This window comes from Nocardioides salsibiostraticola (genome assembly GCF_054783655.1).
Genome location: NZ_BAAGQD010000027.1, coordinates 228,930 through 286,600, shown reverse-complemented (window position 1 = coordinate 286,600; position 57,671 = coordinate 228,930). Strand labels below are relative to the sequence as shown.

At 69.1% G+C, this 57,671-nt stretch carries 44 protein-coding genes and 1 tRNA gene (2 of these 45 cut by a window edge); 18 read left to right on the top strand and 27 right to left on the bottom strand.

Features of this window, described 5'->3' with window-relative positions; all coding sequences use genetic code 11:
* From ACYVLV_RS19105 to ACYVLV_RS19055, 11 genes are all read right to left on the bottom strand, one after another.
* Nucleotides 1–3,386 carry the 5' portion of a PA14 domain-containing protein gene (locus tag ACYVLV_RS19105; RefSeq protein WP_460812892.1) on the bottom strand. Its footprint begins 580 nt before the window's first position, so the window shows 3,386 of its 3,966 coding nt (coding positions 1–3,386); the start codon lies at nt 3,384–3,386; the stop codon falls past the left edge of the window.
* A complete protein-coding gene (locus ACYVLV_RS19100) occupies nt 3,383–4,621 on the bottom strand; it encodes a glycosyltransferase family 4 protein (RefSeq protein WP_460812888.1) in 1,239 nt (412 codons plus the stop codon). Before ACYVLV_RS19100 ends, ACYVLV_RS19105 begins: the two co-directional genes overlap by 4 nt.
* 151 nt (nt 4,622–4,772) lie before the next feature.
* Nucleotides 4,773–6,032: a glycosyltransferase gene (locus ACYVLV_RS19095; RefSeq protein ID WP_460812885.1), complete on the bottom strand. Its 1,260-nt coding sequence runs from the start codon at nt 6,030–6,032 to the stop codon at nt 4,773–4,775.
* Nucleotides 6,029–7,135, bottom strand: coding sequence for a hypothetical protein (locus ACYVLV_RS19090; protein ID WP_460812883.1), 1,107 nt, complete (start codon nt 7,133–7,135; stop codon nt 6,029–6,031). The genes ACYVLV_RS19095 and ACYVLV_RS19090 overlap by 4 nt, the downstream gene beginning before the upstream one ends.
* Nucleotides 7,136–7,212: 77 nt before the next feature.
* Complete coding sequence (locus tag ACYVLV_RS19085) at nt 7,213–7,872, bottom strand: sugar transferase (protein ID WP_460812881.1); 660 nt, start codon at nt 7,870–7,872, stop codon at nt 7,213–7,215.
* Between the two features lie 215 nt (nt 7,873–8,087).
* Nucleotides 8,088–8,678 (bottom strand): aminoacyl-tRNA hydrolase, encoded by a 591-nt coding sequence (pth, locus tag ACYVLV_RS19080; protein ID WP_460812879.1) that lies wholly within the window; start codon nt 8,676–8,678, stop codon nt 8,088–8,090.
* 112 nt (nt 8,679–8,790) lie between these two features.
* The gene (locus ACYVLV_RS19075) at nt 8,791–9,459 is read right to left on the bottom strand and encodes a 50S ribosomal protein L25/general stress protein Ctc (protein WP_460812877.1); all 669 of its coding nucleotides are present in this window, start codon (nt 9,457–9,459) and stop codon (nt 8,791–8,793) included.
* A gap of 403 nt (nt 9,460–9,862) precedes the next feature.
* Nucleotides 9,863–10,843, bottom strand: coding sequence for a ribose-phosphate diphosphokinase (locus tag ACYVLV_RS19070; protein WP_460812874.1), 981 nt, complete (start codon nt 10,841–10,843; stop codon nt 9,863–9,865).
* Nucleotides 10,844–10,898: 55 nt separating this feature from the next.
* Entirely contained in the window at nt 10,899–12,368 is a 1,470-nt protein-coding gene (glmU, locus tag ACYVLV_RS19065) for a bifunctional UDP-N-acetylglucosamine diphosphorylase/glucosamine-1-phosphate N-acetyltransferase GlmU (protein WP_460812872.1), read from the bottom strand.
* 246 nt (nt 12,369–12,614) lie between these two features.
* Nucleotides 12,615–13,367: an SDR family NAD(P)-dependent oxidoreductase gene (locus ACYVLV_RS19060; RefSeq protein WP_460812869.1), complete on the bottom strand. Its 753-nt coding sequence runs from the start codon at nt 13,365–13,367 to the stop codon at nt 12,615–12,617.
* A 44-nt stretch (nt 13,368–13,411) separates the two neighbouring features.
* The gene (locus ACYVLV_RS19055) at nt 13,412–15,229 is read right to left on the bottom strand and encodes a cytochrome P450 (RefSeq protein ID WP_460812867.1); all 1,818 of its coding nucleotides are present in this window, start codon (nt 15,227–15,229) and stop codon (nt 13,412–13,414) included.
* A 90-nt stretch (nt 15,230–15,319) separates the two neighbouring features.
* Here ACYVLV_RS19055 and ACYVLV_RS19050 point away from each other — a divergent pair, with 90 nt between their 5' ends.
* Nucleotides 15,320–15,709 carry a PaaI family thioesterase gene (locus tag ACYVLV_RS19050; protein ID WP_460812865.1) on the top strand — a complete coding sequence of 130 codons (390 nt, stop codon included), beginning with the start codon at nt 15,320–15,322 and terminating at the stop codon, nt 15,707–15,709.
* A gap of 115 nt (nt 15,710–15,824) precedes the next feature.
* Complete coding sequence (locus tag ACYVLV_RS19045; protein WP_460812862.1) at nt 15,825–17,153, top strand: hypothetical protein; 1,329 nt, start codon at nt 15,825–15,827, stop codon at nt 17,151–17,153.
* A gap of 10 nt (nt 17,154–17,163) precedes the next feature.
* On the opposite strand, the gene ACYVLV_RS19040 is transcribed toward ACYVLV_RS19045, so the two are convergent.
* Together ACYVLV_RS19040 and ACYVLV_RS19035 are read right to left on the bottom strand one after the other, a co-directional pair.
* Nucleotides 17,164–17,242: transfer RNA gene (locus tag ACYVLV_RS19040), tRNA-Gln, on the bottom strand.
* Between the two features lie 37 nt (nt 17,243–17,279).
* Nucleotides 17,280–18,395 carry an oxygenase MpaB family protein gene (locus ACYVLV_RS19035; RefSeq protein WP_460812859.1) on the bottom strand — a complete coding sequence of 372 codons (1,116 nt, stop codon included), beginning with the start codon at nt 18,393–18,395 and terminating at the stop codon, nt 17,280–17,282.
* Nucleotides 18,396–18,501: 106 nt separating this feature from the next.
* Between ACYVLV_RS19035 and ACYVLV_RS19030 the strand changes: the two genes are divergently transcribed.
* The 5 genes from ACYVLV_RS19030 to ACYVLV_RS19010 are packed head-to-tail and all read left to right on the top strand — an operon-like array spanning nt 18,502 to nt 24,519.
* The gene (locus ACYVLV_RS19030) at nt 18,502–19,158 is read left to right on the top strand and encodes a TetR/AcrR family transcriptional regulator (protein WP_460812856.1); all 657 of its coding nucleotides are present in this window, start codon (nt 18,502–18,504) and stop codon (nt 19,156–19,158) included.
* 56 nt (nt 19,159–19,214) lie between these two features.
* Entirely contained in the window at nt 19,215–20,306 is a 1,092-nt protein-coding gene (locus ACYVLV_RS19025; RefSeq protein WP_460812854.1) for an ATP-dependent DNA ligase, read from the top strand.
* Nucleotides 20,307–20,327: 21 nt separating this feature from the next.
* The gene (locus tag ACYVLV_RS19020) at nt 20,328–20,867 is read left to right on the top strand and encodes a hypothetical protein (protein WP_460812852.1); all 540 of its coding nucleotides are present in this window, start codon (nt 20,328–20,330) and stop codon (nt 20,865–20,867) included.
* Nucleotides 20,864–21,805 (top strand): hypothetical protein, encoded by a 942-nt coding sequence (locus ACYVLV_RS19015; protein ID WP_460812849.1) that lies wholly within the window; start codon nt 20,864–20,866, stop codon nt 21,803–21,805. Before ACYVLV_RS19020 ends, ACYVLV_RS19015 begins: the two co-directional genes overlap by 4 nt.
* On the top strand, nt 21,802–24,519 hold the full coding sequence (locus ACYVLV_RS19010; RefSeq protein ID WP_460812846.1) for a stealth conserved region 3 domain-containing protein: 2,718 nt from the start codon (nt 21,802–21,804) through the stop codon (nt 24,517–24,519). Before ACYVLV_RS19015 ends, ACYVLV_RS19010 begins: the two co-directional genes overlap by 4 nt.
* Here ACYVLV_RS19010 and ACYVLV_RS19005 read toward each other — a convergent pair.
* Nucleotides 24,516–25,514: a sulfotransferase family protein gene (locus ACYVLV_RS19005; RefSeq protein ID WP_460812843.1), complete on the bottom strand. Its 999-nt coding sequence runs from the start codon at nt 25,512–25,514 to the stop codon at nt 24,516–24,518. The genes ACYVLV_RS19010 and ACYVLV_RS19005 overlap by 4 nt on opposite strands.
* 375 nt (nt 25,515–25,889) lie before the next feature.
* Here ACYVLV_RS19005 and ACYVLV_RS19000 point away from each other — a divergent pair, with 375 nt between their 5' ends.
* Nucleotides 25,890–26,759, top strand: a complete 870-nt coding sequence (locus tag ACYVLV_RS19000) for an oxygenase MpaB family protein (RefSeq protein WP_460812841.1) — start codon at nt 25,890–25,892, stop codon at nt 26,757–26,759.
* A gap of 42 nt (nt 26,760–26,801) precedes the next feature.
* A complete protein-coding gene (locus tag ACYVLV_RS18995) occupies nt 26,802–27,518 on the top strand; it encodes an HD domain-containing protein (RefSeq protein WP_460812838.1) in 717 nt (238 codons plus the stop codon).
* Here ACYVLV_RS18995 and ACYVLV_RS18990 read toward each other — a convergent pair.
* A complete protein-coding gene (locus ACYVLV_RS18990) occupies nt 27,463–27,732 on the bottom strand; it encodes a DUF4031 domain-containing protein (protein WP_460812835.1) in 270 nt (89 codons plus the stop codon). The genes ACYVLV_RS18995 and ACYVLV_RS18990 overlap by 56 nt on opposite strands.
* 56 nt (nt 27,733–27,788) lie before the next feature.
* Here ACYVLV_RS18990 and ACYVLV_RS18985 point away from each other — a divergent pair, with 56 nt between their 5' ends.
* Nucleotides 27,789–28,139 (top strand): hypothetical protein, encoded by a 351-nt coding sequence (locus ACYVLV_RS18985; RefSeq protein WP_460812832.1) that lies wholly within the window; start codon nt 27,789–27,791, stop codon nt 28,137–28,139.
* 59 nt (nt 28,140–28,198) lie between these two features.
* On the opposite strand, the gene ACYVLV_RS18980 is transcribed toward ACYVLV_RS18985, so the two are convergent.
* Nucleotides 28,199–28,927, bottom strand: a complete 729-nt coding sequence (locus ACYVLV_RS18980) for a GntR family transcriptional regulator (protein WP_460812830.1) — start codon at nt 28,925–28,927, stop codon at nt 28,199–28,201.
* Between the two features lie 109 nt (nt 28,928–29,036).
* Between ACYVLV_RS18980 and ACYVLV_RS18975 the strand changes: the two genes are divergently transcribed.
* The 3 genes from ACYVLV_RS18975 (at nt 29,037) to ACYVLV_RS18965 (ending at nt 31,863) form a co-directional block, all read left to right on the top strand.
* A complete protein-coding gene (locus tag ACYVLV_RS18975) occupies nt 29,037–29,465 on the top strand; it encodes an SRPBCC family protein (protein WP_460812827.1) in 429 nt (142 codons plus the stop codon).
* A gap of 58 nt (nt 29,466–29,523) precedes the next feature.
* Nucleotides 29,524–30,144: an alpha-ketoglutarate-dependent dioxygenase AlkB gene (locus ACYVLV_RS18970; protein WP_460812824.1), complete on the top strand. Its 621-nt coding sequence runs from the start codon at nt 29,524–29,526 to the stop codon at nt 30,142–30,144.
* Between the two features lie 63 nt (nt 30,145–30,207).
* A complete protein-coding gene (locus tag ACYVLV_RS18965) occupies nt 30,208–31,863 on the top strand; it encodes an AMP-binding protein (protein ID WP_460812822.1) in 1,656 nt (551 codons plus the stop codon).
* A 68-nt stretch (nt 31,864–31,931) separates the two neighbouring features.
* Here the strand turns inward: ACYVLV_RS18965 and ACYVLV_RS18960 are convergent, their stop codons facing one another.
* From ACYVLV_RS18960 to ACYVLV_RS18945, 4 genes are read right to left on the bottom strand one after another with little or no spacing between them, the layout of a single operon-like run.
* Entirely contained in the window at nt 31,932–32,648 is a 717-nt protein-coding gene (locus ACYVLV_RS18960) for an SRPBCC family protein (protein ID WP_460812819.1), read from the bottom strand.
* A 7-nt stretch (nt 32,649–32,655) separates the two neighbouring features.
* Complete coding sequence (locus tag ACYVLV_RS18955; protein ID WP_460812816.1) at nt 32,656–33,510, bottom strand: FAD binding domain-containing protein; 855 nt, start codon at nt 33,508–33,510, stop codon at nt 32,656–32,658.
* A complete protein-coding gene (locus ACYVLV_RS18950; protein WP_460812814.1) occupies nt 33,507–35,987 on the bottom strand; it encodes a xanthine dehydrogenase family protein molybdopterin-binding subunit in 2,481 nt (826 codons plus the stop codon). Before ACYVLV_RS18950 ends, ACYVLV_RS18955 begins: the two co-directional genes overlap by 4 nt.
* On the bottom strand, nt 35,984–36,466 hold the full coding sequence (locus ACYVLV_RS18945; protein WP_460812811.1) for a (2Fe-2S)-binding protein: 483 nt from the start codon (nt 36,464–36,466) through the stop codon (nt 35,984–35,986). The genes ACYVLV_RS18950 and ACYVLV_RS18945 overlap by 4 nt, the downstream gene beginning before the upstream one ends.
* 119 nt (nt 36,467–36,585) lie before the next feature.
* Here ACYVLV_RS18945 and ACYVLV_RS18940 point away from each other — a divergent pair, with 119 nt between their 5' ends.
* Nucleotides 36,586–37,788, top strand: coding sequence for a benzoate/H(+) symporter BenE family transporter (locus tag ACYVLV_RS18940; RefSeq protein ID WP_460813091.1), 1,203 nt, complete (start codon nt 36,586–36,588; stop codon nt 37,786–37,788).
* Here the strand turns inward: ACYVLV_RS18940 and ACYVLV_RS18935 are convergent.
* The 4 genes from ACYVLV_RS18935 to ACYVLV_RS18920 form a co-directional block, all read right to left on the bottom strand.
* Complete coding sequence (locus ACYVLV_RS18935; RefSeq protein ID WP_460812809.1) at nt 37,757–38,995, bottom strand: winged helix-turn-helix domain-containing protein; 1,239 nt, start codon at nt 38,993–38,995, stop codon at nt 37,757–37,759. The two genes, ACYVLV_RS18940 and ACYVLV_RS18935, sit on opposite strands and share 32 nt — an antisense overlap.
* A gap of 75 nt (nt 38,996–39,070) precedes the next feature.
* Nucleotides 39,071–40,255 (bottom strand): XdhC family protein, encoded by a 1,185-nt coding sequence (locus tag ACYVLV_RS18930; protein ID WP_460812806.1) that lies wholly within the window; start codon nt 40,253–40,255, stop codon nt 39,071–39,073.
* Nucleotides 40,248–41,369 carry a vWA domain-containing protein gene (locus ACYVLV_RS18925; RefSeq protein WP_460812804.1) on the bottom strand — a complete coding sequence of 374 codons (1,122 nt, stop codon included), beginning with the start codon at nt 41,367–41,369 and terminating at the stop codon, nt 40,248–40,250. Before ACYVLV_RS18925 ends, ACYVLV_RS18930 begins: the two co-directional genes overlap by 8 nt.
* The gene (locus ACYVLV_RS18920) at nt 41,366–42,271 is read right to left on the bottom strand and encodes an AAA family ATPase (RefSeq protein WP_460812801.1); all 906 of its coding nucleotides are present in this window, start codon (nt 42,269–42,271) and stop codon (nt 41,366–41,368) included. Before ACYVLV_RS18920 ends, ACYVLV_RS18925 begins: the two co-directional genes overlap by 4 nt.
* An 84-nt stretch (nt 42,272–42,355) precedes the next feature.
* Between ACYVLV_RS18920 and ACYVLV_RS18915 the strand changes: the two genes are divergently transcribed.
* Entirely contained in the window at nt 42,356–42,736 is a 381-nt protein-coding gene (locus ACYVLV_RS18915; RefSeq protein WP_460812798.1) for a DUF3253 domain-containing protein, read from the top strand.
* Nucleotides 42,737–42,820: 84 nt separating this feature from the next.
* On the opposite strand, the gene ACYVLV_RS18910 is transcribed toward ACYVLV_RS18915, so the two are convergent.
* Genes ACYVLV_RS18910 through ACYVLV_RS18900 form a run of 3 tightly spaced genes read right to left on the bottom strand, consistent with a single transcriptional unit; the run spans nt 42,821 to nt 44,604 of the window.
* Nucleotides 42,821–43,396, bottom strand: coding sequence for a nucleotidyltransferase family protein (locus ACYVLV_RS18910; protein ID WP_460812794.1), 576 nt, complete (start codon nt 43,394–43,396; stop codon nt 42,821–42,823).
* Nucleotides 43,397–43,399: 3 nt separating this feature from the next.
* Nucleotides 43,400–44,050, bottom strand: coding sequence for a hypothetical protein (locus tag ACYVLV_RS18905; protein WP_460812792.1), 651 nt, complete (start codon nt 44,048–44,050; stop codon nt 43,400–43,402).
* On the bottom strand, nt 44,047–44,604 hold the full coding sequence (locus tag ACYVLV_RS18900) for an RNA polymerase sigma factor (protein ID WP_460812790.1): 558 nt from the start codon (nt 44,602–44,604) through the stop codon (nt 44,047–44,049). Before ACYVLV_RS18900 ends, ACYVLV_RS18905 begins: the two co-directional genes overlap by 4 nt.
* 111 nt (nt 44,605–44,715) lie before the next feature.
* Between ACYVLV_RS18900 and ACYVLV_RS18895 the strand changes: the two genes are divergently transcribed.
* The 3 genes from ACYVLV_RS18895 to ACYVLV_RS18885 all read left to right on the top strand — a co-directional run.
* Nucleotides 44,716–46,038: a DUF2786 domain-containing protein gene (locus ACYVLV_RS18895; RefSeq protein WP_460812787.1), complete on the top strand. Its 1,323-nt coding sequence runs from the start codon at nt 44,716–44,718 to the stop codon at nt 46,036–46,038.
* Nucleotides 46,039–46,236: 198 nt separating this feature from the next.
* On the top strand, nt 46,237–56,481 hold the full coding sequence (locus ACYVLV_RS18890) for a hypothetical protein (RefSeq protein ID WP_460812785.1): 10,245 nt from the start codon (nt 46,237–46,239) through the stop codon (nt 56,479–56,481).
* A 71-nt stretch (nt 56,482–56,552) separates the two neighbouring features.
* Nucleotides 56,553–57,671, top strand: the 5' portion of a protein-coding gene (locus tag ACYVLV_RS18885) for a hypothetical protein (protein WP_460812783.1). Its footprint extends 1,101 nt past the window's final position; the window shows 1,119 of its 2,220 coding nt (coding positions 1–1,119); the start codon lies at nt 56,553–56,555; its stop codon lies off the right edge, out of view.

Below are 57,671 nucleotides of genomic sequence, written 5' to 3'. Positions count from 1 at the left end.
CAGGTCCCGTTGGGCTGGAGCCAGCGGTTCGCGGCGTCGATGCGGTTGTAGACCGCGACCCGGACGGCGGTGACGCCCTGGTCATCGCTGGCGGTGCCGGTGGCGGTGATGGGGCTGCTGGTCTGTTGGCTGTTCCGTTCCGGAGTGGTGACCTGGACGGTCGGGGCGACCGTGTCGGAAGGAACGGTGTTGACCGTGAACGGCGCGAAGAAACTCGGCGTCGTCTCGTTGCCGGCCGCGTCACGAGCACGGACGTCGAAGGCGTACTTGCCGTCGGGCAGGGCGATCGGCACGGTCCACGTGGTGGTCGCCGCACCGGGGTTGGCCAGCGAGGCCAGGCGCGAGTCGTAGTTCGGGCCCCAGGTCCCGTCCGACTGCAGCCAACGCGTCGAGGCGTCGCCGTCTCGGTTGTAGACCGCGACCCGCACCAGGTTGACGCCGACGTTGTCGGTGGCGGTGCCCGCAGCGGTGACCGTCGAGGTCGTGACGGTCTGGCGGTTGGTCGGGGAGGTCACCGTGACGGTGGGCCGCTCGCTGTCGACCGGGGTGGTGCTGACCTTGAAGGGTCGGTAGGCCGACGAGCGGTCGATGTTGCCCTTCAGGTCGACGGCGACCGCGTCCACGGCGAAGGATCCCTCGGGCAGCGTCAGATTGAGCGACCAGGTGGTCGAGGTGCCACCGGGGGTGGCCAGGGTCGCGTCGCGGGTCTTGTAGTTGGGTCCGAAGGTGCCGTCGGCCTGCAACCAGCGGTTGACGGACTCGTTGCGGTTGAGGATCGCGACTCGGACCTCGTTGACGTTGCGGTCGTCGGTCGCTCCGCCGGTGATCGTCACCGCGGTGGAACTGAGGACCTCGTTGACGCCGGGGGTGGTGACGGTCGTGTCGGCAGGGATGTTGTCCGGGCCCGGGTCGACCGGAACGGGGTCGACGAGGGTGTAGCCGGCGGTGATGACGGCGTCGCCGCCGTTCTCGTAGTACTCGACCCGGATGGTGTGGGCGCCGGGAGCGATCTCCGAGGAGGTGCCGGAGTAGGAGGTGGCGGCCTGGTCGCGCCACTCGTCGATGACGCGTTCGCCGTCGACGTAGACGCGTACCCCGTCGTCGGAGGTGACGTCGACCTTGACCGACTTCGCCGTGGTGGTGGTGAATGTGCTGGCCCACCGGGCCGAGAAGTCGTTGGAGCCGACTCCGGTGCCCGCGGGGCCGCCGGAACCGTAGTCGCCACCGACGGTGGCTTCGCAACGGCTGACGTCGGGCGCACCGGTCAGGGTCTTGTTGGACCAGTAGTCGGCCGTCCAGGGAGCCGCGGTGTCACAGGTCAGCGGGGTCGAGGTCGGCGGGACCGCTGCGCCGGTGCCGGCGGTGGAGAACAGGCCACCGACCTGGCTCCAGTCGATACCGCTGGGGCCGCTGGTTCCGTTGTCGACGAGCTGGCGGTTGTCGTACTGCACCTTCCCGTCGGGGGCGGGGAAGCGGTAGAGCGATCCGTCGGCCCAGGCTGCGTAGAGCCATCCGCCGATGTAGTCGAGGGCACGGGCGTCGGCGAAGTTGCGACCCGACGCGACCTCCTCGCGGGCGTCGAGGATGCCGCTTTCGAGGGAGTAGCCGCGGGAGAAGAGCTTGGAGTTGCCGGCCTTCACGTAGTAGATGCGGCCGTTGCTATAGGTCGCGACGTCGGTCTCGGCCACCCCGTAGGGCTGGCCGTACTGGGTCAAGCCGGAGTTGGAGTCGGCGTAGTCGGCGGCGACCGAGAGGTTGGTCTCGGCCCCGATCGCGGTGTTGGAGAAGGGCCGGGAGTAGAAGGCGTTGGCCCCACCGAAGTAGTGGACCTCGTCGTTCTGGACGAACCCGTCGCGCAGGCTGCTCCAGTTGACCCCGTCCACGGCCGGGCTGCTGACGGTCGAAGGGGTCCCGAGGGTCGCACCATCGAAGGCGACGCGACGCAGTTCGCCGGTTGCGAGGGTGAAGTTGAGGCTCACCGGGAGTTCGACGCTCACCGGTTGCGGGTTCACCGCGCCGCCGGCCACGCCCAACACCGCGAGGCGTTGGCGGATCTCGCCGGCGAAGTAGTCGGTGTCGTTGCCGATGAAGAGTTGGGTGTCGGTGGCGTGGATAGCCTCGGCGCCACGACCGCGGTCACGCTCGGGGTTCCAGGACAGGGGAACACCGGTGAGGGGGTCGAGAGCGACGATGCCGAACCGCTCGACCGCTCCGGGGCCGTCGTTGTCGCCTCGCGGGTGAGGCAGCGGGTTGTTCATCCACCGCTGGTGTCCGCCGACGTAGACGGCAGCGTCGGTGATCTCGCTGGCCCACAGGGTGTCGCCACCAGTCAGGTTGCGCCACGTCGGCTGCAGTCCGTCACCGGACTGGGTGGGCGGAAGCTCCCAGCGAGCAGCGGAGTCGCACAGCGAGTCGGCGTTCTTGTGGGCGCCGGTGCCGCTGACCACCATGTAGGAACTGTCCGGGGAGATGTCGATCCCGCGGATCCACGAGTCGTCGTAGACGGCCGCGCAGTCCTCGGCGTAGGAGTCGGTCGACCAGTTGGCCACCGACGGGGTGCCGCTCAGGCTGACCAGGGCCAACTGCTTGCGGGTGACCGTCCCGATCTTCTCGAAGTTTCCGGCGACGGCCAGCCACTTGCCGTCGTCGGAGGCGTCGATCTCCTGGATGTAGGAGGCGTACTGATAGCGCGACTCGGTGGCCGGGAGGTTGAAGTCGGTCTGGATGGCACCCGTGGTCGGGTCGAGCGAGCCGAGCCGAGTCACAGGGAGGTTGTTGAGTTGGCCGAAGCGCCCCGAGACGATCAACCGGTCCCCCACCAGAGCCATGTCGTTGACGACGTTGTTGGCCGAGGCGTTGAACGAACTGATGATCGAGCCGTCGAGGGCCAGTTGAACGATGCGCTTGCGGGACTCGCCGTTGACCTCGGTGAAGTCGCCTCCGACGTAGACGGACTGACCGTCGGCGGCGAACTGGACACTCTGTACACCGGGACGGTCACCCACGACTCCGGAGGTGTTCGGCGCCGGGCCGCGAAGCTCAGGCGCAAAGCCGGGGACGATCTGGCCGGTGGTGGAGTTGAACATGAACAACCACTGCCGGGTCTGGTCCGGAGAGTTGAAGGCACCGTTGCGGATCTTGTCGAAAGAACCGCCCACGACGACCAGCGGGCCAGAGGAGTCGATGCCGTAGACGCGACCGTTGAGGATCCGCGGCTGCTTCTGGTCCAGCGCGGGGCTGACGACCACGTCCTGCCCGGCCTGCGCCGGAGCCGGGGCGATGGCAAGACCACCTAGAGCGGTCAGGGCCGAGGCCAGGACCGCAACAGCGGGACGACCAAGCCTGGTCCGTAGAGAGGTCCTCGAACCGTGCTTGGTCTTCGTCATGCCTTCTGCATCCTGTCCTGTAACGGGGCTAGGGTGCGCCCGTGCTCAGAGATCGTACGATCGGGGTGGGCCGTGTGTCGACCACCTGAGCGGCCGGATCGGATCGGGGTGGCGCCCAGGGCGCGGGTGTAGACCCCTTCGAGCGAGGCCACGCATGCGTCCCAGTCGTAAGCCTCTAGCACCGCTGCGTGGGCCTCGTCGCCGCGGCGACGCTCCGCCTCGGGGTCGGCGAGGAGTTGGTTGAGAGCGACCACGAGGCCGTCCTCGTCGCCGTCCGCGAAGACTCGCGCGCCGGGCCGGTCCTGGCCCACGACCTCGAGGTGCGGTCCGATGTCGCTGACGACGACCGGCAGGCTGCTGCCCATGGCCTCGAGCAGGGTGAGCGGCAGACCCTCGAGTTCGGAGGGCTGGACGAAGCCGACGGCGTTGGTGAAGAGCTCGTCGAGCTCCTCGCCGTAGACGTACCCGGTCATGGTGACCCGCGGGTCCGCGGCCACTAGGCGTTCCAGCTCGGCGACGTAGTCGTCGGTGTAGCTCGAGCCGCCGGCGATGACCAGACGCATGTCGGTCTTGACCCGAGCGAAGGCCTTGAGCAGGAGGTCGGGACGCTTCTCGGGGACCAGGCGGCCGACGAAGAGCAGGTAGTCCCGGCCACGCAGGCCGTACTTGTCGAAGATGGCCGAGGCCTCGCGACGCGGCTTGAGGCTGGTCCCGTTCGGGACGTAGTCGCACTCGCGGTCGTAGACGGTGGCGTAGTGGTCGGCCAGGCTCTGGGAGACCGTCACGGTGCGGTCGGGCACGTGGGCGCTCATCCAGGTGCCGAGGTCGAGCATGCGGCTCGCACCGCCACCCCACTTGGCGCGGTCTGCGTCGAGACCGTGGACGGTCTGGACCACGGCGCCGCGGGCGGCGTAGCGGGCCATCGGGGCCATCAGGCCCGGTCCGACAGCGTGGTAGTGGAAGACGTCGTGGCGGGCGAAGAGGCCGTGCACGGTGGCCATGGCGGCGTGGCTGATGGCTTCGAGGCTGCGGACCGGCACCGTGGGCAGCGTGACGACGCGCATTCCCAGGTGCTCCTTGACGCGGCGGCCCTCGGAGTAGCGGCTCTGGGAGTAGACGGTCACTTCGTGACCACGCTCGGCCAGTCGTGCACCGATCTGCTCGACGTGGTGCTCGACGCCACCGAACGTCGCCGGAACCCCACGGGTTCCCAGCATCGCGATCTTGTAGCTCATTCGAACCCCTCTGTGTCTGAACTCTTGGTGAAGACCTGGACTTCCGCGCTCCGTGGCGCGGGCGGTCGTGCTTCAGTGAGACCCATGCAACCGGTCCGACCTCTATGCGGCTCCCGGCTTTTCCTCAAGGTTTCCTCAAGACGGCCCCTCATCATGTGACCGCCGTCATAGTCGAGGCTTTCGCTCCGCTGCTGACGCGGCGGTAGACAGCGTCCAGGGCTTCGAGGTGCGAGGCGATGGAGTACGACGCCACGGCACGCTCGCGGGCGGCCGCTCCCATCTCGTGGGCGCGCTGCGGGTCACCGGCCACGGCGGCCAATGCCTGGGCCAGCGCGGCAGGGTCGGCGTGGGGAACGAGTCGGCCGGTGACGCCGTCCTCGACCTGCTCGGGGAGCCCGCCGATGTCGGAGGCCACGACCGGACGGCCGCAGCCGTAGGCCTCGAGGATCGTCATCGGTTGATTCTCATACCACCGCGACGGAACGGCCAGCGCTGCGCTGGCGCGCATCAGGTCGTGCAGTTCGACCATCGGGATCCGCCCGAGGAACCGGATGCGATCGGCGACCCCACGGTCGCGGGCCAGCCGCTCCAGATCGGCGCGGGCGGGGCCGTCACCGGCGATGGTGACCGACAATCCCTCGGGCAGCAGCGCGACGGCCTCGACGAGCACGTCGACGCCCTTCTCGTGGGACAACCGACCGGCGTAGAGGATCCCCTGGCCGGGCGAGGTGGCGGCGGCGACGCCGGTGATGTCGCAGAAGTTCGGCAGGTGCACCAGCCGGTCGGGGAAGGCGTTGCCCTCCTCCATCTTCCCCAGCAGGAAACGGCTGGGGCAGAGGAACGCATCGATCGGGTCGTAGGCCTTGGTGGAGGTGTGCACCCGCAGTTCGAGGGCCGACAGGGCACTGCCGAAGGTCGAGCCGTTGTTGCATCGGCGCTTGGCGGCCTCACGGAACTTGCCGGGCAGGCAGGCCTCGCAGATCTTGCCGTGGTCGAGGAACTGGTAGGTCGGGCAGACGAGTTTGTAGTCGTGCAGCGTCATCACGGCCGGGATGCCGCGCTTGGCGAGCGGACGCAGGATCGAGGGAGAGAGTTGGTGATAGATGTTGTGCAGGTGGACGACATCAGGACGCTCACGGTCCAGGATCCGGCCCATCCCCTCCTTCGCGTCGGCGCGGTAGAGGATCTGCCCGGCCGTTCGGACCCGGGCCATCGCACCCTCGGGCGGAGGGTTCAGCTCCATCCGTTCGGGGAAGGTGTCGTCGTTGGGGTCGGCGTCGTTCTCGGGATGTTGCATGGCGAAGAACGCGACGTGGTCGCCTCGCTGCCGTTGACTTTCCGCCAGATCCAGCATGTAGGACTCTGCTCCGCCGCGGCGGTGCAGGAACTTGTTGACGTGGAGGATCCTCACGGTGTCGCCGCCTCGGCCACGTCGTCCTCGACGTCGATCAGGGGCGGGGCCAGGGGGGCCAACCGGTCCCCTGCTCCCCCGACGTTGGTCTCGCTGTTGTCGTCGACGATCATGAAGGAGGCGTAGATCTTCTCCATGTCCTGGAGGTAGTCGCCCTGGTCATCGACGGCGTACTGCGCGCGTCCGACCATCTCGAAGCCGAAGTCGTCCTCGAAGTCGTCCTTGACCCGACCGTTGGGACCCCATTCGACGGCGATCCCGACGGTCGATTGGGCGGCGTCATCGACGATGTAGGCGCCGTAGGAGATCAGGGCCCGCGCGATGATCTTCGCGGGTTCGGACTCCAGGCCGTCCACGTCGAAGTCGGGCGGCAGCGTGACCAGCGACCCCATCCGGCCGGCTTCCAGGGAACCGACATAGGCGTAGGCGTAGTCCTCGTCGGCGGTTCTGGCCGGCCAGCGGTAGCCACCGGACAGGACCGAGAGCATGGTGTCGGCGACGGTGATCTTCAGCGCGTGCCGGATGGTGCCCCCCGGCACCCATTCGCCGACGCGGATCGTTCCGCCGAAGGCGGTCATTCCCGAACCCCCGTGCGAGCCGTAGCCCGGTTCCTCCGGGAGACCACCGGTGAGGATCGAACTGCCTCGCCAGACCTCCGAGGCGTACTGCGAGACGATGCGACCGTCCTCGCAGACGTGGAGGGGTTGGGTCTCGAGGAGGGTGTAGTCGGGCAGCACGACCGCGGCAGCGTGGTTCGGTGTCCGGCCGGTGTAGTCGGGGTCGGTCAGCCATCCCTCGGGAATCGGCAGATCCTCGACCAGCACCTCGTCGGTGGCCTCGCCGCAGCGAGTGCGGTCGCGCACCCACCCCGCGGTGGTACGCAGGACGTCCTGGGTCTCCGCCCCGGGCGCGGCGATGATGAGGTCCTCCTCGGCCATCACGGTCAGGTCATCGGCCGAGACGGGGAACGGGACCAGATCGGCATCGTCGCCGCGGGGGTAGTTCCAGATGGATTCGGCGGGGTACGGCCACAGGAGGGGGTCGCGCTCTCCGGGGACCTCATCGCCGGTGAGTTGCGCGCAGGCGCTCAGGACCAGGCTCAACGAAATGACGCCTACCCACCTCGCGGGCCGACGCAGCGGGCGGGTGGGGGGACGGGTGGCGGGGGTGCGACGCATGCTCAGTACGCACCCCGGCGGGTGACCACAGCGGTGACGGTAGACATCAGGACCATCAGGTCGTCCTGGGCGGTCCAGCCACGGTCGTAGGACAGGTCGAGGTCGATGGCGGTCTCCTGGTCGAGGTCCGAGCGTCCGCTGACCTGCCACAGACCAGTGACCCCGGGCAGCACGTTGAGTCGATGTGACTCTCGCTCAGAGTAGACGGCCACCTCACAGGGCAGGGCGGGTCGTGGGCCCACGAGGGCCATGTCGCCTCGTACGACGTTGAGGAGCTGCGGAAGCTCGTCCAGCGACGTCTTGCGCAGCAGGGCTCCCAGTCGGGTCACCCGTGGGTCGGCGTGCAGCTTGAACAGGGGCCCCGCTGCCTCGTTGGCGTCGGCCAGTGCCGGCTGCAGGAACTCGGCGCCTTGGCACATGGTGCGAATCTTGAAGATGGTGAAGGTCCGGCCGTTGTGGCCCACCCGCGTCTGGCGGAAGACGGCGCCACCGCGGCTGTCCAGGCGCACCGCGAGGACGAGCACGAGGAGGATCGGCAGGGCGAATAGGAGGAGCACCGCGGCGAGGATGCGGTTCATCGCGTCGCGACGGGTGCTGTGCACCCAGCCCCGCGACGCGGGACGCGTCGGGAGGTGGACTCTCTCCATATGTGACGTGGTCACGACGATCCCCCCAGGATCTGGCATTTCCCCCATACATGAAGAACCCCGATGTCCTCACGACCTGCTTTGGAGGCAACTTTAGCGCTCCGCAGACGGCTCGGCCATGGCCTCAGGCAGGGCCTGGCGGCCTCGAACCTGGTCCGTTACCCGCCTGTTGCCGGGGGTTCGGCTCAGCCGGGGGATCTGGGCTCCGCCGGCCCGCCGAAACCTGTTACCTAACTGTTGAACTGTTGCTGTGTGGTGTCCAGACCATGGTTGATCAGGCTTTCAACGGCGTCTGCAGCACGGTCGACCTGGAAGGGCAGCACCTTGCGCTCGGTCGCGGAGTAGTTCGACAGCAAGAAGTCGGCGGGGTCCTGGCGGCCCGGTGGCCGTCCCACACCGACGCGAACCCGGTAGTAGTCACCGGTCCCCAGCGAGGCCCGCAGGGAGCGCAGACCGTTGTGGCCGTTGTCCCCGCCGCCCAACTTGACCCGCATGGTGTCGAAGGCGATGTCGAGTTCGTCGTGGACGGCGATCACCCGGTTGGCCGGCACCTTGTAGAAGGTGGCCAGGGCCTTGGCGGGCCCGCCGAGCTCGTTCATGAACGATCGCGGTCGGGCCAGCACGATGCGGGGACCATCGGATCCCGGCGCGCCGAGCCGGCCTTCGACCACGTCTGCTCGTCCGGTCTTGTGGGATCGGAAGGATCCGGAGAGTCGTTGGGCGAGTTCGTCGATGACGAGGTAGCCGACGTTGTGTCGGTGTCCGGCGTAGGTCTTCCCAGGGTTCCCCAGGCCGACCACCAGCCACACGTCGCCACTCATCGGGCTCTCCTCATCGTCGTCACCCTCGACACCCTGTTCGTGCCGTTCGGGCGCGACGGGAGACACCCACCGCCCCACGAACCACCGCACGCGACTCAAGATCACGCGGAGATCACTCCGAGTCGGCGGAGTCTCCGGAGTCGCCCTGGGTCTTGGCCTCGTCGTCGTCGTCGGAGTCTTCACGCTCGATGCCGGCTTCGGCTTCGAGCTCCTCGAGCTCGGCCTCGAGGGCCTCTTCGCTCTGCTGCTCGGTGATGTTGACGATCAGCGTCTCGGGGTCCAGGAGCAGTTCGGAGCCCTCGGGCAGGATCAGGTCGGACGCCAGGATCTGGGTGCCGGCCGAGAGGCCCTCGATGGAGACCTCGATGTACTCGGGGATGTTCGCGGCCTCGGCCTCGATCTCGACGGTGGAGTTCTCGGTGACGACCAGCGAGTCGCGGGCGGCTTCACCGACGAGGTGGATCACGACGTCCACGGTGTACTTCTCGCCCTTGCGGACCGCGACGAAGTCGATGTGCTCGAGCGTACGGCGGATCGGGTCGACCTGGATCTGCTTGGTCAGCGCGAGCTGCGAGGTGCCCTCGATGTCGAGGTCCAGCAGCGTGTTCGAGCCACCGTTCTTGAGCGCCAGCATGGTGGCGTGGCCGGGGAGGGTGACGTGCTGGGCCTCGTTGCCCTGGCCGTAGACGACCGCGGGGACCTTGTCCTCACGACGGATACGACGCGCTGCGCCCTTGCCGAACTCGGTGCGCGACTCGGCCTTGATCTTCACGGCTGCCATGTGGATCTCCTCTAGCTCAGAACGACGTCGGCGACGTCTTGGGGTCAAAGTGCAGTGGTCGCCGCGGAATGAGGGATCCGGCCCAGTCGATCACGGAGATCCTTGAGACAGGCTCAGGCTCCCTCGCCGAGGCAACTTCACGATCCTACGGAAACTCGCTGCGCGAGGCCAATCCACTCGCCTGCGGCGGACCACAGGCCCCCCGACCATGCCAGCGCTTTGCCTGCGCACCCTCCCGATGGACGCCCCTTCCGGACCAAGCGAGCGCAGCGAGCGAGGTGCGGACCGACCAACCGCGAGCGCAGCGAGCCTGGTTGGTCGGAACAGAAAAAACGGGGAGCGCAGCGACCACAAAGCCGCTGGCGGCCGCAGGCCGAGCGGCGAAGCCGCCGAGGCGAAGCCGCTATGCGTGCCCGTCGAACATCGAGGTGATGGAGCCGTCCTCGAAGACCTCGCGGATGGCGCGCGCCACCAGGGGGGCGATGGAAAGAACGGTGAGTTTCTCGAAGTGACGGTCCTCGGCCAGGGGCAGGGTGTTGGTCACGACGATCTCGGTGGCCGAGCAGTTCTTGAGTCGCTCCACGGCGGGGTCGGAGAGGATGGCGTGGGTGGCGGCGATCACCACGCCGGCGGCCCCGTCGGCCATGATCGCCTCGGCGGCCTTCACGATGGTCCCGCCGGTGTCGATCATGTCGTCGACCAGCACGCACATCCGGCCGGTGACGTCGCCGACGACGCGGTTGGCGACAGTTTCGTTGGGGCGGTCGGTGCGGCGGGACTTGTGGATGAAGGCCAGCGGTGCGCCGCCGAGGCGGGCCGACCAGCGCTCGGCGACCTTGATCCGACCGGCGTCCGGGGAGACGACGGCGAGCGACTGGCCGCCGTACTTCTCCTTGACGTAGTCGGCGAGGATCGGCAGGGCCATCAGGTGGTCGACGGGACCGTCGAAGAAGCCCTGGATCTGGTCGGCGTGCAGGTCGACGGTGATGAGACGGTCGGCGCCGGCGGTCTTGAACAGGTCGGCCATCAGGCGGGCAGAGATCGGCTCACGTCCGCGGTGCTTCTTGTCCTGGCGGGCGTAGCCGTAGAAGGGCATGACCACGGTGATGCGCTTGGCGCTGGCGCGCTTGAGCGCGTCGACCATGATCAGGTGTTCCATGATCCATTCGTTGACCGGAGCGGTGTGGCTCTGGATCACGAAGGCGTCGCAACCGCGGACGGATTCTTCGTACCGGACGTAGATCTCGGAGTTGGCGAATTCGTAGGCCGACTGCGGGACCAGATCGATCCCGAGGATGGAGACCACCTCGGCAGCGAGGTCGGGGTGGGCCCGACCGCTGAAGATCATCAGGTTCTTCTCGAAGGTCTTGGACATGCCGCTCACGTAAGACTCCTGATCATCGCCGGGGGATGGGCCGAATTCTGCCGGTTGGGAGAGGTCATCCCAATTCCGGGGCGTTGCCCTGAGACGAGGTTGTAGACGACGCTGCCTCTGCTGCGGCCGCCTGGTTGGTGCCGGGGCGCTTGTCCTGCGCCCAGTTCTCGATCAGACGTTGGGGTCCGGCGCTCAACGCGAGGGCGCCGGGGGGCACATCGGAGCGTACGACGGCCCCTGCACCGGTGGCGGCACCGTCGCCGATGACGACGGGTGCCACGAAGGTGTTGTTCGAGGCGGTGCGGGCGTGGCGGCCGACCACGGTCCGGTGCTTGGCCACCCCGTCGTAGTTCGCGAAGATCGTGCCAGCGCCGATGTTGGTGCCCTCCCCGATCTCGGCGTCGCCGACGTAGGAGAGGTGCGGCACCTTGGCCTGGTCACCGATCTGGGCGTTCTTGGTCTCGACGAAGGCGCCGATCTTGCCCTGGACACCCAGATTGGTTCCGGGGCGCAGGTAGGAGAACGGGCCGACGGTGGCACCCTCGCCGATGACGGCGAGTTCCGCGTGGGTGCGCACGACTCGTGCGCCGGTGCCGATCTCGCAGTCCTTCAGGGTGCTGTCCGGACCGATGACCGCGTCCTCTCCCACCACGGTGGCGCCGAGGAGTTGGACGCCGGGCAGGATGGTGACGTCCTGGGCGAGGACGACGTCGGAGTCGATCCAGGTGGTGGCGGGGTCCATCACGGACACGCCGGCCTTCATCCAGTCCTCGACGATGCGGCGGTTCAGCTCCCGACCCAGCAGGGCCAGCTCACAGCGATCGTTGGCCCCTTCGGTCTGCCAGGGGTCGTCGAGCGGGAAGGCCCCGACGGTGAGCCCGGCGTCACGGGCGATCTGGACGGTGTCGGTGAGGTAGTACTCGCCCTTCTGGTTGTCGTTGCCGATCTTGGTGAGGGCCTGGATGAGGAAGCCGACGTCGAAGGCGATGATCCCGGAGTTGATCTCGGCTATCGCTCGTTGTTCGCGGCTGGCGTCCTTCTCCTCCACGATGGCTTCGACATCGCCTTCGGCGTTGCGCAGGATCCGGCCGTAGCCGAAGGGGTCGTCGACGGCGGCGCTGAGCACGCTGACTGCGTGCTGGGCTGCCTCGTGCTCGGCGGCGAAGGCGATGAGGGACTCCCCCCGCAGAAGGGGGGTGTCACCGGTGGCCACGATGACGGTGCCGTCGCCGGGTCCGTCGGGGGCTGCGGCGAGTGCGTCCATCGCGATCCGAACGGCGTGGCCGGTGCCGAGTTGGTCCTCCTGGACCGCGAGAAGTGCGGCGGGCATCCGCTCTTGGATGTGGGCGCCCACCTGTTCACGCTGGTGACCCACCACCGCGACGACGCGCCGCGGCTCGAGCGCTTCCACGGCACGCAGGACGTGGCCGATCATCGACACACCGCCCACTTCGTGCAGGACCTTCATGGTCTTCGACTTCATCCGGGTTCCGCCACCGGCGGCAAGGACCACGACTGTCACGTTCTGCTGCACCATTACCTCCAATAGGCGCCCTCGCGCCGTAGGGAACCTACCCCGAGCAGGGGATGGGTGCGAGGGTCGGGGAGGACACTGAGTCGGGGAGCGAACTCCACCCGCACCGTGCGTTTCTCCTGTCCCAGCGGTCTCCTGTGGGTTCCTCGGGCGAACCACCGATCCGTGACGCAACAAGCGCCACGTTTGCTTGCTCGGAGGCGCTTTTCGCCTCACGACCGTTCGGCAAGCCTCCTAGCGTCGACCTCAGCCGGCGAGGTGCCCCTGATCGACCACCTGGATAGCCCCGTGAATGGCGGAGGCGTCCTCCGAGGCCAGGAAACAGATCGTGGCTGCGACGGACTCGGCGCTCATGAAGCCCCGAGCCGCGGACACCCGCATGATGAGCTCGAAGTCGGCGCCGTCGGGAATGTCGATGGTGTGGACCTGTGGAGTGTCCATGCCACCGGGACACACGCAGTTGATCCGGACCGGTGTGCGGAGGTACTCCACCGCCAACGCCTTGGTCAGCCCGACCAGACCGTGCTTCGCCGCGGTGTACGCCGCGGAGTAGGCCTCCCCCACCATCCCCGCCACCGAGGAGACATTCACGATGTTGCCGGCTGATTCGAGGAGGTGCGGCAACGCCGCCTGGCTGCAGAAGAAGGCACCGCTGAGATTCACCGCGATGTCCTGTGCCCATTGGTCCTCGGTCACCTCCGAGGTGATCCGGAAGTCGTGCCGTCCCGCGTTGTTCACCAGAACGTCCAGCTGCCCGAACTCCCCCACCGCTGCGGCGACCGCAGCACGACACGACTCGGGTGAGGACACGTCGAGGTGGCCGAAGCGCACCTCACCCGGTAGATCGGCGCAGGAGGCTGCGACCTCGGCGAGACGCTCCTGGTCGCGGGCGGCCGCGAAGACCGACACCCCCTGCGCGGCGAAGCGGCGTACCGTGGCGGCGCCCAAGCCGGAGGACGCACCGGTGACCAGAGCAACTCTCTCGACCTTGGTTGTCATGGCCGCACGGTAGTGCCCGGGCGACCCTCCTTCCTCCCGCCGGCTCACCGGACGTCGTAGGTGATCCGCATCTCCTTGATGCCGTTGATGAGGTTCGAGTGCAGGCGCCGCGGCGGGGCCTCCAACGCGATGTTCTCGATCGTCCCGAGGAGTTCGGTGAACAGGAGCCGCAACGACACGCGGGCCAGGTTGGCTCCCAGACAGAAGTGCTGGCCGATGCCGAACGACTGCTGGGGGTTGGGAGACCGATCGATCAGGAACTCGTGGGGGTCGGCGAACACGGCTGGGTCACGGTTCGACGCGGCGTACCACATCAGGACCTTGTCGCCCTTGGCGATCGGCTGGCCACCGAGCACCACGTCTGCGGTGGCGGTTCGTCGGAAGTGCTGGATCGGTGGCTCCCACCGCAACATCTCCTCGACGGCCGACGGGATCAGACTCGGATCGCTCACCAGTCGCGCGAGTGACTCCGGGTGCTCCAGCAGAGCGAGCAGCCCGTGTGAGGAGGCGGTGCGGGTCGTCTCGTTCCCCGCGACGATGAGGAACAGGAAGAAGAGGGTGAACTCCATGTCGTCCAACCGACGGCCATCGACCTCGGCCTCGAGGAGAGCGCTGGTCAGACTGCCCGAAGGATTGGCCCGCTCGCGCGCCGCCATCTCGAAGGCGTACCCGAAGATCTCCGCCGAAGCCTCCATCGCCGTTTCGGGCGTCGGTGCGATCTCGGGGTCCTGATCATCGATCAGGGCGTGGCTGAGTTCGTAGAGCCGTTGGCGATCCTCCGGCGGGACACCCATGAGTTCGCTGATCGACCACATCGGGATCCGAGCAGCCACGTCTGCGACGAACTCACAGCGGTCGCTGTTGCGCAGTTCGCCCACCACGCGGGCAGTCTCGGTCCGCAGGGACTCCTCGAGCTTGGCGATCATCCTCGGCGTGAAGGCCTTGGACACGATCGTGCGGAAGTCCCGGTGATCGGGCGGGTCCATGCCGATGATCACCATCCGCAACTGGTCGAGAGAGTCGCCCTCCATGTCGAGGCGCAACGGCCCACCGACCCAACTGGAGAACTCGCCCGGGGACGTCGACACCCGTTGTACGTCGGCGTGCCGGGTCAGCGCCCAGAATCCCGGACCGTCCGACTCTTCGTGCCAGTGCACGGGGCTTTCCCGACGGAGTCGGTCCAGCCAAACGTGTGGGGCGCTCTGCTCCCAGACCGAGGCATCGGTCAGGTCGATCTCAGCATCGGGGTTCGTCATGGTTTGCTCCTCGGTTGATCGGTTGGGGGAAAGCAGCGGCACCACGAAGGCTTCGATCATGGCCCGCTCCGTGGTGTCACTTTCGGCGGGCATCGCCAAGAACGAGACGATGCAACGAAGCAGCCACGCGCCGCGCAGTTGGTTCTCTGCGGGCTCCAGAGAGGAGTCGAACTGCTCGGCCATGCCGGCGGTCATCGCTTGCAGGAGTTCGGAGTTCTGACTCACGGCGAGGGGGACCGCCATGTTCTCGGGCTCGAACCACACGGCCAGCAGAGGATCGGCCCGGACCGCGGCGATACCGCCCACGATCAGGTCGACCATCTCCGCGACGTTCTCCCCCGACCGCTGGGCCGTGGAGGTGGGTGCCATGTTCGAGGCGATCCGCAACGTGGCCCGATGGACGAACCCGAGATGCAGGGCCGCCCGGTTGGGGAAGTAGCGATACAGCGTCGCCCGCGAACACCCGGCTAGCCGCGCGACATCCATCATCGAGGCCTTCGCGACCCCGTACCGAACGAAGGCCGCGCCCGCGGCATCGAGCAGACCGTCGATGGCTGCGCTCGAGTCGTCGTGGCGCTGCCACTCGCTATGAGACACATCGAGCATGATGTCTCATAGGCTTGGTTCTGGCAATGACCGTCCAGAACGATCCACCTCACGTCCCTCTCACGGACGGGCAGCGCTAGCGTCCTGGCCATGAGCGCCGACAGTTACCTCGGACCCTTCACCGCCCACTTGGGCTTCAGGCTCCTCCGAGCCGATGCCGACGGAGCGGCGATGGAGGCGGCCCCGGGCGAGGAGCACCTCAACGGCGGCGGGATCCTGCACGGCGGCTACCTCGGCGCCCTCCTCGACAGCGCCACCGGGTGGGCCGTTCACGCAGCGAGCGATCCCAACGTGGCCTGGCCGCACATCCAACTCAACACCCAGTTCCTCCGCGCGGCACGAGCCGGCGAGATGCTGACCTGCACGGCTCGGTGCGTTTCCCGCGGACGCCGCCTGGCCACCGCCGAGGCGGAGATCCACCAGAAAGGGCGGCTCATCGCCCGGGCCACCTCGACCCACGCGGCTCTCCGGCCGGAGTGACTCGGTCGCGGACAGCTCTCGTCACGCTCATCACGGGCACAGCGATCGCATAGGCACGGGCACAGTGATCGCATAGGGTTTTGCCACCACAGTTGTTTCTTCTCTCGGAGGCCCTATGCGCGTCAGCAGTTTCCTCGGCAACGCGTCGTCCCGCGTTGTCGTCCCGGTCGCCACAGTCGCGGTACTCGCCTCGCTCCTCGCTGCCGCACAAGCACCGGTTGCGGCGGCTGGAGAGACCTGCTCCGGGCTTCCCGCCACGCTGGTCGGTGCCCCCGGGCAGGACCTCGTCGGCACAGAGGGAGACGACGTGATCGTCACCAACGGGGCGGCAACCGTCTCAGCTCTCGGTGGCTCCGACACGATCTGTGTGACCGGGTCTACCCCGCGAGTCGATGCGGGCACGGGTGACGACAAGGTCGACTCCGCGACAACAAGCCGGCAGTTGCGAACCTCGCTGGGAGCAGGGTCCGACTCCTTCACCGGGAACGGCTCGGACGACTACGTGTACGTCGGCGACGACGATGATGATGCCGACGGGCCACTCGGGACCGACATCGTGAGCACCGGCACAGGCGACGACCTCGTCTTTGTGGGCGCCGCGCGGGGCGACGACCGCCCGAACAACGACGCTGTGTCGCTGGGCCGCGGGCGGGATGGCGTCACGGTGAGGGGTTCGATGCCTCACGTCGATGGCGGTGGGGGGTACGACAGCATCGTGCCCGTTTGGTCTCGTTCCAGCGCCCTAGACATCAACGTGTCCACCGGCACCATCACCCGTGACAGCGTGAGCACGGGATCCATCTCCAACCTCGAGGCCTACCACGTCAATCGCATCGACTGGGACGGGTTCCGGTTCACCGGAGGGCCTGCCGCGGAGGCGCTGTGGCTCGGCGGCGGCGAAGGCCTGACCAGAGGTGACGGCGGAGTGTCGGCGCGGATGGGTGGCGGAGACGACCTGCTGAACGTGCGGAGCCGTGATGTCGGGACGTTTCTCGGCGGCGGGGGTCAGGACACGCTCGCTGTCTTCGGCAAGAAGACATCAACGAAGTCCACGAGCTTCTTCGCCAACATGGCCCGCAGCCGCTTCGGCTTCAACGGCCAGAGGACCGCGACCTTCCGCGCATTCGAGGACCTGACGGTTCGCGATGTCAAGCATGCGGTGGTCAAGGGGAACGGTCGGCGAAACCAGATCTTCGTCACGGGGTGCAACAACACCGTTTTCGCCAAGGGTGGCCGAGACTTCGTCTCCGGCGCCCTCTTCCGCGCCTGCGAGAATGCTCGCGCACGGGCGTACACCGTCTACGGCATGGGCGGGAACGACACGCTGGTCGGCACCTTCGGACGGGATGTCTTGATCGGAGGACCGGGCAGGGACAAGGCCCTTGGACGGGACAACGTGGACCAATGCCGTGCCGAGGTGCGCCGCAGTTGCGAGCGCCGATGAAGGCGCCTTGCTCCCCGGGATGGAGTCGAACCATCGTCGCTAGTCCTGATTCAAAGTCAGGCGGGCCCTGCCGGCAGACCAACCGGGGATAGACCAGACACCTTAGTGGCTCACTGGTCGGTTGGCTCAGACGGGCATGCCGTAGGCGTTGCCCATCGCGCCGATGTGTTCCTCGGACTCGATCAGGCCCTCGTCGCTCGCGGGGACCTGTTGCTCGAAGACGCGCTGGTGCTGACGGTCCCGGAGGTCCTGGTGGGCCTGGGCGGGCACGTCGTACCCGTAGCGGGCCTGGGCCTCCCGGGGGGTCATCACCGTCGGCGAGATGGGGGCGATGCCCAACAGGACCGGAGCGACCACCGGGACCGCGGCGGGCGCGATGATGTTCAAGAAGTAGAAGTTCAGTGGGGTGATGCGGGCCAGGCCGCGGTGAAGCACTCGATTGGCGGGGACGATGAACGCATCCATCACCGGCCCCTGCTTGAGGTCGAACATCTTGCGCACGTAGCGGGGGTACGTCGCGACGACGCCCTTGCGCAGCACCCAGATCGCGGGCGCAGCGGCGACCCGCTGCCACTTGGGGAGGTCCGACGGCAGCGCGACGTGGAGGCCGAGGATGAAGTCGACCAGGTCCTGCGCGGCCTCGGAGGAGGCCAGGCGCGGGCGCCACTCCTCGAAGTACGCCGCCACCTCGGCCCGGGAGCGGGGCACGGAGTCCGGGTCGATCGTCTGCAACTCCGCGGCGCGGGCACACTCGAGCCAGTACTGCGCCTCGTCCTGCGCGCTCAGCCGGCCGGGCCCGAACTTCTCGTAGCAGTAGAGGATGGAGTGCCAGGCCGTCATGTGGATCCAGAGCTGGCTGTCGGGGCGGTTCGCGTCGTAGGTGCCGCCGGTGACGGGGTCGTGCCCGATCGCCTTCGTATGCACCTTCACCAACACGTCGGCCGCCTTGGCGGTCGGTTCGGTCGCCCCGAAGGCCACCAGGCTGAAGTAGCGCACGGTGCGGCCGTACCGCGTGTGTGGGCGGTACTTCACCCCGCCCGACTGCGCGACCGCCGCGGTCAGGTTCGGATCCAGGTGCTCGATGGTCACCGACCGGGCGAACCCGAGAACCAGCGAGGTCGGATAGCTCCACACCCGCCAGGTCACCGAATCGGGGCCGAAGAAACCGTAGTCGGCGTGCGGCTCGTAGCGCTTGGCCAGACGAGAACGGGTGGGAAGACCTGGCAGTGAACGACCGGGCATGACACGAACCTTTCGCAGGTGCAACGGAGACGTACAGGGGGAGCGAGATCCGAACCTACACTTCCGTCATATATAAATCTACACTCCCGTCATATAGATTGCTCCCATGGTCGAGGAGAACGAGCGCAAACGTCGGTACGCCCGACGCCTGCCGCCCGCCGAGCGACGTGAGCAACTCCTCGACGCCGCGCTCACGGTGCTGATCCGCGAGGGCTACCGGCACGTGAGCGTCGAGGCGATCGCCCGCGAGGCCGGCGTCACCCGCCCGGTCGTCTACGCCACCTTCGACGGGCTCGAACCGCTGCTCCACGCGCTCCTGGACCGCACCCAGCGCCGCGCCCTCGAGTCCGCGGTGGGCCTGTTGGCCCGCGAACCGGACACCTCCGAACGCGACACCTCACCAGCTGGGGACTTCGAGGCGTGGCTGATCCAGCGACTTGCCGACTTTCTCGACCTCGTGCGCCGCGAACCCGAGGTCTGGCAACCCGTGCTCGGCCTCGTCGGGGGCACCCCTCCCCTGGTCACCGACCGCATCGAACGCACCCGCGCCTTCCTGCGCGGCGAGATGGCCCAACGACTGACCGAGGGTCTCGGCGCCGACTCCACGCAGGTGGACACCGAGGTGTTGGCCGAGTTGCTGCTCGTCAACGTCGAGCACCTCGGCCGTCTCACGCTCGATCAACCGGATCACTTCACGCGTGAGCGACTGGTCGCCGCCGTCAGCCCGCTCCTCCTACGCCGCACGGGCTCCCCCAACATCTAGCTAGCACCCAGGCTCCAGCACCCAAGATCCAGCACCCAGGATCTAGGCTCGGACCCGTGGACCTGCCCGTGATGCCGCCCATCCGTCCGATGTTGGCCAAGGCCGTCAGCGGCGTACCGGACCCCGCGAAGTTCGGTGGGCTGAGTTTTGAGCCCAAGTGGGACGGCTTCCGCTGCCTGATCTTTCGGGACGGTGACGAGGTCGAGCTGACCTCCCGCAACACCAAACCGCTGACCCGCTACTTCCCCGAGGTCGTCGAGGCCGTTCTCGAACAACTGCCCGAGCGCTGCGTCCTGGACGGCGAACTGTTCGTCGCGACCGGCCCCCGCCTGCAGTTCGAAACCCTGCAGGAACGCATCCACCCCGCCGCCTCCCGGGTGACCAAGCTGTCCCAGGAGACCCCCGCGGGCTTCGTCGCCTTCGACCTCCTCGCCCTCGGTGACGAGTCGTACGTCGACCGCCCCTTCTCCGAGCGTCGCGCCGCCATGGTCGAGGCACTCGACCACCTCCGCGGCGGTCAGGGACCCTGCTTCCTGACCCGCACCACCGAGGACCCGGCCCAGGCCGCACGCTGGTTCGCCGAGTTCGAGGGCGCCGGTCTCGACGGGGTGATCGCCAAGCCCCTGGGGGCGGCGTACGTCGAGAACGGCCGGACCATGATGAAGATCAAGCACGAGCGCACCGCCGACGTCGTGGTCTGCGGCTACCGCGAACACAAGACGAGCACCCCCGAACGACCCCTGCTCGGCAGCCTGCTGCTGGGACTGTGGTCCGAGGGGAAGCTCCAACACATCGGGGTCAGCGCCAGCTTCACCGCGGCCCGCCGCGCCGAGCTGATCGAGGAACTGCAACCCCTCGTCTGTCCGATCACCGAGCACCCCTGGGGCGAGTGGAGCGAGTGGGCGATCGCCAACCCCGACCGGGCTCCCGGCACGCAGAGCCGATGGAGCGCCGGCAAGGACCTGAGCTTCACGCCGCTGCGCCCCGAGCGGGTGATCGAGGTGAAGTACGACGCCATGGAGGGTCGCCGGTTCCGCCACACCGCGCACTTCAAACGGTGGCGTCCCGACCGCGATCCGGAGTCCTGTGGCTACGACCAACTCGAGCAACCGGTGAGTTACGACCTCGCGGCCGTTCTCGGCGGCTAGGAATCCTCTAGGCTGCCGTTCATGGCTGACTACGATGTCGTTCTCCTGATCGAGCAGGCCCTCTCCGCCGCCGACGCCGCCCAGGTCCGTTCGCTCCACGAGGCGATCGAGGACCCGGTGACCTATCACGTGCTGCTGCCCGTGGACGACGCCGCCGGCCAGGTCGAAGCGGGCATGGGCCCGCTGATGGCCGGTGACCCCTTCGCCTCCCCAGGGCTCGCCAGTATCGGCGTCGATCTCGAGGCCCTGCAGGAGGAGCACGACAAGGAAGCCGCCGTCGAACTGCGCAAGACCCGTGACGCCCTGGTCGCCGCGGGCGCCCGGGTGGGGTCGGCTCTGCTGACCACCGGCTCCCCGATCGAGGCCCTGACCTCCAAGATCGCCGACGTCGACGGTCGCGAGGCGATCATCCTGACCCGCCCCCACATCATCGCCGAGTTCTTCCACGTCGACTGGAGCTCCCAGGCCCGGCGGGCGATCGGCGTACCGGTGCTGCACCTCGTCGAGCACGAGAACTTCGACGAGCAGGCCGGCGGCGGCGAGGGCGTCTCCGGACTGTGAAACTCGCCCGACGCCGCGCCTCCCGCTCCACCGACGACACCGCCGGCCCGAACACCGCCGAGCAACCCGACCCGTCCACCGCGCCACGCGGAGCTCCCGTCGCGTCGTTCGTCGGGATCCTGGACGGCCAGAGCCTCTGGGTCGCCGTCGAACTGACCCCCGGATCCATCGCACTGCGCCACACCGGGACCGGTGACGTGGTCGCGTTGACCAACGACGCACCCGACGACCAGCCGGCCTACACCTCGGCTCGGATGGACCTGGGTGGGTTGACTGCGACCGAGGCGTCGGAACCAGCGACGTACGACGTGGTGATCGTCCCGACCAGCGGCCGCTCCCCGCGCCCCATCTGGTCCGCACCCCTGCCCGGTGCCCGGGTGGCTCCGACGCGGGACGAACGCACCCAGTGGGGTCTCGATCAGACCCCCGACGGGTACCTCCAGATCACCTGCACCGACCTCGAACCCACCGCCTGGCTGGCCGGCGTCGTCGAGGAGTCCGACGGGGTCCGACTCACGATCGCCAATGATGAAGAGATCACCGCCGACGCCGAGGTCGCCCTCCTCTCCGATGGTGAGGTCGTCGCCCGGTTCCCGACCTCGGCCACGGAGTCGGGCCTGAGCGCACTCCTCACCGGCGCTCCCACCGACGGCCCGACCGGCAGCCCAACCGACAGCTGGGCACTGGATGAGTCCATCGACGTCCAGACCCGGGTGGTCATCGGCGTCCCCGGCCATTGGGTGCCGATCCGCCGCCGTCATGACGACCTGCCCGATCCGGGGCGCGGAGCCCCACTCCCCCCGGTCAACCTGCCCGGCAGCGAGACCGCTCGGATCCGCCTGCGGTTCGGCGGCGAGGCGTTCTTGGTCGCCCGGATCCTGCCCGTCAGCGCCACGGACCCCACGATCGAGCCCTCCGTCAACGGGGAGACCTCGTGAAGATCACCTTCCTCGTCTTCAACCTCGACGGCATGGGCGGCACCTCGCGATCCGCGGTCACCCAGGCTAATGCCCTGGCGCCCCACCACGAGGTCCGTTTCGTCAGCGTCACCCGCTCCGACCAGGCGCCGCACTACTCCCTCGACCCTCGCATCGGAGTCGACTACCTCGTCGACGTACGCAACGAGTCGGCCCCCACGGCCGTGGCCGAAGGGCTCGTGGAGCCCCCGCTGGCCAAACGTCTGCATGCGCGCGAATCCGCCCTGGTCCCCGCCCGATGGGACCGGCAGTTCACCGCGCTGTGCGACGTCGCACTCGAAGCGGCGCTGCCCTCGCTGAGGGTCGACATCGTCGTCAGCGTCACGCCCGGGCTGTTGGCCTGCGCCACCCAACTCCTGCCCGACGACGTCGTGGTCGTCCACCAGGAACACCGCTCCTCCTCGAGCCGCACCACCGGCCTCGAGCCGCTGCTCACCTTCGCGCCCCAGGCCGACGTGGTCGCCCTGCTCACCCCCACGGTCGAGGAGTGGCTGCTCGCCGAGCTCGGTCCGATCGCTCCGCAGACCGTGGTGATGCCCAACCCGCTCCCGATCGGCTTCGCACCGAGGTCCCGGTTGGACAACCCGCTGATCGTCGCGGCGGGACGTCTGGTCCAGGAGAAGCAGTTCCCCAAACTGGTCGCCGCTTTCGCGCTGATCGCCGACCAGATCCCGGACTGGCGCCTGCGCATCTACGGCGAGGGCCCGGGCCGCCTCGACCTCATGCGCCAGATCCGCAAGAACGGTCTGTGGGACCGCGTCGAACTGCCCGGCAAGGTCACCGACATGACCGGCGAGTGGGCCAAGGCCGGCGTCTCGGCGCTCACCTCGCGCTCCGAGGGCTTCCCGTTGGTGATGCAGGAGGCCATGTCCTCCGGTGTCCCCGTGGCCAGTTTCGATTGCGCCTCGGGACCCCGCGAGATCATCGAACACGAGGTCAACGGCCTCCTGGTCAGCCCCGAGTCGGTCGCCGGGATGGCCCAGGCGCTCCTCCGCCTGTGCGGCGACGACGCCCTTCGCCAACGCCTCGGCGAAGGGGCGGCCCGCTCCGCACGACAGTACGACGCCGACGCGCTCGCCGAGCGATGGGTCCAGATCTTCGCCGACGCCCGAGCCCGCCGCGCCGGAAGAGGACGGGCCACCGCGCGTGCCCTGGCCAAGCCGCGGCGTACCCCTGCCTCGAGCGCGCTCGTCGACGTCACCACCACCACCCCCCGGCAAGCCCGCCACGAGGCGCTCGCCTGGGCCGCCCAGGCGGCCCGTCGATCCGGGGACCGCTGGTTCGTCATCCCGGCCCACGGGGACCCCGCACCGGTCCTGGTGATCCCGATGGAGGACCGCGACGAGTTCCTCGCGCACCTCGGTGGCGACGACGGGGCCGCTCCCGGCTACCTGTCCGCCCGCGAACCCGCGGCCCACGGCTGGCACGAACGCCGTACGTCCCTCCCGGAGGCGTCCGCCGCCCTCCGCCGGGGCCGCTCCCCCGTCGTCCACCTCGAACCCTGGCCGATGACCGGCGACCGGGTCAGTCCCCTGGCCCACGGTTGCACCCTCGACGTGGAGTTCTGGGAGACCTCGATCACCGGCGACCTCCTGCCCGCCCGCCGCAACCGGTACGCCGACCGTATCCCCGCCACGGCCCTGGCCGAGATGGTCGACTTCGAGGTCGACGGCGTCGCGGTCCGCACCCTGCCGTTGATGGCCCAACCGACCGCGACCGAGTGCCGTTTCCCGATCGACGTGGTCTACACCTGGGTGGACGGCAACGACCCCGTCTGGGACGCCTCCCGCCGCGATCGCTTGGCCGGCCTGTCCGGAGACAGCGCCACCGCCCAGAGCCGGGAGTCCAGCGGCCGCGCACGCTTCGTGGCCCGCGACGAGTTGCGCTACTCCTTCCGCAGCCTGCACCTCTTCGCCCCCTGGGTGCGGCGTATCCACCTGGTCACCGCCGGCCAGACGCCGTCCTGGCTCGACGTCGACCACCCCATGATCAACGTGGTCGACCACCGCGACATCCTGCCCGCCGATGCGTTGCCGACCTTCAACTCCCACGCTATCGAGACCGCCCTGCACCGGATCGAGGGGTTGGCCGAGCACTTCCTCTACTTCAACGACGACTTCTTCCTGGGCCGCCCGGTCCGCCCGGACGCGTTCTTCAGCCCGTCGGGGTCGTTCGCCACGTTCTTCTCCCACACCACGGTCGGCCTCAGCGACCTGCCCGACGCGCCGCCGTACCTCAAGGCCGCCTGGAACAACCGCCGCCTTCTGGCCGATGCGTTCGGGGCCGTGGTGACCAACAACTTGGCGCACGCCCCCTACCCGCACCGGGTATCGGTCCTGCAGGACCTCGGCGACCGGTTCCCCGACGTACTGGCCGAGACCGCGCGGTCACCGTTCCGCAACGACACCGACGTCTCGAGCCTCAGCTCCCTGGCCCAGCACTACGGCCTGCTGACCGGCCGCGCCCACGTCGCCGACGCCAACCTGATGTACGTCAACCTGACCAGCAGCGACGTCGACCGCCAACTGGCGATGACATTGAAGCGCCGGGAGTGGGACTTCATCTGCCTGGGCGACCAGCACGACCATGCGGTCGACAACGACCGATTGGACGGCTTCCTCGCCGACTTCTACCGCGACTACTTCCCGGTCGCGGCCCCCTGGGAGCACCCCTAGCCGGTGGGCTGACCCTTGAGCTCGGCCACTTCGGCACGCAGTTTCTCGATGCGTCGCTGCTTCGTCTCGAGCTTGCGCTTGAGGTTCTTGCGGACCGCGGCGACCTGGCTGACGGTCTCGTCCAGGGCGATCGCGGCGGAGGATTCGTAGAGTTCGACGTACGCCGCCCGCAACCGGTCCAGGCCCGCCATCGCTTCGGCGTTGCTCGGGTCGGCGACCAGGACCCCTGCGTGGGTCCAGGTCTCCTCGGCCATCTCGACCAGGTTGCCGGCCACCATCAGACCGTCCCAGTCCGCGCCCGAACGGTTCAGGGAGGCGGTCAGGAAGTCATCGACCTCGTGAGCGTCGGCACCGACGGCGAGGTCCACCCCCATCTGTTCTCCGGCCCGACCCATCGTCGTACGCCAGTCGCCGATGAGGTCGTAGTAGGGCACGAAGGCGCGGGGGTTGCCCCGGGTGGCGCGCTCGGTCTCGAATACCGAGTTCATCCATGCGGCCACGTTGGTGGTCTCGCGCTGGCGTCGGAAGGTGTCCGACTCCTCGCTGAGGTACGCCGCATCCCGCGAACGCACGACCTGCGTGGGGTGCCGCAACATGGTCAGGCTGCTGACCTCGATGCCGAGCTCGGCGGCGATTCGCAGCCACAACGGATAGACCCAGTAGGCCCGCGTCTCCTTGATGGCCAAGATCGCCTCGGGCTGTGCGGCCACCTCGGCGGCCAGCCACTCGCGCAACTCGGCCTCGCGCTCCGGGGTGACCGCGTCCATCGCGATCTGGCCGGCGTGGGGGCGAGAGTCGATGGTGCGCACCGGGATGGCGTTGAGGAAGTACTTGTGGAAGTCCGCGACCCACAGCGGTTCGTAGTAACCCCGGGGGTTGCGCTCGTCGGCCTCGACCTCCGGTTGGGGGATCTGCAGGCCCAACCGTTTGAGAGTTCCGGCAGCGCTGCTGGTCCCACTGCGTCCCGATCCGGTGACGATCACGATCTTGCTCACGCGGGAGAGGTTACTCGACCCATTCACTGTGCCTATTTGTTACCACTCCACGTGGATTTGTTACTCGCCTGTGGATGAATCGTGCGTTAGCCCCGTCTACGTTTAGTACATCGAAGGGCACCCACACCCGTCGATGATGGGGGTTAGGCCAGACTCCGGGGGGAGCGATGGTCAACCTGAACTGAACAGTCTGCCCACCGTGCATCCGGGGGGATCGCACAAGGTGCTCCGGGGGGAGCGCCGGGCAGACGTGAAGTTGTAGCCCCGCCGGTGATTCCTTCGAGGATTCCGGTGGGGCTCTCCACATTTCTGAGCCCATCACTCAGCCCGCTTTTCGGGCACTCGATAAACTTCGGGTGACCTGAAGGAGACAGCATGGTGGGCATCAGGGAACAACTCGGGCAAGCACTGTTCGCCAGGGTCGCGGGACCCGACGGGGCCGAACACCGCGACCGGATCCACTTTCGGGAGGGTCCTCGGTGGTTCGAGCCGGACAGCGCGATCGTCCGTGTCCACGGCGACGCCTCGATGTTCATCGGAGGGATGCGGGCCCTTCTCCTGCAGACCCTGCATCCCCAGGCCATGCGCGCGGTCGCGGAACACTCCGGCTACCGCGGAGACATGTGGGGCCGCCTGCACCGGACCAGTCGCTTCCTGGCGGTGACGACCTTCGGGGTGCAGGACGACGCCGAGCAGATGATCGCGGTGATCCGCTCCATCCACGAGCGTGTCACCGGCGTCATGGACGACGGCAGCCCCTACGCGGCCTCCGATCCCCATCTGCTGCAGTGGGTGCACATCGCCGAGATCGACAGCTTCCTCACCGCCCATCAGACCTACGGCAAGAACCCACTGGACCAGACCGGCCGAGACGAGTACGTCGCCCAGACCGCCGAGATCGCCCGCCGCCTCGGGGTCCTCGATCCGCCCGTGACCGAGGCGGAGCTGCAGGAGCGGATGACGGCGTACCGCCCCGAGCTGATCGGGACCAAGGACGCCCGCGAGGCGGTCGGCTACCTCCTGTTCCGCCCGCCGCTCCCCCTGGCCGCACGTGCGCCGTACGGCGTCCTGGTAGCCGCCGCGGTGGGCCTGATGCCCGCCTGGACCCGCTGGCCGCTGAGGCTGCCCTGGCTGCCGATCTCCGAACGCACCGTGGTGCGGGCCCTGGGGACCGTGGCCACCGGCACCATCCGCTGGGCGATGACTCCGCCCCCGTCGACCGCCGCAGCGCCCACGCCCGCCTGAGCGCATCGCCCAGGGGGTAGCAATAAATGTTTGAATGACGATATGAGTGAGCCCACGACCGCCACCGTCGAGCTGCAGGACACTTGGCCGCTGGCCGAAGCGGAGCGACTTCGCGACGAACTGTTGACGGCCTACGCCGACCCCGTTCGCGGCTACCACGATCTTCAGCACCTCGGAGAGGTCGTCGAGCGGCTGGCGGAACTCTCGGATCAGGGCGCTGCCTTCGACTGGGAGCCGGTCCTGCTCGCCGCGTGGTTCCACGACGGCGTGTACGACGGTGAGCGCGACGCGGAGGAGCGCTCAGCCACCTGGGCCGAGGATGCGCTGGCGCCACTGATGGACTCCGCCACCGTCACCGAGGTCGCCCGACTGGTCCGGATGACCGAGACCCACCGGCCCGAGACCGGGGACGCCAACGGCTCGGCCCTCTCCGACGCCGACCTCGCCATCCTGGCTGCCCCCACCGAGCGCTATGAGGAGTACGTCCAGCAGGTGCGTCAGGAGTTCGCCCACATCGACGATGCCCTCTTCACAGCCGGTCGAGCCGCGGTCCTGCGTGAGTTGTTGTCGAAGGAGAATCTCTTCTCCACCGACTACGGCCAGCGCACCTGGGAGGCCGACGCCCGCCACAACGTCGAGGCCGAGCTGGCTGAGTTGGCCGGGTTGGCTGGGCCGACCGGGTCGACCGGCTCGTTGGAGCAGGTCACCGTTCCGGACGCGGCTTCCGCCTCCGTAGGCCAGCCGTCACGAGCCGGCTGACCAACTCCCGCGAGCTGACCTCCTGCGCTCCCGCCAGCACGACACTCGAGCGCCACTCCTGGGGCACGTCGTAGTGGTCCCGGTCGAAACCTCGCTCGGGGATCCCCAGCGACCGGGCGAAGGCGTGCAGTTCCTCGAACGACTCATCGCTCGCCACGTGACACCAGAACCGACCGTGGCCGGGTGTGTTCGGGGGATCAATGAGGATCGTCATGACCCGAGCGAGGTTACCCGGACCGGGGTCCTTGCCACCGCACGCACAATGGAGAGGTGGACAACGCAGTGCTCTTCGACGCCCGGGCCAGGGTCCTTGCCGACCTCACGGCCAGGAACCAAGCCACGGCCGAGGCCGTCTCCGCCCTGGAGGACGCCTGCTCGGCGCGCCAGTGGTGGGCCGAGCAGTGGCCCGAGGGAGTCGTGTACATCGCCGGGCTGGTCGCCCAGGACGTGCAGGACGCCCTGTTCGAGACCGTCGGTCGGTGGCCGATCTGTGTGAACTGTCGCGACCGCCCGCCCCATGCGCTCTACATCGCCCCGGATCTCGGCGGTCCCGACCCGGTCTGGATGTGCGAGGAGTCCGGCGAGTTCGCGGCACCCCTCGGGGCGCTGGCTGCGGCTTAGCCGCCCCTGCCCCTCTTCAGAGCCCCTAGTCGGTGCCCCCAGTCAGTGCCCTGGTCGGGTCAGTCGAGGTCGGGCTCGGTGCCCAACTGGACCCACATGGTGAAGCGGTCCGCACGGTAGACGGTGCGCGAGACCTCCACGCACTTGTCGCCGCTGACTGCTCGCCGGGAGTGCCGCAGTACCGGTGACTGGCTGCGCAGCTCCAGCAGGGCCGCCTCGTCGTCGGAGGCCAGGTCGGCGGTGATCGAGTCCTCGGCCCACGTCGGTCGCAGACCCCGACCCGCGAGGTCGGCGTACAGGCTGGTGGGCATGCCGGATTGCAGGAAGCCGGGCAGCAGCACCTCGTTGAGGTAGGCGTCCTCGATGCAGACCGGAGTGCCGTCTCCGCGACGTAGACGCCGCCAGTGGATGACTGCGTCCCCTTCGGAGAGGTTCAGGGCACGAGCGACGCCGGGGCCGGCCTGCTCACGGCGAGCCAGCAGGGTCTGCGACTCGCCGAGGAGCCCGCGACGCTGCATCTCTTCGCTGTAGCCGGTGATCCGACTGGCCACCACCCGAGGTCGGGCGACGAACGTTCCCCGCCCGGGGAGTCGTTCGAGCAGGCCTTCGGAGACCAGGGCGTCGAGCGCTTGGCGCACGGTCATCCTGGCCACTCCGAAGCGTTGGACCAGTTCTCGCTCTGAAGGGGCAGGTGCGCCGGGGGCCTCTCCGGCGACCAGATCGCGCACGTATTCACGAACCTGCACGTGCTTCAAAGCGCGGCCCTCGGAAACTAGGGTTTCGGTCATGGGACGAACCTAAAGGCAATCCATCGGGATATGCGGACACTTCACAACATGTATATATGCCGCCCTGCTCTTCCGCTAGTGCTATAGATCATGCCCGTAGTCTCGGCGCATGTATGTCGAACGCACTTTTACCGTGACGCGTCCCGTCGGCGAGGTCTTCACCTACCTCGCTGACTTCACCAGCACCCACGAGTGGGACCCCGGCACGATCGAGACGAAGCAGCTCACCGGCGACGGTGGCCTGGGTACGACGTACTCGAATATCTCGAAGTTCATGGGTCGCCGCGTCGAACTCGTCTACGAGACCGTGGCCTTCGACCGTCCGCACGAGGTGAAGTTCCGCGGGGTCAACGGCGGCACCACGGCCACCGACTGGTTCCGGTTCAGTCCGGAGGGCGACAACACCCAGATCCACTACCGCGCCGACTTCGACTTCTCCCCCCTGCTGAAGCTGGTGGCCCCCCTGTTCATCAAGGGCAAGCTCGACCGGTTGGCCGACGAGACCATTGCGCAGATGCAGCGCGCCATCAACGCCTGACCGCCTGCCCGGCGTGTTGCTCGAACGTCTGTTCGACACATGTTCTACGCTGAATCTCATGGACGTCCAGAGCACCCTGTTCGAGACCCCGTCCGACGAAGCCGCCTCGGTGTCCTTCGGGACACTGACCCGTCGGGACCTGGGGTCCGGGGCCTGGGTCGATGTGGTCCCGTCCTGGCTGCCGGGAGCCGACGAGGTCTTCACCGCAGTGCGAGCCGACGTCCCCTGGCGCACCGAGCGCCGGAAGATGTACGACAGCCTGGTCGACATCCCGCGGCTGATCTACACCTACATGATCGGTGAGGAACTCCCCCACCCGCGCTTGGCCGAGGCCCGGGAGGCGCTGACCGAGCACTACCTGCCCGAACTCGGCGAGCCCTTCCGCACCGCTGGCTGCTGTTACTACCGCGACGGCCGCGACTCGGTGGCCTGGCACGGCGACACGATCGGTCGGGGCAGCACCCACGACACGATGGTGGCCATCGTCTCCCTGGGCGACACCCGCAAGTTGGCGCTGCGACCCCGCGGCGGTGGCGAGTCGCTGTCGATCACCATGGGCCACGGCGACCTGATCGTGATGGGTGGCACCTGTCAGCGCACCTGGGAGCACGCCGTACCGAAGGTGGCCCACGCCGGACCACGCATCTCCGTGCAGTTCCGACCCTTCAACGTCTTCTGACTCTGCTTCCACCCAACGGGACGGGTCCCCACGTGCGTGTCCTGGGCGTGTGACCGTGGTTTCGTGACTGCTCTCGTGACGCACCCGACCATTGCCGAACTGCTCCTCACCCGCGCCGCGGACGACTCGACCGGCCTGTTGTTCGAGGACAGCGTGTGGACCTGGCGGGAAGTGATCGGCGAGGCCGCGACCCGTTGCGAGGCGCTGCGCGAACTCCATACCGACGGTCGGCCCTGGCACGTCGGCGTACTGCTGGACAACGTCCCGGAGTACCTCTTCCTGATCGCCGGAGCGGCCCTGTGCGGGGCGACCGTGGTCGGGATCAACCCCACGCGCCGAGGCGAGGAACTGGCCGCCGATATCCGTGGGACCGACTGCGCGGTCATCATCACCGACTCCGAGCACGCAGACCTCCTGACCGGCCTCGACCACGGCGCCACCTCGGTCTGGGAGTGCGACAGCGCGGCGTACGCCGATCTCCTGGCTCGCCACGCCGATGCGCAGCCCACCCCGACTCAGCAGGCCCTGGACCCCTCCAACCAGTTGCTGCTGCTGTTCACCTCGGGCTCCACCGGCGCACCCAAGGCCGTCGTCTGCAGCACCGGCCGATGGGCGATGATCTGTCAGCTGAACCCGATCGCGTTCTCCACCGACGACGTCGCCTACAACGCGATGCCCCTCTTCCACGGCAACGCGCTGATGGGGGCCTGGGGACCGTGTCTGGTCAGCGGCGCCACCTTCGCGATGCGCCGTCGCTTCTCCGCGTCCGGCTTCGGACCGGACATCCGACGGTTCGGGGCCACGTTCTTCAACTACGTCGGCCGGTCCCTGGCCTACGTGCTGGCCCAACCGGAGGTCGAGGGCGAAGCCGACAACCGACTGCGGTTCGGTTTCGGGACCGAGGCCTCGGCCCACGATCGAGCCGAGTTCCTGCGGCGCTACCGCTGCGAGGTCTTCGAGTCCTACGGGTCCTCGGAGGGCACGTGCTACATCATTCGCAGCCCTGAGACGCCGGAGGGCGCCCTGGGAGTGCCCCAGGGCGGTTTCACCGTGGACATCGTCGCCGAGGACGGCTCGGTAGCGCCTGTTGCGCGTCTGGACGCCGACGGGGTCCTGACCAATCCTGCGGAGGCCATCGGGGAGATCGTCTCCCGCGGAGCCGCCGCCCGCTTCGAGGGGTACTACAAGAACCCGGAGGCGTCCGCGGACAAGATCCGAGGTGAGGACTTCTTCACCGGGGACCTCGGCTACCGCGACGAGGCGGGCTTCTTCTGGTTCGCCGGGCGCACCGCGGACTGGATCCGCGTCGACTCCGAGAACTTCGCCACGGCCCCGGTCGAGCGGATCCTCGCCCGGTTCCCCGGAGTGAATGTCGTCGCGGTCTACCCCGTGCCGGACGCCCAGACCGGCGATCAGGTGATGGCGGCCCTCGAGGCCTCCGACCACGCGTTCGACCCCGAACGGTTCGCCACCTTCCTCGCCGAGCAACCCGACCTCGGCACCAAGTGGGCGCCCCGCTTCGTCCGCGTCACCCACGCCCTCCCGGTCACCGCCACCCGCAAGGTCGACAAGCCCGCCCTACGGCGCCGACTCTGGGTCGAGGGCGAGGATTCGGTGTGGGAGCGACGCGAGGGTCGGTATGCCCCGGTCGATGCCGAGCGTCAGCAGGCGTTGCGTGAGGAGTTCGCCCGGCACCAGCGCACGGTGCTGCTGGGTTGACGCGCAAAAAGCGCCTCCCGGCGGGCCCGGGAGGCGCTTTTCGCGTCACATCTTGCTGGATCGATCGATCAGCTTCGGCGCTTGAGCCACCCGAGGATCGCCAACACCGCGAGGACGGCGGCCACCTGCTTGCCGTAGGACTTCAGCAACACCGGAATCACTGCGGCACCCAGGTTCAGTGAGTCGTCGGTGGGAGGTGGGTTCTTGGTCGGCCTTGAACCCGGCTGGGAAACCGGGCGGGGGGCGGCTTGCATCGCCTCGATCTGGGGTTCGGTCGAGGTCTGCACCTCGGTCACGAGTGCTCCCTGTCCCGGCCGATCCACTTCAGCGGTGTCCCCACCGCCACTGAGCCGTTCCTCGAGGCACGCCACGAACTGCCCGAGGAGCTTGTCGGACACGTCCTGCATCACGCCGCGTCCGAACTGAGCCGGTTTGCCGGTGATGGCGAGGTCGGTGACGACCCGTACGTCGGTGCCACCGTCGGCGCCCGCCGTCATCGACAGGTCGACCTTGGCGCCCGCCGTACCGTTGCCGCGCTTGTCCTTCCCCTTGGCGTCCACCCTGAAGGTGTGGGCCGCCTCGTCCTTGTCGATGAAGGTGCCCGAGCCGTTGTAGACCAGGGCGATCGGGCCGAGTTTCACCTTCACCGAGCCGGCGAAGGAGTCTGCGTCCGCCGAGGTCACCGTGGCACCGGGGAAGCACTCCCCGACCGCCTTGATGTCGCCGAAGTGGTCCCAGGTCTCCTGCACCGACGTCGGGACGGTGAATGTGTGCGTCAGATCCATACAGGCCTCACGCTCCTGCGGCCGCGAGGACCGCCCGACGGGTCAGCACGGTGGCCAGGTGGTTGCGGTAGCCCGTGTCGCCGTTGAGGTCCGCGGGCGCGTTGGTGCCCTCGGTGGCGTGGGCCGCTGCTGCCCCGACCGCGTCGGCCGTGGCGGGTTGCCCGACCAGGGCCTGCTCGACGGCGCGTGCACGCAACGGGGTCGAGCCCATGTTGGTCAGCCCGATCTTCGCCTCGGCGATGGTGTCGCCCTCCATGCGGATCGCGGCGGCGACCGCCACGATCGGCCACTGGTGGGCGACGCGGACGAACTTCTCGTACCGCACTCCCCAGCCGGTGTGCTTGGGGATCCGGATCTCGGTGAGGATCTCGTCCTCACCGATCGCGGTCTCGAAGAGGTCGACGAAGAAGTCATCGGCCGCCACGGTGCGGGTGCCGCCCGACCCGGCGATCACGAACTCCGCGCCCAGCGCCAACGCTGGGGCGCCGAGGTCCCCGGCGGGGTCGGCGTGGGCCAGGGCCCCACCGAAGGTCCCCCGGTGCCGGATCTGTACGTCGGCCAGGTGCTCCACCGCTGCGTGGATCAGGGCCGCGTGCTCGGCGACCAGCGGGTCCGAGCCGACCACTGAGTGCGGGGTCATCGCGCCGATGACGATGGCGTCGCCGTCGTCGCGTACGCCGCGCAGGGAGTCGATCTTGCCGAGGTCGATGACCATCTCGGGGGCGTTGAGCCGCAACCGCAGGACCGGGAGCAGGCTCTGCCCACCGGCCAGGATCTTGGCCTCGTCACCGTGCTCGGCCAGGGCCGAGAGCGCCTCCTCGACCGAGGTCGGGGCCAGGTAGTCGAACTTTACGGGGATCATGCGCCTGCTCCGTCGGTGTCGAAGTGGGGCATAGCGGCACCTTCGGTGGGTTCGGTCCCACCACCGCCAGCTCCCTGAATCGCCTTCCACACCCGTTCGGGCGTGCAGGGCATCTGGATGTCGTTGATCCCGAGGTGCCGGATCGCGTCCACGACCGAGTTGACGACCGCGGGGGTCGAGGCGATCGTGCCGGCTTCACCCACACCCTTGGTGCCCAGCGTGTTGGTCGTCGCCGGGGTGGTGGTGTGGTCGAGGTCGAAGGAGATCGTGTCGGCCGACGTCGGCAGCAGGTAGTCCACGAACGACCCGGAGACCAGGGTCCCGGCGTCGTCGTACACCGCCTCCTCCCAGAGGGCCTGGGCGATCCCCTGCACGAGTCCGCCGTGCAACTGACCGGCGACGATCAGCGGGTTGATGATGTTGCCGATGTCGTCGCAGGCGGCGTACTTGCGCATCTTGATCTGCCCGGTCTCGGTGTCGACCTCCACCGCACACAGGTGCGTGCCGTGGGGGTAGTTGAAGTTCACCGGGTCGAACGTGGCGTCGGAGTCCAAGGACGGCTCCACCCCGTCGGGCAGGTTGTGGGCCGCGAAGGTCGCCAGCGCGATCTCGGCCATGGCCAGACCCTGGTCGGTGCCCTTGACCGTGAACTTCCCGGCGCTGAACTCCACGTCGTCCTCAGAGGCCTCCAGCAGGTGGGCGGCGATGACCTTGGCCTTCTCGATGACCTTGTCGGCCGCCTTGACCAGTGCCTCACCTCCGACGACCAACGACCGTGAGCCGTAGGTGTCCATCCCCTTGTGGGAGATTGCGGTGTCACCGGCGAGGACCTCGACATCCTCGAAAGCCACGCCGAGGCGGTCGGCCACGATCTGACTGAAGGCGGTGCTGTGTCCCTGTCCGTGGGCGGTGGCCCCGGTGAGGACCTCGACCTTGCCCGTGGGCAGCATCCGAACGCTGGCGTGCTCCCAGCCTCCGGCGCCGTAGTCCAGGGAGCCCAGGACCCGTGAGGGCGCCAGTCCGCACATCTCGGTGAAGGTGGAGACACCGATGCCGAGTTGGATCGGGTCCCCGGCGTCGCGGCGCTGCTTCTGCTCGGCCCGCAACTCGTCGTACCCGAACATCTCCTTGGCGCGCGCGGTGGCGGCCTCGTAGTTGCCGGAGTCGTACTCCAGTCCGGCGACGCTGGTGAACGGGAACTCCTCGGCGGTGATCCAGTTCTTCTCCCGGATCACCAAGGGGTCCACGCCCACCTCGGCGGCGAGCTCGTCCATGATCCGCTCGATGCCGAAGGTCGCCTCCGGTCGGCCGGCGCCGCGGTAGGCGTCGGTCCAGGTCTTGTTGGTCAGCACGGTCTGGCAGTTGAACTGGTAGGCCGGGAACTTGTAGATCGCGTTGAACATGAACGCGCCCAGGACCGGTACGCCGCCGCCGATCAGCGAGACGTGCGAGCCGAGGTCGGCAAGCAGTTCGACCTTGAACCCGGTGACGCTGCCGTCCTTCTCCGCCGACAGGGTCAGCTTCTGCCACTGGTCGCGGCCGTGGTGGCCGGCGACGAGGGACTCCGAGCGGGTCTCGGTGTACTTGATCGGCTTGCCGAGCTTGCGGGCCACCAGGAAGGTGATGAACTCCTCCGGCGTGGTCTGCAGCTTGCCGCCGAACCCGCCGCCCACGTCGGGGGCGATGACGCGGATCTTGGACTCCGACACCCCGGTCACCGCGGCGAGCAGGAACTTCAGGATGTGCGGGATCTGGGTGGCCGACCACATGGTGATCTGCTCACCGGTCGGGTCGACCACGGTGGAGCGGGGCTCCATGAAGGCGGGGATCAGGCGCTGTTGGCGGTACTCCCGCTCGATGACGATCCCGTCCTCGCGGGCCTTGGCGATCGCCTCGTCGACGTTGCCGCCGGTGCCGGCCTGTTCGGAGTCGAAGATCCACAGGGCCGACTTGTTGGTGCCGAGCTCGGGGTGCGCGAGGGCGCCACCGTTCTCGGGGGTGGCCTCCGCTGCGGCCTTGAGCTCGATCGCGGCGGGCAGTTCCTCGTAGTCGACGTCGACCAGTTCGGCGGCGTCGCGGGCCTCCGCGGCGCTGCGGGCCACGACGACGGCGACGATCTCACCGGCGAAGGTGGCTCGGTCGACCGCGATCGGGGGGTGCACCGGGGTGACCTGATCGGGGGTGATCGGCCACGCGTTCGGAAGACCGCCCTGTTCGTCGGCGACCTCGGCGCCGGTGATCACCGTGATGACGTTGGTGGCCGCCTTGGCCTCGTCGGTGTTGATCGCAGTGATCTTGGCGTGCGCGAACGGGCTGCGCACCATGGCGAGGTGCAACATCCCGGGAAGGGTCAGGTTGTCGGTCCACCGGGTGCGACCGGTGATCAGACGCTGGTCCTCCTTACGGCGGCGGTCCTTGCCGATCTCGCGTTCGGGCTCGACCGATCCCTGGATCATCTGGTCCTCGGTGACGGTCATGAGGAGGCCCCCGATCCGGCGTTCTGGCTGGCCGCGTGCTGCACGGCCTTGACGATGTTGTGGTAGCCGGTGCAGCGGCACAGGTTGCCCTCGAGCCCGAGGCGGATCTCCTGCTCGGAGGGGTCCGGGTTCTCGGCCAGCAGGTCGACGCTCTGCATGATCATGCCGGGGGTGCAGAAGCCGCACTGGAGGCCGTGGCACTCGCGGAAGGATTCCTGGACCTGGTGCAACTCGCCGTCCTTGGCGAGGCCCTCGATGGTGGTCACGTCGGCGCCGTCGGCCTGGACGGCCAGCACGTTGCAGGACTTCACGCTCTGACCGTTCAGATGCACGGTGCAGGCCCCGCAGTTGCTGGTGTCGCAACCGATCACGGTGCCGGTCTTGCCGAGCTTCTCCCGGAGGTACTGCACCAGCAGCATCCGGGGTTCGACCTCGTCGGAGACCGAGGCCCCGTCTACGTTGAGACTGATCTTCGCCATGCTCTCTGCGCTCCCTTACTGTGACCTGGGTCATGCCGTCTTGGGTGACCGTAGGCCGCGGTGGTTGGTTGTGGGTTGGATCGTCATCCGGCAGCCCAGGGACCTAGCCTGCTCCCGTGATGGAGCGCAGTGACACCACCCCGATCGCGGCCGGAGTGGTCACCGCCGTGGTCGGTTTCACCTCCTCCTTCGCGGTCGTCCTCACCGGTCTGGCGGCGGTGGGCGCAACGGCCCAACAGGCGGCCTCGGGGCTACTGACCCTGTGTGTGGCGCAGGCCCTCGGTATGTACTGGCTCGCCTGGCGTCACCGCACCCCGATCTCCCTGGCCTGGTCGACCCCGGGAGCCGCACTGCTGGCCACCTCGGGTGCGTTGGCGGGCGGCTGGTCGGCCGCCGTCGGCGCCTTCCTCGTCGTGGCCGGTCTGATCACCCTCACCGGTCTCTGGCCTCGATTGGGCGACCTGGTCTCGGCCATCCCGCCGGCGCTGGCCCGAGCCATGCTGGCCGGCGTACTCCTGCCGTTGTGCCTGGTGCCCGTCACCGCCGTGGCCGACACCCCTGGACTCGTGGGGCCGGTCATCGCGACGTGGCTGGCGTTGCTGGTGGTGGCACGCCGGTGGGCCGTTCCCGGTGCGCTGGTGGTCGCCCTCGTGGTGATCCTGGTGACGGCCGGTTCCTCGGTCGCGCCCGCCGATCTCCTCCCGACCCTCACCGCGACCGCGCCGACGTGGAGCCTCAGCGCAATGATCGGCCTGGCCGTCCCGCTGTACGTCGTCACGATGGCCTCGCAGAACGTCCCGGGGGTCGCGGTGATGACCAGCTACGGCTACCGCGTTCCCTGGCGCGAGACCATGGGCGTCACGGGCGTCGGCACCGGGTTGGGCGCGGTCTTCGGCGGGTTCACGATCAACCTGGCCGCGATCACCGCAGCCCTGTCCGCGGGGCCGGACGCGGGACCGGATCGCGACCGCCGGTGGTTGGCCTCGATGAGTGCCGCGACGACGTACCTGGTGCTGGCGGGTGGGGCGGCGGCGCTGACCGCCCTCGTGGCGGCTGCTCCGGGCCAGATCGTCCAGGCCGCGGCCGGACTCGCCCTCCTCGGGACGCTGGCCACCTCACTGTCCGGCGCACTGAACGACCCCGAGCACGGAGACCGGGACCGGGAGGCCGCGATCGTGACGTTCGTGGTAGCCGCCTCCGGAATCACCATCCTGGGGGTCGCCGCGGCGTTCTGGGCGCTGGCCGCCGGACTGGCGGTGCGGGCGGTGCTCGCCCTTCCGTCCGGGAGGGTCAGTGCGAGGCGGCCGCGAGCTTCCCCTTGAGCAGCGGCTTGGCCGGGTGGGCGTCGACCCCGATGGAGGCCAGACACCGCTCGACGACCTCGGTGTCGTAGGGGGCGAGTTCGGCGTACCGCAGGACGGCGAAGGGCTGCGGGTCAGCGAGCAGTGCCTCCCGTAGTGCGACCGCGACGTACTCGGCGAGTTCGTTGAGGGCCGGGGAGTTCGTGCCGGGCATCAGGTCCCCGCCGTAGGCGTCGACAGCCTCGGCGACGCAGCCGCGCCGGAGCAGAGCCAGCACGTGGTCGACGTCGGTGGCCACCGGCATCAGGAGGCGGTAGGGGCGGCTGCCGAGCTGTCCACCGAGCGCTGCCCGCAGGTGCGAGACCTCGGCCTTGAGGGTGGAGAAGGTGACCGCCTGGTCGCCGTAGACCAGTGCGTGGAGTTGTTCGAGGGAGAGGCCCTCCGGGTGCAGGGCCAGCAACGCCAGCACCTCGGTCTGCCGGCGGTTGAGCAGCAGCCGCTGACCGTCGAGCAGCACCTCGGCGGTGCCCAGGAGGGTCATCACCAGCCCGGGGTCGGTCGTGATCTCGTGGGCGGAGGGTCGGTAGGTCGAGTGCGGGACCGCTGACTCGATCAGGCGCGCCATCACCCGTGCCGTGGCCAACCCGATCGGGTGGCTGCGGTCCCAGGTGGTCGACAGGTCGATGACGCCGAGCTGCACTCCGGTCTTCGGGTCGTGGAGCGGTGCGGCCCAGCAGACCCAGTTGTGGACGACCGGAGCGTAGTGCTCGGCGGAGAAGACCATCGACGACTCGTTGGTCTCGTTGGCCAGGGCCAACGCGTTGGTGCCCATCGAGCGCTCGTCCCAGCGTCCGCCGGGGACGAAGTTGACCGACTCGGCCTTGCGTCGCATCACGCGGCCGCCGTAGGTCCACAGGACCCGGGTCTGCGCGTCGGTGACGGCCAGAACCAGGTCACCGTCCTCGGCGGTACGCCGCAGCTCCGCCTCGACCCCCTCCACCGCCACCTGGAGCGGCGAGTCCTTCCAGATGGAAGCGGTCTCGCTCTCGTCGGCCAGGGGCGCCTCGACCACGTCGGTGGGGACGGTGGCCGATCGGTTCCAGCTGGTGAGAATCTCCGGGCGGACCTGCGATTCCGCCTGATCCCCCCGCTCCACGAAAGTCGTCCAGGCGGCCAGAGCCGCGCGCTTGCGTGCGTGAAGGTCGTGGTCGGCCGCTGTCTGGCTCACGCGGCAGACGGTAGCACCGCGGGTGTGAGCCCGGTCACGAGCGCGGAGGTCGGATTCGCCTCGTGAGCTGCGTCCTCAGGTGTCGTGATGGATCCGTCCCTCCCGCTCCGCTAGCCGGTCCCCGGTGCCGCCCCAGCGGCTCGCCACGATCTCGGCGGCGATGCTGATCGCGGTCTCCTCCGGCGTGCGAGCACCGAGGTCGAGGCCGATGGGACTCGAGAGGCAGCCGATCTCGTCATCGGTCAGACCCTGTTCGCGCAACCGGGCGAGCCGGTCGTCGTGGGTACGACGAGAACCCATGGCGCCGACGTACGCCACCTCGGGCAGGCGCAGGGCGACCTCCAGAAGCGGTACGTCGAACTTCGGGTCGTGGGTCAGCACGGTGATCACCGTCCGCTGGTCGATGCGACCGGCTTCCTGCTCGGCGGAGAGGTAGCGGTGCGGCCAGTCGACGATGACCTCGTCGGCGTGCGGGAACCGGCTGGCCGTCGCGAAGATCGGCCGAGCGTCGCAGACCGTGACGTCGTACCCCAGGAACTCGCCCACGCGGGCGACCGCGGCGGCGAAGTCGATCGCCCCGAAGACCAGGAGCCGCGGCTTGGGCGCGAAGGACCACACGAACACCCGCATCCCCTCACCCCGACGCTCCCCGTCCGGACCGTAGGAGAGCGTCGCGCTGGTCCCCGTCGCCAACAGCCCCAGCACATCGTCGTGCACCGCGTCGTCGGCCCGCGTGCTCGTCAACTGGGGTAGTCCCTGACGTTTATGCGAGGTTTCCGGCGTGTCGTTCGCAGAAACGTCAGGGACTATCCCGGTGGTGGGGTCGGGGCGGACGATGAGGCGGCGGCCCAGGATCGTCGGGTCGGGGTGGTCGATGACGGTGGCCAGGGCGACCGGGCGACCGGCCTCGATATCGGCGGCGATCTCGCCGAGCTCGGGGAAGGTCTCCCGTGAGATCTTCTCCACCCAGACATCCAGGATGCCGCCGCAGGTCAGTCCGACGGCGAAGGCGTCGTCGTCCGAGACGCCGTACCGCTCCAGGACGGGTTCACCCGAGAGGACCACGGACTGGGCCATCTCGTAGACCGCTCCCTCCACGCAGCCGCCGGAGACCGACCCGACCGCGGAGGCGTCCGGGCCGACGAGCATGGAGGCTCCCGGCGGTCGTGGCGCCGAGTGGAAGGTGGCCACCACGGTGCCGACGCCGATCGTCTCTCCGGCCTCCCACCACTGCATCAACTCAGTGAGCACCTCACGCACGGGCCACTACCTCCATCAGTTCGGCGTACGTCGCCAGCGAGTGGCCGGCCAGAAAATCGTCCACGTGGGGCAACACTGCCACCACGCCCTGTTGGATCGGTTCGTAGCCGACCTTCCCCCGGTGGGGATTGACCCACACCACCCGATGGGCCATTCGTTGCAGCCGAGCCATCTGCTCGCCCAGGAGCGCGGCGTCCCCGCGCTCCCAGCCGTCGCTGAACACCACCACGACCGCACCTCGAGCCATCCCACGGCGACCCCACCGGTCCAGGAAGATCGCCAGGGTCTCCCCCAGCCGGGTGCCCCCTGACCAGTCCGGGACGGTGTCCCCCGCGGCGATCAGCGCCCGCTCGGCGTCCTTGGACGACAGGGCCCGGGTCAGGTGGGTCAGACGGGTGCCGACGGTGAAGACCTCGACCGCGTGCCGACCTCCGGGGCCGCCCGCGGTGGCACCCACCATCCGGTGAGCCAACCGCAGGAGGGCGTCGGCGTACCCGCTCATGGAACCGGAGACGTCGATCAACAGCACGACCCGTCGCGGTCGTACGCCGCGCCGGCGCCACCGGATCTCGGCCGGCTCGCCCATCCTGCGCAGGCTGGCCCGGAGAGTCCGGGCGGCGTCCACGTCACCGCGGTGCCAACTCTGGTGGCGCGCCGTACGACGCACGGGGGCTCGGGGACGCAGGGTGGAGAACATGCTGGCCAGGCGGTGCTTCTCGGCCGCAGACAGCGAAGCGATGTCGCGCTGGCGCAACACCTCCGCCTCGCTCGCCATCGCTCGCACCACTTCCTCCTCGGCCTCGGACCCGCTGCCGCCGTCCGCGTCCGACTCGGGCAGGTCGGAGAAACTCGGCACACTCGGCGCCGCGGGCTTGGCGCGCGGGAGCCCCTCGCGGGAGTTGAAGTAGGCCTCGAAGACCTGGTCGAACCGCACCAGGTCGTCGGGTGAGCCGCACAGGGTGGCCCGGCCGGCGGCGTGGGTGGCGCGGGCGTCAGCAGCACCGACGCAGGCCACGGCGGCGAGGAAGTTCTGCGCCCGGTCCTGGGTGACGGGCACTCCAGACGCGCGCACCGCTGCGGCGAAGCCGAGCAGGATCTCGTCGGCGTCCCTCACGTACGCAACATCTGGTCGAGCGCCTGTTTGACCCGATCGGTGTCCTCGCGGTACTTCACCAACGCCCCCAAGGTCCGCGCGGATGACTCGAGGTCGACCTCGGTGGCCCCGAGATGATCCAACGCCCGGGCCCAGTCCAGGGTCTCGGCCACCCCGGGAGGCTTCTCGAGGTCGTGACGGTCCCGCAGCCGCTGCACGATGCCGACGACCTGTTCGGCCAACTGCGCCGACACCTCCGGCGCCCGGGAACGGACGATCGCGATCTCTCGCTCCAGGCCCGGGTGATCGATCCAGTGGTAGAGGCACCGTCGCTTGAGGGCGTCGTGGAGTTCGCGGGTCCGGTTGGAGGTCAGAACCACGATCGGCGGCTCGGCGGCGGTGACGGTGCCGAGCTCGGGGATGGTGACCTGGTAGGTCGACAGGACCTCCAGGAGGAACGCCTCGAACTCGTCGTCGGCGCGGTCCACCTCGTCGATGAGCAGAACCGCGGGGCTCTGTTGGAGTGCGGCCAGGACGGGACGGGCCAGCAGGAAGCGCTCGTCGTACAGGCTCTTCTCGGTCGACTCGACGTCCGCGGCGGCTCCGCCCCCGGCGGCCTCCAGGGCCCGCAGATGCAGGATCTGGCGGGGAAAGTCCCAGTCGTAGAGCGCCTGGGTCGCGTCGATGCCCTCGTAGCACTGCAGCCGGATCAGGGGTACGTCGAGGCTCTGGGCCAGCGCCTCGGCCAGGGCGGTCTTCCCGGTGCCCGGCTCCCCTTCGAGCAGCAGCGGTCGTTGCATCCGGTGGGACAGAAAGGTGATGGTGGCCAGGTCGTCGTCGCAGAGGTAGCCCGTCGCGGCCAGTCGTTCGGCGATCGCCGCGGGGCTGGAGGGCGCCGGCAGCGGCGGGGTGACGGGAAGCATGATGGCGAGGTTATCCACGGTGGTGTTGGTCGTCGGTTGGTCAAGGTCGGCCACAGGGTTGATCGGGGTGGGAACAATGAAGCGGTGGCTCCTCCAGAACCCAAGACCTGCGCGGCGTGCGGGCGTCGCATCGAGTGGCGCAAGAAGTGGGAACGCGACTGGGACCAGGTGCGCTACTGCTCGACCGCGTGCCGCCGACGCGGCGTGAGCGAGGTGGACACCGATCTGGAGAAAGCGATCGTCGACCTGCTGGCCGCCCGGGCCGCCGACAAGACGATCTGTCCTTCCGAAGCCGCCCGACAGGTGGGCACCGAACGCGAGACGGACTGGCGTGAGCTCATGGAGCCCGCCCGCCGGGCCGCCCGCCGCTTGGTCGACGCCGGCACCGTGGAGATCACCCAGGCCGGTCACGTGGTCGATCCGTCGACCGCGAAGGGACCGATCCGGATCCGCCGGGCACGCTGACGCGCGGACGGGAACCGAACTACTGACAGAACAATGCGAAAAGAGCGGATTCCGGCCCTTTTCGGCCCGAATCCGATCGTTCTGTCAGTAGTTCGGCGAGCGATCGGGGTTCTCCGGAGTGTCCTGGTCGCGTCCCGTCGCGAGGTCGCCGCACTCGACACCGGCCACCTCGTGCGTGCGCAGATACGGCTTGGCCCCGTCATCACCTTCCGCGACGGCGGCGACAGCGACCCAGTGGTCGCGGCCGAGAAGCACCGGGTGACCCGGTCGGCCGTCGTAGACCGCACGGCTCAGGGTGTGGGACTCCGCGCCCGCCGCGAGCACCCGGCGGACCACGTCGGCGCTCACGTCGGGCAGGTCGACGAGAGTGATCACGACGGCTGACGCATCGGTCAACGCTGCGAGGCCCGCGCGCAGAGAGGCCGACTGGCCCTCGGCCCAGTCCTCGGCCACGACCACGGCGACCCCGTCCGGGACGAGGTCGCGCGCCTGCTCGGCCTGCGCCCCCAGCACCACGGTGACCTCCGAGCAGCCGGCGTCCCGCAGCACGTCGACGGTACGCCGCAGCCACGAGGTCCCGTCGGGCGCGTGAACCAGGGCCTTCGGACGACCCATTCGGCTGCCCGCACCCGCGGCCAGGACGAGGCCTGAGACTCCCACCGGTCAGCCGCCGAAGGCGTCCACGTAGAGCTGCTCCAGGTCCGGCGAGTAGGGGCCCGAGAATCCGCAGACGGTGACCCGACCGTCAACGGCGGAGACGAGGTAGCGCTCGCCCACCTGGAAGTCGACCGCCGCGATCAGCGGTGAAAGCGCGGCTGCCGGGGACTCCACCCTGACCTCCTCGACCTCCGAACCGGCATAAACGAGGGTCGGGTCCAGCACCACCGCGGTGTCGTCGATCTCGCGCACGACGCCGTCGAAGGCGACGTCCACCCCACCCAGGGTGGTTGCGTTGGGAACCGCGCAACGGCCGACCGTCTCTCCCGGGGCGCTCAGGACCACCACATCCGCCCCGCCCGGCACCTCGGAAGGCGTCTGCTCCGGGGTGGCAACGGGGTCGGTAGCTGTCGGGACCACCGGGTCGTCCTCGCCACCCAGGACGAACGCGCCGCCGACCCCGATCAGGACGACGGCCGCAGCAGCGGCAACCAGCAGGAGCCGGGAGGGCGACGAGGCGGTTCGACTACGGGGCTGCTCGTTCTGCTCGGTCATGATCTCCTCCAACAGGCGGTTCGACCCGGTCGGGTCGAGGGGCGGCAGGTCGGCCGCGGGGTCGATCCGGCGCAGTCGTGCTCGCAGGTCGTCGTCGTTCATCGCGGTCTCCGTTCCTCTGCTGGTTCATGTCCGGCACCGGGGTCGATCTTTCCTGGTCGCTCGATCTCCTCGCGGAGATTCGCCTTGGCGCGGTGGAGACGGATCGAGGCGGCGTTCGCGCTGATGTCGAGGACCTGTGCGATCTCGGCGGCGCCCAGTTCCTCCCACGCCCAGAGGCGAAGCAGTTCGGACTGCGCCGGGGGCAGCGCGGCCAGCGCTCGGCTGAGATCCTCGAAGTCCGGCGTCTCGGGCGCGGTCTCGACCGGCGGGTCGACCGTCGCGACCCGGGCGGCGAGTCGCTGTTGGCGGCGTACCCCACGATGGGCGTTGGCCAGGGCGTTCCGGGCCACGCCGTAGGCCCAGGGCAAAGCTTCCTCAGACGTGGTTCCCGGCAGGTCCTCACGCCGCCGCCAGCACACCAGCAGCGTGTCGGCCAGGACATCGGCGGCGGTGTCGGGGTCGGTACGCCGCACCAGGAACCGGCGCAGCGGCTCGATCAACCCCCGCGCGACCTCCTCGAGGCGCGCCTCGGAGCCGGGCGCAGGTGTGGACACACGGCCCACCGTAGCGACCGCCGGCCGCCCACAGCCCACCGACAGTGAGGCGCTTCGGCAGCCTGTGGATGACGGTTCGGCCAGGCGGCCGGCTCGCACTACCGTGCCGCCATGGGTAAGAACAGCAAGGCGCGTCGGGACGCCAAGGCGAAGGCACGCGGTCGTGGGGCGTCCTCGGGCCACGAATCCCGGTCACAGACGACCGATCCCTTCGGGTTCAGCACCACCCCGCCACCCCCACCACCGCTCCCCGAGTTGTGGGAGGCGCTGGCCTACGAAGACGAGATGGGCAAGGTGCGTCCCCCGGACTTCCTGCACTCCATCACGCGGTACGGCGCTCGGGCGGACCAGGCAGCCCAGGAGGTCCTGATCGGCCAGGTGGGTCATCTGTGGGCGCACGGATGGCAACCGCGCGAGGCGCACCGACAGGTACGCCGCCTGACCACCGCCCGCTCGGCGTCCCTGATCGACCTCACCATCCACGCCGACCACGCCCGCCGGGCCGGGCAGGCCATCGACCCCCGGTGGTCGGCCCAACTCCAGGAGCTGGGGCAACGGGAGTCCTCCACCCGGGGCCCGTGGCTCGCGGAGTGGCGCGAGCGTCACGGCCTGGACGTGACCCAGGGCGCCGAGGCCGTGCTGGCGACCCTGCGAGCGGTCATGTTCGTGCCGGCGCTCGACGAGCTCATTCCCCGGCCGGGAAGCACCGGGACGGCCACGTTGGGCGATCTCGGCTCCAGCGGCGTCGACTCGCACCCGATGTTGGACCGCATCCGCAAACTCCTCGCCAAGGCGGAATCCAGCGAGTTCGAGGCGGAGGCGGCCGCATTCAGCGGCAAGGCGCAGGAGCTGATGACCCGTCACGCCATCGATGTCGCCCTCGTCCCCGACCCGGACGACGACCAGCGGCCCCGGATGATCCGGGTGCCGGTCGATGCGCCGTACGCCGACGCGAAGTCCTACCTCCTCGGCGTGGTCGCCGTGGCCAGTCGGTCCCGCACGGTGTGGCTCAAGCAGGTGGCGATGAGCAGCGTGGTCGGCATGGCCGACGACCTGCGCGGCGTCGAGTTGCTGTTCACCTCCCTGCTCGTCCAGGCCCAACACGCCCTGGTCGACCCGCAGCGCCGCACCGCACCCGGAGCCCGCAGCCGCCAGCAGGGCTACCGATCAGCCTTCCTGCTCGCGTTCGCGCATCGGATCGCCGAACGTCTCGAGGCCGCCAACGAACAGGTCATCGCCGACGCCGCCGAGTCGTCCTCGGCCTTCTTGCCGGTCCTCGCAGCGCGCGAGAGCGCGGTCGAGGACTTCGTGGACTCTCACTTCGGCGAACTCACGCAAGGCACCATCCGCGGGGGGTACGACGCAGCCGGGGCAGCGCACGGACGCGAGGCCGCCGACGCCGCCCGATTGCGGGCCGGTGAGCTGCCGAACTGAGTCACTGACGAGGCAAGACCTTGGCGCACCGGGCCATTACGGACGCCCCTTCGCACGAATTCATCCCGCTCCGCTACCCATGACCAGTCCACCAAAACGATCGAGGCCCATCGAGGCCGTTTCGTTGCGGGCGCTCTCGAAACCCCGATAGACAGTTCGGTCCGTGCGGTTCGTGCGGAACGACGAAGTGGTGAGTTTGTGCAGCAGAGCAGGTTTCGTGGTCGTCATGGGTTGGTCGGCGCGGTCATCGGGGGCCTGCTCGTCGCGGGTAGCCCCACCTTCGCTTCAGCGGCGTACTCAGCACCGCCGCCGGTCTCCGACGAGTCCGCGCTGCGCATCGGCGTAGTCGCCCTCGCTGGCGCCGTCTCGGCGGTCGGACAAACCCCGGAGCTCGCCACCCGGCTCCCCTTCACCACCACGTCGTTGGCCGATGTGCTGGGTCTCGACGAGAGCCTGACCGCCAACCTCGTCAACGCGTTGCAGGGCACCGATCTCGAGGACGCCCTGGGCGAACTCGAAGGCATCACCCTGGTCCCGGACCCCCAGGGGCGGGACCGGACCATCGCCTTCCTCTACGAGCGTTCGGTCACCACCGACCTCGCACTGGTGCACGACGACGGCGACCTGCGGTTCGGGTCCAACCCCGGCGCGGGGCAGATCTCCGTCTCGCTGACCACGAGACCCCAACACCCGTTCGTCGTCGCCGTCGACCCCGATCAGACCGATCCGTTACTGCGGGTCGCCCTGGTCAGCCAGCCTCAACTCGATCTCGAGGCGGACATCCAGACCGACTCGCTGCCCGACTTCGACGCACGACAGGGCTTCACCGTCATCGAGGTCGACGGCGGTCACTACCGTCTCCACCGCGAGCAGAAGATCACCATGCGCGATCCCGACGGTCGCGGACTGCTGACCCTGGAGGATCTGCGCTTCTCGACCCTCCCCGACCTGTTCAACGTCGTGACCGGTGTCAACCGACTCGATGTCGAGTTCGACGTGGCCCTGCCCGACTCCTTGGCCGGGGGTCCGGCAGGTCAACGAACCGGAACGCTCGGCCTCGACGCCACCACCGCACCGACCGCGGTATGGCCCACCGCGGCCGACGCGACCCGCACGTACGGCACGAGACTCACCCAGGCCACCGAGCTCTCGATGATCGATGGGCTGACGTCGCTGGCGCACTACACCGGCGCGGTTCTCGCTCTCCAGGACGCGGCCGACGTACCGTTCCCGAACCTGGGAGGCGGCACCTCCGACCTGTTCGCCCCCGGCGACCGCCTGCTCAGCCTGCTCTCGACCGCCGCCGCCGCTCAGGTCGTCTGCGGGGTCTCGCCCGACAACCCGCCCACCGGGGTGGCGGCTCCCGGCGACACCGTCTACTGCCAGGCCACGACCGCTTCCGGACTCGAACCCCTGACCGAGGTGCGTTGGTCGAACCCCAGGGACGGCGGCACCGTGACCGAAGCACCGACCTCCGCGATCGGTGAAACCCCCTCCGGCGTGGTCAAGGTGGAGGGATCCGACGGCGAACCCGACATCGAGGTGTCGTTCAAGGCGGCCGGCCAACCGCTGACCGCCCGATCGATGCCCCTCACGGTGCAGGACGTCGTCCAGCGCATCGAAGAACTCGCCGGATCCACCGCGTCCGCCTCCCTCACCAACGGCCGGCTCGATGTCTCGGTGGCCATCGCCCAAGCCTCCGGTGGCCAGGAGCTCGCTCTGGGCGACCCCGGCACCCTCGGGGCCCTGGTGGGTCTGACCGGCCTGAACGCGCCCACCCCGTCCACCCCGAAGAAGTCGGTCGAAGCCGAGGCCACCGCGACCGCGACCAACGCGCGCTTCGATGTGGGGTTCGGCATCCCGACCGACCCGCCACCGGCCGATGAGAACCGCCAGACCGTGCTGTTGCCCAACGGCGCTTCGCTGCTCACCATCGACGATGTCTCGGCCGCCCCGCCCTCGACGCTCACCGGCCTCCCGGCGCGCATCGGCTTCCTCGGCGTGGAGGCCGACCTCGACGGGCTGAGTCTGGGGAAGACCGGGTCCGGCCCGGCGGTCGATCTGCAACGCCAGATCTCCGGCGGCACCCAGGCGACCGACCCGTTGCCGATCGCGGATCTGCTCACCCCTGAGGGTGCCCTCGACGGCGACAAGGTCGATCTCGTCTCCCGCGTGACGGCCTCGATCGCGTTTACCGCCACCGAACAACCACTCTTCGGCTCGACCTTCGCCACCGGAGGGACCACCGGCACCCAGGGTTCGGCCAGCGTCGCGTGGCAGCCCACCGGACTGCCCACCGTGAACTTCGGCGGACAGTACGCCGCACTGCGGGTCTTCGACCCGGTTCCGGCCGCCTTCCTCTCCGGCAACGCCCGGGTGACTCCCGGAACCGATGACGGCGATCCGGACACGATCGACGCCGACACCGTCGAGGTCGACATCACGTCCCTGCCGGCCGGCGAGACGCTGTACTCGACCCTGAACATCGCCCCCAGCCCCGATCCCGTCGAGGTCACCCGTCACCTCGTCTCCGATGGCGTGGGGTGCCAGAACGTCATCGTGCTCGACGACGACACCCTGACCTGCGAGGACCTCGCCCCCAACGGCGAAGCACCCTGGACCGACGGCCAGGCGGTCCAGGTCATCGTGCTCGGCGACCCCTTCGCCCTGCGCGACTCCATCATCGAGGGCTTGGCCACCACCCTGGCCGAGTTCGATCGGCTGGTGCAGGACAACATGGTCGAGGCCCCCGTCCTCGAGTTCGACCAGTACGCCTCGACGCTGCCCCTGGTCGACCTCACTCCGTCACAACTCGCGGTCGAACGCGAGGCACTCCGCCAGGGACTGGCCGCCATGGACCTGGCCGCCACCGCCGACGAGAACGCCGAGTCCGGCAACGACACCCCGGTCTCCAGCGCGCAGGAACTCAGCTCCTCGATCGGTCGGCTGGTGATGCTCGGCAGCAGCGGCGGTTACGCCCCGACCCTCGACTTCGACCTCAGCCCCCAGCAACTCGACGTCCGGCTCGCCGCCAGCGCGCCTGCGTCGACCGAACTGCGGGCACCGCTGCGTTTCAGCGACGTCACCGTCCCCGGTGGCCGCGGTCAGGTGATGAGCGGCTCCACGGCCGCCGGCGCAGAAACCGTCCCTGTCGATGTCGAGTCCACGACCACGCTCGCCATCACCGTCGACCGCACCACCGGCCGCCCCGCGGTCAGCGACGCGACCGGAACCGACTCCACCGCCCGGCTCACCCGCAACGCCGCCCAGTTGGCCGGTCACCCCCTCCAGGCCGGTATCACCTCGCTCAGCGTCCTCGATCCGGGCAGCACCGCCGACCTCGGCGTGCAGGTCCAAACCGACTACTCCAGCACCGACGAGGTCCTCAAGACCCGCCGCAGCAACGCACGCCCCCCGGGTCGGGCCGCCGTCGCCAAGCTCGCAGTCGGCCCCAGCGACGTCATCGAGTACGCCGCGGACGCCACCGACTCCTCCGGCGGCGAGGGAGCGGCCCAGCCCGCCCCCGACGCGATGCAGGTCAAGTTCCTGGCCGAGGGCCTCGACGGACTCGCCAGCGCCCTCGACGGCGCCATGGACGGTTCCGCACCGCGGAACCTCCAGAACAACGGAGGGGTCCCCTATTCCGCACCCCTCATCGGCACCGACCTCGATGCGGGCGCCGGCGTCTCCGACACCCTGACCGACCTCACCTCCGCCCTGCGAGACACCCTCTCCGAGGCCGCCGTGACCGACGCAAAGGACGCCGCGGAGCTGACCGACGCGCTCGACAACGCGGTCGCCGACGCGGTGAAAGCCACACCCGGGCTGAAAAACATCTCGGCCGCAGACGTCACCGTCGCGGTCACCTGCGGCGGGCTGCCCGCGGGCGCCTGTACGCCGTGCCCGGACCCGCCCCTCGTCCCGGCGACCATCTGCACCACCGACGGCCCCACCGGGTGGGAGACCGTCACCATCAGCGCCGACCTGGTCGGCGTCGAGAAGACCGACGGGGCCCCCGAGTTCAAGACCGGTCTCGACGGCCTGGAGGTCCGCTCCGACAAGAAGATCGCCACCACCACCAACTGGACGCTCCCGATCACCCTCCGACTCGCGCGCGGTGTCGGGCCCCAGGTCCTGATCGACGCCGCCGATGATCCTCTCGAGATCGACGTCCGGGCACGCATCCCCGGTGACGCCATCAAGGCGATCGTCGGCTACCTGCCGGCACAGCTGTCGGTCGCCGAAGCGGCTCGCGACGGTGAGATCAACACCAAGATCGTGATCACGCCCGACCCGGGCACCTTCGACCTGTTCCAGCTCTACGACGGGGCTCTCGGTGCGCAGCCGAGCTTCGCCAAGACCGATCGAGCCGTTCCCCCGGAGACGGGCCTGAGCCTCGGCTTCCAGACCCTCGCCCAGGACGCTGGCGTCTTCGGCCTGTCGGGCCACATCGACATCCCCTGGACACCCGAGCACGGCTTCCTGGGCAGCGACGGAAAGGCCAAGGTCACCTACAACGACGTCAAACTCGACGTCGGCGACGTGGTCGCCGCGATCGCCACGCCGTTCGCGGTCATCGACCCCTACCTGGCGCCGGTCCGCGACGTGGTCGACGTACTCCGCACCCCGATCCCGGTCATCTCGGACCTGTCCGAACTCGGTGGAGGCGGCGAGGTGTCGCTGCTGACCATGCTCAAGACCGCTGCCGCGGCGACCAAGAAACCCTCACTGGTGCTCGCGTACCGCGTGATCTCCCTCGTGGGAGGCATCACCGACATGATCCACGCGTTGTCGTTGCTCGCCGCGAAGGACGTGGCCCTCGAAGGTCTCGCCGAGCGGGGTGCGGCCCTGACGCTCGACCCCCGCAAGGTCGTGGTCAGCAGCAGCTGCTCGCAAACCACGCGTACGACGACCACCGACACCGACGCGAACGGGAACACGACCACCGCCAAGGAGAAGACCTCCCAGACCTGCGCGGACGCCAAGGCTCTCGCCGCCAAGAAGAAGGCCGACGGCGCCGCCGACCAGACCACCGACGACAAGCGGAAGGGCACCCGCAGCGTCAAGAAGAGCGTGGGTACGACGACCACCAAGGTCACCGGAAGCCTGCCCGGCTTCTCGCTGCCGTTCCTCTCGAGCCCCGACCAGCTGATGGACACACTCACCGGAGAGGGTGAGGCGGCGTACTTCCGGCTCGATCTGGGGACCCTGACCGCCGCGGTGGCCTACACCCGGACCTTCGGCCCGATCATGGCCGGCCCGGTGCCGATCATCCCGTTCGTCGGCGGGTCCATCACCATCGAGGGCCGACTGGCCATGGGCTTCGACTCCTACGCCCAGACCCTGGCCGCACAATCCGTCGCGCCCGGCGACGTCGACGCCCTCCTGTCGATCTACGAGAACAACTTCGACGGCGGCGACGTGATCCGGGAGGGCTTCTACGTCGACGACCTGGACAGCAAGGGTGTCGACGTCCCCGAGGTGAAGCTGGTCGTGACCGTCGAGGCCGGCGCCCAGGTGAGCATCGGCATCGTCACCGCGGGCCTCAAGGCCGGTCTGACGTTGACCATCAACCTCGACCTCAACGACCCGAACAACGACGGGCGACTACGCACCGCCGAGATCCGCGACACCTTCGGCAACAGCCCCGAATGCATCTTCGACGTCAGTGCCACCCTCGAGGCCTTCATCGCGATCTTCGTGAAGATCGACCTGTTGCTCACCTCCTTGAGCTACCAGTTCGACCTGCTCCGCCTCGGCCCGTACACGCTGTTCGAGTACGGCTGCCCCGACGTCATCCCCACTCTGGCGATCCAGAACCCGAACGGACGGGGTCTGCTCCTGACCAGCGGCAGCAACAGCCCCTCGCGAGCCCCGGGGGCCACCGACGTCGCCGACGAGTTCGAGGTGCGCCAGTTCGACAAGGGCAGCGGCCGCAGGATCTACGAGATCTCCGGCCTCGGCCGCGTGCAGAACGTCGAGGTCCAGTACGTCGCCCCTGCACCGGACCCCGCGGACCCCACCGCACCCAACCTCCCGGAGAAGTGGAAGGTCACGATCTACGAGTCCGGGATCACGACCTCCGCCACCGTGAAGACCTCCTTCACGAACGCGACCCGACCCACCTTCGAGGCCGACGGCGGAAATCTCAAGGACAAGATCTCCTTCCTGGCCGGTGAGGAGTTCGTCGACAACGCTGGCGCACTCGAGTTGGTCAGCTCCGCCTTCGACACCGTCGTCTCCAGCCTCACCGGCGGTCCCGGCGACGACGTACTGGTCACCGGCGACGGCAACGACTACGGCATCGACGGCGGCGGCGACCAGGACTCCATCGACACCGGACCGGGCAACGACTCGGCCACCGGCGGCCCCGGCAACGACATCATCGGGGGCGGCAGCGGCAACGACGACCTCGGGGGCGGCAGCGGCAGCGACCGCCTCGAGGGCGGCCCCGGCGCCGACCGCCTCAGCGGCGAGGACGGCAACGACAGCCTCGTCGGCGGGCCCGGGCGCGACGTACGCGCTCTGCTGGTCCAACCGCGCGGCAAGACCGAAGCGGTCGTGGCCGAGCAGGTCCGGCTCGGCTTCGACAGCGGCGACATCCTCATCGGCGGCGCCGACTCCGACACCGTCGACGGTGGCGACGGCTCCGACGTGGTGGTGGGTGGGGACGCACCCACCCTGCGCGGCGCTGGCTTGAACTCGCTGTTCTTCGACGGATCGAACTGCACCGCCCCGACGACGCCATCTCCGCCTCCGGGATGCCGCTCCGTCAACCTGATCATCCAGGGCGCGACGGACTCCGATCCCAACGTCATCACCACCACCACGGTGGCGGTCCGGACCGCTTCGGTCCCCACGGACAGCGAACTCGATGACCTGTGTGTCTCCGGCGTCGAGCAGTCCGGGGCCGCGAGCACCGACTTCGTGACCGGTGGCCCCGAGAAGGACATCGTGATCGGCGGCGATGGACCCGACACGCTCGACGGCGGCGCAGGCCCCGACGAGATCTGTGGCCGGGCCGGTGACGACGAACTCTCCGGTGACGGAGCCGACCCCCGCGACGCGGGCGTGGACATCATCCGCGGCGGCACGGGCGACGACCGCGCGGACGGCGGCCCGGAAGCCGACATCATGTTCGGTGACGACGTCACCCTGGTGCGGGGCGGGGTCCGGGTCCTCGACGGATCGCTGGGCTCCACCGGCGTCGGAGCCGGTGACGACTTCCTAGACGGCCTGGCCGGCAACGACATCATCGCCGGAGGCGACGGGGCCGACCTGATCGTCGGCGGCGACGGCAACGACGAGACCTACGGCGAGGGGCGCGACACCCGCGAACTCGGTGGTCCTGCTCCCGACCTCGCCGAACGCCTCGTGGCCTGCAACGCCACCACCCGCGTCGTACGGGGTCTGGTGGACCTGGACGGCGACCTCCTCGGCGGCGCCGGTGGCAACGGGATCACCCCCGACACCGGCCGGATGTCCGGGCTCGGCGTGGTCGCGGGTCTGATCAAGGCACCGGGGACGACCTCGAACTTCCAGGGTCTCCTCAACGGCGAGATCGTGGTGCTGGACGGCAAGGTCGACCTCGACCGCGACGGTGACACGAACGACGACACCGACGACACCGGCGTCATCACCCTGCCCTCGATGCTCGACACGGCCGACAACGAGAACGGCGACTGCGTGCTGGCCGGCGCGGGCGACGACCAGTTGCGCGGCGGTTCCGACTCGGACTTCCTCTCGGGCGACGAGGGAACCGACCTGCTCCTCGGCGGCGACGGCAACGACCTGGTCCTCGGCCAGAGCGGCACGGACGTCCTGCTCGGCGGCCCGCACCACGACGTACTCGTCGGCGGGCTCGGCGACGACCACCTGCGCGGCGGCGACGGCGATGACCGTCTGCGCGGCAACGAGGGCGACGACGACCTGGTGGGCGGCAACGACGTCTCCGGGGCGAGCGACGGCCAGGACGTGTTGCTCGGCGGTCGGGGCGAGGATGTCCTCGTGGCGGAGAACGGAGCCGCGGTGTCGGCCTCGATCGTCAGCGAGGTCAACGACCCGTCGGTGCCGTGGAACTCCCTGGGCATCGTCCCCGCTGCGGTCACGGCGGCCGCGGGCTCCCCGCTGGTCTTCGACTCCAGCGCCCTGCTCTGTGACGCTCGGGCGGCCACCCGTCATCTGACGCTGCTGGCCGACGATGGCGTGGCGGGCACACCGGCGCAGTCCCCCGGCACCGAACTGGCCTATGACGAGTTGTACGGCGGCTACGACTGCGACTTCGTCTTCGGCTCCCCCGGCGACGACCTGGTTCGCGGCGGACAGGACGACGATGTCGTCGAGGGCGGTTCCGGCGCCGACATCGCGTACGGCGACGCCGGCGACGACGTCGTCATCGGCGGCTCCTCGGTCGATCAGACGACCGACACCCGGGTGACCCTCGACCGCAGCGGCGCCGGACGGCCCGACGGCGGCGACCGGATCCGCGGCGACGGCGGCCCCGACGGCCAGGACGGTGCCGACCTGTTGGCCGGCGACAACGCACTACCCATCCGGGTCGAGGAACTGACCTCGCGCCTTGGCTACCAGGGCCCGGCCTACGTGCTGCGACTCGAGGACGTCGGTTCGGTCGACTCCCCCGCGGACCCGTCGACCGCTGGCGACGACGTCATCAACGGTGAAGGCATGACGCAGGGCGTCATCGTCGGAGAGCTCCGCACCACCGACCGGATCTTCGGTCAGGGCGGCGACGACACGCTGGACGGCGATCGAGGCGACGACTACCTCGAAGGCAACGACGGCGGCGACGCCCTCGGGGGTGGGGTCGGCGACGACGACATCCTCGGCGGCTCCTCCGGCACCGACGGATTCCCCCTGGGAACCGACGGCACGCGGGTGTTCACCAGCTTCGTGGGGCCCTTCGCCGGAACCTCCTCAGGCATCCTCGACCGCGGTCGCGACATCATCAACGGCGGCGACGGAGACGACGTCGTGCTCGGGGACGGCGGACGGATCACCCGTCCCTCGGCCGAAGCGATCGCCGCCGGAACCCCGGCCACCCGCGCGGACGGTACGACGCTGCGCCGCGTGCGGCTCTTCGACGTGGTCACCGGCACCAGTCCCGTCCAACCCGAGTCGGGCGCTGGAGACGCGATCGGCGGCAACGACGGACGCGACCTGCTCTTCGGCCAAGCCGGCGACGACGCCATCTGGGGCGGTGCGGACGACGACTACCTCGAGGGCAACGTCGGTGACGACACCCTCGACGGCCAGGACGGCGAGGACGACCTCCTCGGCGGCGGGTCCAGCCGCGACGGGGTGCTCATCACCACCATCGGCTCCACGGTCTTCGACCGGTTGCTCACCCCGGTCTCCCAGGCCACCGACGTGACCGCCTCGGGAATGGACGACGGGAACGACACCCTGCGCGGGGGCGGGTCGAGCGATGTCCTGCTCGGCGACAACGGTCGGATCACCCGTCACGGACCCAACCGCCTGCTCTCCGGCGGTGGCTCGGGGCCCCACGTCGTACGACAGGTGGGGATGGCCGACGAGCAACCCGGCGTCTGGGCCGGGAGCGACGAACTCCTCGGCCAGGCCGGCGACGACGAGCTCTACGGCCAGTTCGACAACACCCGGACCTCGCGGACCTACCAGTCCTACCTCGGTCAACGGGTGCAGGGCGACATCCTCGACGGCGGTTCCGGCGACGACGCGCTCCTCGGCGACCAGGGGGTCGACGTACCGACCCCGGCGGCCGCTCTGGGTGCGGTGAACCGCACCGCGAAGGACCGCAAGCGGTTCATCCGGGAGCGGATCCGTCCCTTCGGCACCCTGGTGCGGGTCGCCACCCTGTCCCAGTCGACCATCGGAGGCGACGATCTGCTGCTCGGCGGCAGCGGGTTCGACTCGATCCACGCCGGAGCGGGAAGGGACGTCACCAACGCCGGTTCGGGCGACGACGTCGTCTTCGGCGGTGACGGTGCCGACGTCCTCTGGGGCGACACCGGCCACGACCGCCTCTTCGGTGGGGCCGGCAGCGATCTGCTCGACGTCAAACGCCGCACGTTCGATCGCCGCCTGTGGAAGGTCGCCATCCCCGACGTCGACAGTGATCGCCGCCGCCGGACCACCAACGGCAGAGATCTGCTGTTCGGTGGCGCCGGGCCCGACGCTCTGCAGGCCGACATGGGCGACCGGGGCACCCGACGTCGGGGCCAGGGAGACCGGCTCATCGACTGGCGGGCGGGCACCAACTACTTCAAGGTCTGCCGCTCGGGCTACGGATTCGGGAAGGTGCAGTTCCGACGGAACCGCTCGATTGTCTCGACGCTGCGGCAACTCGCTGAAGCGAGCGGGTCCGTGGGCTCTCTCGAGCTGGCGGTCCCCCGCAACGAACGAAGGACCAGCTATCCACAGCAGGGGAGTTTCGTCTGCGAATGAACCACTGGCCGCTTCGCTCCGGCGGAGTCAAACCCTCTCTGACCCCCTCCTATCCTGTCTGGAAGGACCCCATGAAGAAGCACAGCATCTCCAGCGGCCTGAGCCTCGCAATGATCGCGACCCTCACCGTCGCATCGATCCCGTTCGGCGCTTCACCCGCAGCAGCCAACGCCGCGCTGGCCCTGGTCGGCACCTCGACCGACGGCGTCGCGTTCGACGTCGACGAGTACTCCGCGAGTGACATCACCGTCCAGGTGACCGACGCGGGTGTCGACGTCGACGTCGACGACGCCCAGGACCTCAGCTACCACTGGACCTTCACGCCGTTCGACGAGGCAGCGGCCGTGGTCCGGGTTCCCGCGGTCGGCGAAGCCCTGCAGGCCACCGACGTCACCGGCGAGTTCCAGGTGCCGTTCCCCGGGGTCGGCAGCGGCTCCTACGCCCTGGTGGCCGAACTCTCGGCCGACGGTGATGGAGCCAACGCCGTACCCGCCTCCGAGCTTCTGACGGTGAAGGCCGGAGACGCCGAGATCGGCTTCGACTCCGACGACCCGACATCGATCCCGGCCGGCACCGACCAGAGCGTCACCGGCGACCTGCGACTCGAGGACGGGACCGGACTCCCTGCACGCCTGATCGGGTTGACGTTCACCCGCGGTGCTGCAGGCGGCGACCCCGAGGCCGACGCAGGCTTCGTCCCGACCCCGCCCGGCGCGCCGGTGACGACCATCGAGGTCACCACCGACCCTGATGGCGCCTTCGCCGTCGTCGTCAGCGACCCGGCCGAGGACGGACAGGGCACCGAACTCGGCGGCCGCGTCGCAGCGGCCACCACGGCCACCCCCGATATCGGGAACGCCGACGCCAACGCCTCCCTCGCGGTCGACCTGATCAGCGTCAATCCCCCGGCCGGCAGCACGATCGTGCTCACCGACCTCGGAGACGGCAAGCCGGGCCAGGGGCTACCCGGCCGACTCACCCTGACCGCACCGGACGACACCTTCGACACCGACCCGGCCACCCCGGGGGTCCAGGGAGACGGCAACGCCGACCGCGACCCCGTGGAAGGTCAGGTCGTGGAACTCTCGCTCGATCACGGGTTCTTCACCGACGGCACACCACTGCCCTCGACCGTAGGAGACCCGGCCGGTGACTACACCGACCTCGGTCAGACGCTTGCGGCGGTCACC

Excerpts from the sequence above, each read along its gene's own strand:
- ACYVLV_RS18920 (WP_460812801.1), bottom strand. The coding sequence starts at position 42,271 with ATGCTTCCCGTCACCCCGCCGCTGCCGGCGCCCTCCAGCCCCGCGGCG.
- ACYVLV_RS18955 (WP_460812816.1), bottom strand. The coding sequence starts at position 33,510 with ATGATCCCCGTAAAGTTCGACTACCTGGCCCCGACCTCGGTCGAGGAG.
- ACYVLV_RS19000 (WP_460812841.1), top strand. The coding sequence starts at position 25,890 with ATGGTGGGCATCAGGGAACAACTCGGGCAAGCACTGTTCGCCAGGGTC.
- pth (WP_460812879.1), bottom strand. The coding sequence starts at position 8,678 with ATGAGTGGCGACGTGTGGCTGGTGGTCGGCCTGGGGAACCCTGGGAAG.
- ACYVLV_RS18960 (WP_460812819.1), bottom strand. The coding sequence starts at position 32,648 with ATGGATCTGACGCACACATTCACCGTCCCGACGTCGGTGCAGGAGACC.
- ACYVLV_RS18895 (WP_460812787.1), top strand. The coding sequence starts at position 44,716 with ATGGGTAAGAACAGCAAGGCGCGTCGGGACGCCAAGGCGAAGGCACGC.
- ACYVLV_RS19060 (WP_460812869.1), bottom strand. The coding sequence starts at position 13,367 with ATGACAACCAAGGTCGAGAGAGTTGCTCTGGTCACCGGTGCGTCCTCC.
- ACYVLV_RS19100 (WP_460812888.1), bottom strand. The coding sequence starts at position 4,621 with ATGAGCTACAAGATCGCGATGCTGGGAACCCGTGGGGTTCCGGCGACG.
- ACYVLV_RS19020 (WP_460812852.1), top strand. The coding sequence starts at position 20,328 with ATGGCTGACTACGATGTCGTTCTCCTGATCGAGCAGGCCCTCTCCGCC.
- ACYVLV_RS19045 (WP_460812862.1), top strand. The coding sequence starts at position 15,825 with ATGCGCGTCAGCAGTTTCCTCGGCAACGCGTCGTCCCGCGTTGTCGTC.
- ACYVLV_RS19050 (WP_460812865.1), top strand. The coding sequence starts at position 15,320 with ATGAGCGCCGACAGTTACCTCGGACCCTTCACCGCCCACTTGGGCTTC.
- ACYVLV_RS19030 (WP_460812856.1), top strand. The coding sequence starts at position 18,502 with ATGGTCGAGGAGAACGAGCGCAAACGTCGGTACGCCCGACGCCTGCCG.
- ACYVLV_RS18990 (WP_460812835.1), bottom strand. The coding sequence starts at position 27,732 with ATGACGATCCTCATTGATCCCCCGAACACACCCGGCCACGGTCGGTTC.
- ACYVLV_RS18975 (WP_460812827.1), top strand. The coding sequence starts at position 29,037 with ATGTATGTCGAACGCACTTTTACCGTGACGCGTCCCGTCGGCGAGGTC.
- ACYVLV_RS18995 (WP_460812838.1), top strand. The coding sequence starts at position 26,802 with ATGAGTGAGCCCACGACCGCCACCGTCGAGCTGCAGGACACTTGGCCG.
- ACYVLV_RS18940 (WP_460813091.1), top strand. The coding sequence starts at position 36,586 with ATGGAGCGCAGTGACACCACCCCGATCGCGGCCGGAGTGGTCACCGCC.
- ACYVLV_RS18970 (WP_460812824.1), top strand. The coding sequence starts at position 29,524 with ATGGACGTCCAGAGCACCCTGTTCGAGACCCCGTCCGACGAAGCCGCC.
- ACYVLV_RS18950 (WP_460812814.1), bottom strand. The coding sequence starts at position 35,987 with ATGACCGTCACCGAGGACCAGATGATCCAGGGATCGGTCGAGCCCGAA.
- ACYVLV_RS18945 (WP_460812811.1), bottom strand. The coding sequence starts at position 36,466 with ATGGCGAAGATCAGTCTCAACGTAGACGGGGCCTCGGTCTCCGACGAG.
- ACYVLV_RS19075 (WP_460812877.1), bottom strand. The coding sequence starts at position 9,459 with ATGGCAGCCGTGAAGATCAAGGCCGAGTCGCGCACCGAGTTCGGCAAG.
- ACYVLV_RS18905 (WP_460812792.1), bottom strand. The coding sequence starts at position 44,050 with ATGAACGACGACGACCTGCGAGCACGACTGCGCCGGATCGACCCCGCG.
- ACYVLV_RS19055 (WP_460812867.1), bottom strand. The coding sequence starts at position 15,229 with ATGCTCGATGTGTCTCATAGCGAGTGGCAGCGCCACGACGACTCGAGC.
- ACYVLV_RS19035 (WP_460812859.1), bottom strand. The coding sequence starts at position 18,395 with ATGCCCGGTCGTTCACTGCCAGGTCTTCCCACCCGTTCTCGTCTGGCC.
- ACYVLV_RS18980 (WP_460812830.1), bottom strand. The coding sequence starts at position 28,927 with ATGACCGAAACCCTAGTTTCCGAGGGCCGCGCTTTGAAGCACGTGCAG.